Origin of the sequence: Pseudomonas sp., assembly GCF_049590575.1 — a bacterium.
Taxonomy (GTDB): Bacteria; Pseudomonadota; Gammaproteobacteria; order Pseudomonadales; family Pseudomonadaceae; genus Aquipseudomonas.
Genome location: NZ_JBAWDE010000285.1, coordinates 1 through 50,972, shown reverse-complemented (window position 1 = coordinate 50,972; position 50,972 = coordinate 1). Strand labels below are relative to the sequence as shown.

Genomic DNA, 50,972 nt, shown 5'->3' with positions numbered 1-50,972 from the left:
GATGAACTGAAGCAACTCACTGTCGAATCCCGCATAACTCTTTGTTTACCAAGGAGTTTTCCGTTTCGACTGCGCCGGAAGTGGGGCGAATTATAGACTTCCAGAATCTGCCGTCAAGCCTTAATTTTGCTTTTTCTATCAATTAGTTAGCGTTGATTAAAAAAGCATCAAAACAGCCTCCCAATCGCCTCTATATAGAAGAGACGATTCAGATAACGCCGGCCGCCTTTAAAGCCGCCACATTCGCCGGCCCCAACCCCAACACATCCTTCAGCACTTGAGCCGTATGCTCCCCTAATAGAGGAGGCGCGCTCCGATACTCCACAGGCGTCTTGGACAGACGTATCGGACTGGCCACCTGAGGCACCATGCCCGCCAACGCATGCGGCAACTGCATCGCTAACCCACGCGCTTTAACCTGGGGGTCGGCAAACACCTGCGCCAGATCATTAATCGGCCCACACGGCACGCCAACCCGCTCCAATGCAGACACCCACTCAGCCGTCGTCTTGAACACCGTCGCCTGGCGGATCAAGGGAATCAGGTCCGCGCGGTTGGCTACCCGCGCCTTATTAGTAGAGAAGCGCGGATCATCCGCCCAATGCGGTTGCCCAGCCACCTCGGCGAACTTGCGAAACTGCCCGTCATTGCCCACGGTCAGGATAAAGTCCCCATCGGCCGTAGGAAAATCCTGATAAGGCACGATATTCGGATGAGCATTACCAAGGCGCTTCGGCGACACCCCCGTCGTCAGGTAATTCATCGCCTGGTTTGCCAGGCAAGCCACCTGCACATCCAGCAACGCCATATCGATATGCTGCCCGCCACCGTCGTGATCGCGATGAGCCAGCGCGGCCAGGATCGCCACGGTCGAGTAAAGGCCGGTCAGAATGTCAGTCAATGCCACCCCGACCTTTACCGGTCCTGCACCCTCATCGCCCTCAGGCCGGCCGGTCAGGCTCATGAGCCCGCCCAGCCCCTGAATCATGAAGTCATAACCGGCGCGCGACGCGTAAGGACCCGTTTGACCGAATCCTGTGATCGAGCAATAGATCAATTCCGGATTAATCTCTTTCAGCGCCGCATAGTCCAACCCATACGCCGCCAGACCACCCACCTTGAAGTTCTCGATCAAGATGTCCGACTTGGCAGCCAGGTCGCGCACCAGCTTCTGCCCCTCCGGCCGGGTAAAGTCGATGGTCACCGACTCCTTGTTGCGATTGGCCGAAAGGTAATACGCCGCCTCACTGGTGTTCTGGCCGTAGGCATCCTTAAGGAAGGGCGGGCCCCAGGCGCGCGTGTCATCGCCATTGCCCGGCCGCTCGACCTTGATGACCTCAGCACCAAGGTCCGCAAGAATCTGCCCGGCCCACGGGCCCGCCAGCACTCGCGATAAATCCAGCACCCGCAGATGTGAAAGCGCGCCCATGCCGTGCTCCCCTTAATAGAAGGCCTGAAGACCGGTTTGCGCGCGCCCGAGAATCAAGGCATGTACGTCGTGAGTCCCTTCGTAGGTATTCACCACTTCCAGGTTGACCAAGTGACGCGCCACACCAAACTCATCGGAAATACCGTTGCCCCCCAGCATATCCCGCGCCATTCGTGCGATATCCAGGGACTTGCCGCAGGAGTTGCGCTTCATGATCGAGGTAATCTCTACCGCCGCCGTGCCCTCATCCTTCATCCGCCCCAGGCGCAGGCAACCTTGCAGGGCCAGGGTGATTTCGGTCTGCATGTCGGCGAGTTTCTTCTGGATCAATTGGGTAGCCGCCAACGGGCGACCGAACTGCTGACGATCAAGGGTGTATTGGCGCGCGGTGTGCCAGCAGAATTCAGCAGCGCCCAGAGCGCCCCAGGAGATGCCATAACGCGCCGAGTTAAGGCACGTGAAAGGTCCCTTCAAACCGCGCACATCCGGGAAGATGTTCTCTTCCGGCACAAACACGTTGTCCATGACGATCTCGCCGGTGATGGACGCCCGCAAACCCACCTTGCCGTGAATCGCCGGAGCGCTCAGGCCCTTCCAGCCTTTCTCGAGGACAAACCCACGGATATCGCCCGCATCATCTTTACCCCACACCACGAACACATCGGCGATCGGGCTGTTGGTGATCCACATCTTTGCGCCGGTCAGGCTGTAGCCGCCATCCACTTTGCGTGCACGAGTAATCATCGCGCCCGGGTCAGAACCGTGATTGGGCTCTGTCAGACCAAAGCAGCCGATCCACTCGCCGGAAGCCAGCTTCGGCAGGTACTTCTGCTTTTGCGCCTCGGTGCCGAACTCATTGATCGGCACCATGACCAGTGACGATTGCACACTCATCATCGAACGGTAGCCAGAGTCGACACGCTCCACTTCACGCGCAATCAACCCATAACTCACATAGTTCAGGCCACTGCCACCGTACTGCTCGGGAATCATCGCGCCCAGCAAACCGGTTTCGCCCATCTCACGGAAAATCGCAGGGTCGGTCTTTTCATGCCGGAAGGCTTCGAGTACGCGCGGTGCCAACTTGTCCTGAGCGAATTGCTCAGCACTGTCACGCACCATGCGCTCTTCTTCGGTGAGCTGTTGATCCAGCAACAGTGGATCGATCCAGTTGAAGCTTGCCTTGCCAGCCATGAATAAGTCCTCGTTCAGAAAGCGGAAGTCGTGCATCGAGCCTAGGCCGGGTAACCGTAGAGGGCAAACGAGGTTTCTGCATAGGGTTGTGCTAATTTCTCACTTCGAAACTATTAAGAAGGGCGCAGACGCGCTTAATCAGTGAGTACACGGTACATGCGCAGGAAAATCCCCAGCACCACAGCCCTGGTCAGCTTTGAGGCCGCTGCCCGCCACGAGAGCTTTACCAAGGCGGCGCAGGAACTTTCCATCACGCAGGGAGCCATCTGCCGACAGATCGCCAGCCTTGAGGAGTTTTTGAGTGTCGAGCTATTTCGGCGCTCACGGCGCGGGGTAAAGCTGACCGAAGCCGGGCTTTCATACAGCCGACGCGTGGCCACGCAACTGGATGCGGTGGAGCGTGACACCCTATCCGTGATGGGGCAGCAGGGCGCTAACGTAATCGAGCTGGCCGTGGTACCGACGTTCGGCACACAGTGGCTGATACCACGCCTCAAGGACTTCCAACGCGCGCACCCGGAAGTCACGGTTAACCTCACCAACCGAACACGGCCTTTTCTGTTTGCCGATACCGAATTCGACGCAGCGATCTACTTCGGCGATGCCGACTGGTCCGGCACCGAGTCCCACAGGCTGATGGGCGAAAACCCCGTCCCCGTGTGCAGCCCGCGTTTATTGGGCCATCGCACGCAGTTCAGCCCCCAGCAGATAGCGGAGCTCCCCCTGCTGCAGCAGACCACTCGACCTTATGCCTGGCGCCAGTGGTTCAACGCCCAACAGCTGAACATACCCCGCGACATGACAGGCCCCCGTTACGAGCTATTCTCGATGTTGTCCCAGGCAGCGATGCATGACATGGGGATTGCGCTGATCCCGCCGTTTCTGATCCAGCGAGAGTTGCAGGAGAAGCACTTGGTCATCGCAAGCCCCGAAGCACTGCACAGTTCCAAGGCTTATTACCTGATGATTCCCGAGAGAAAAGTCGAATCTGCATCATTGCGCGCATTTAGAGACTGGCTCGTCGATCAATCGCAGCGCTACAACCCCAATGTTTAAAGGCTTAAAACTACTTATTGACCTTGTAGTCAAATTAATTTTAAACCTACAGATATACGTATATGTCGCTTTTAAGCAGACTGTACTCATTTACCGAAAATACGGCCCAAAGCCATGATCTTCATGGCCTGGAGCGTCATTCATCAATCAATACACGACAATTCACATCAGCAATACCGAAAGCGTCTATAAACCTCTATAACCCTTTAAACACCTGTATTTAAAGAGGTTATTTCGGGACATTGCGACAATCAGTCACAGGGTGACTTGTAGTTAATTTTTCGTCACCCGTCATAATCCCTTGATGGCCGTAAAGTTCGCCTGCAAAATGCCGCGCCCCGCTGTCATTTCAGCGGGATCGTGCTGATCGGCCGCCCCAGCTGCGCCACTCACGGTGCACTGGCCTTTTTACAAAAAGATCAAAAGCAAAAAGATCATGCAGGAGATTTGACGTGCACATTGGTGTTCCTCTCGAAACCCAGACCGGTGAAACGCGGGTGGCTGCCACCCCGGAAACCATCAAGAAGCTGATCGGCCAGGGCCATAAGGTCACTGTACAAAGCGGGGCCGGCCTGAAAGCCAGCATCGTCGACAGCGCCTATGAAACGGCAGGCGCAACCATTGGCAGCGCCGGCGATGCATTTGGCGCCGAGCTGATCCTCAAGGTGGTGGCCCCCAGCGACAGCGAACTGACGCTGATCAAAAGCGGCACCGTGTTGGTGGGCATGCTCAATCCGTTCAGCAACGAAACCATTGCCAAGCTGGCAGAGCAGGGGATAACTGCCTTTGCACTGGAAGCCGCGCCGCGTACCTCACGGGCTCAGAGCCTCGACGTGCTGTCGTCCCAGGCCAACATTGCCGGCTACAAAGCCGTGTTGCTGGCCGCCCATCACTACCCGCGCTTCATGCCGATGTTGATGACGGCCGCCGGTACGGTGAAAGCCGCACGCGTGTTGATCCTCGGCGCCGGCGTCGCAGGCCTGCAGGCCATCGCCACGGCGAAACGCCTGGGTGCGGTGATCGAAGCATCCGACGTACGCCCGGCGGTGAAAGAGCAGATTGAATCCCTCGGCGCCAAGTTCGTCGACGTGCCTTACGAAACCGATGAGGAGCGCGAATGCGCAGTCGGCGTCGGCGGTTACGCGCGCCCCATGCCCTCCAGCTGGATGCAGCGCCAGGCCCTGGCCGTGCACGAGCGCGCCAAGCAGGCCGACATCGTCATTACCACCGCCCTGATCCCCGGCCGCAAGGCGCCGACCCTGCTCAGCGCCGAAACCGTCGCGCAGATGAAACCCGGCTCGGTGGTCATCGACCTCGCAGCGGCCCAAGGCGGCAATTGCCCGCTGACTGTCGCGGACCAGGTTGTGGTCGAAAACGGCGTGATCATCTGCGGCCCGACCAATCTGGCCGGCGCCGTCGCTGCCGATGCCTCGGCGTTGTACGCGCGCAACCTGCTGGACTTCCTGAAGCTGGTCTTCAACAAGGAAGGGCAGTTTGAGATCAACCTCGAAGACGACATCGTCGCCGCGTGCCTGATGTGCCGCGACGGCCAGGTCATCCGCAAAAACGCCTAAGCAGGGATTCAGACAATGGAAGAGCTCATCTCCCCCGGTATCTACAACCTGATCATCTTTGTGCTGGCGATTTATGTCGGTTACCACGTGGTCTGGAACGTAACGCCTGCGCTGCACACCCCGCTGATGGCGGTGACCAATGCGATTTCGGCGATTGTGATCGTCGGCGCCATGCTTGCTGCGGCCCTCACAGTAACGCCACTGGGCAAGACCATGGGCACATTGGCCGTGGCCTTGGCAGCCGTGAACGTGTTCGGCGGTTTCCTGGTAACGCGCAGGATGCTGGAGATGTTCAAGAAGAAAGCCCCGAAAGTAAAAGAAGAGGCGCCGAAGTAATGAGCATGAATCTGGTAACGACGCTCTACCTGATCGCGTCGATCTGCTTTATCCAGGCCCTCAAAGGCCTGTCGCACCCTACTACCTCGCGGCGCGGCAACCTGTTCGGCATGCTCGGCATGGCGCTGGCGGTGCTCACCACCGTGGGCCTCATCTATAAGCTCGGTGCCGAGCTGGCCACTGCCGGCATCGGCTACGTGATCGTCGGCCTGCTGGTCGGCGGCACCGCTGGTTCGATCATGGCCAAGCGCGTGGAAATGACCAAGATGCCGGAGCTGGTGGCATTCATGCACAGCATGATCGGTCTGGCCGCGGTGTTTATCGCGATTGCTGCCGTGGTCGAGCCGCAATCGCTGGGCATCGTCAAACACCTGGGTGATGCGATTCCTGCCGGTAACCGTCTGGAGCTGTTCCTCGGTGCGGCCATCGGCGCCATCACCTTCTCCGGTTCGGTGATCGCGTTTGGCAAGCTGTCGGGCAAGTACAAGTTCCGCCTCTTCCAGGGCGCACCAGTACAGTTCGGCGGCCAGCACAAGTTGAACCTGGTGCTCGGCCTGCTGACCCTCGGCTTGGGCCTGGCCTTCATGTTCACCGGCAACCTCACAGCCTTCGCCTTGATGCTTGCCATGGCCTTTGTGCTTGGCGTGCTGATCATCATCCCGATCGGTGGCGCGGACATGCCGGTCGTAGTGTCGATGCTCAACAGCTACTCCGGCTGGGCTGCAGCAGGGATCGGCTTCTCGCTGAACAACTCGATGCTGATCATCGCCGGCTCGCTGGTAGGTTCGTCCGGCGCGATCCTGTCGTACATCATGTGCAAGGCGATGAACCGCTCCTTCTTTAATGTACTGCTCGGTGGTTTCGGCAATACGCCAGACGCTGCGGCCGCTGCAGGCTCTAAAGAAGCACGCCCGGTGAAATCCGGCTCGGCCGACGACGCGACCTTCCTGCTGACCAACGCCGACACGGTGATCATCGTGCCGGGCTATGGCCTGGCCGTGGCACGGGCGCAACACGCGCTGAAGGAACTGACCGAGAAGCTGACCCACCGTGGCGTGACCGTGAAGTACGCGATCCACCCGGTGGCGGGCCGCATGCCCGGCCATATGAACGTGCTGCTCGCCGAGGCCGAAGTGCCTTACGACCAGGTGTTCGAAATGGAAGACATCAACTCCGAGTTCGGCCAGGCTGATGTGGTGCTGGTGCTGGGCGCGAACGACGTGGTCAACCCGGCCGCCAAGAACGACCCGAACTCGCCGATTGCCGGCATGCCGATTCTGGAAGCGTTCAAGGCCAAGACCATCATCGTCAACAAGCGCTCGATGGCCAGCGGTTATGCCGGTCTGGATAACGAGCTGTTCTACCTGGACAAGACCATGATGGTCTTTGGTGACGCGAAAAAGGTCATCGAAGACATGGTCAAAGCCGTCGAATAACACTGCGCCAGCGCAACACCCGAAACCCTGGCCTCTTGTAGGCTGGGGTTTTTTATTACCTCATGAAACCCGACCAAAGGCTCTAAATCGCCGCCCAGCATTCGACCATGGTAGCGGGCCGAAATTTTTTGAAATCACTACACTGCCCACCTTGCTTCCGTAGCCTGAGATAACAATTCATGTACCGTGATCGTATCCGCTTGCCTTCGTTGTTGAACAAGGTCATGAGCGCGGCAGATGCCGCCGCACTGATCGAGGACGGCATGACCGTCGGCATGAGCGGCTTCACCCGCGCCGGTGAAGCCAAGGCCGTCCCCCACGCCCTGGCCGAACGCGCCAAGACTTCCCCGCTGAAAATCACCCTGATGACCGGGGCCAGCCTGGGCAATGACCTGGACAAGCAACTGACCGAAGCCGGCGTGCTGTCGCGACGCATGCCGTTCCAGGTCGACAGCACGCTGCGCAAGGCGATCAACGCAGGCCAGGTGATGTTCATCGACCAGCATTTGTCGGAAACCGTCGAGCAACTGCGCAACAATCAGCTCAAGTTGCCGGACATTGCCGTGATCGAGGCCGTCGCGATCACCGAACAGGGGCATATCGTGCCCACCACCTCCGTGGGCAACTCGGCGAGCTTCGCGATTTTTGCCAAGCAGGTGATCGTCGAGATCAACCTGGCGCACAACCCGAACCTGGAAGGGCTGCACGACATCTATATCCCGACCTACCGGCCGACTCGTACGCCGATCCCGCTGGTCAAGGTCGACGACCGCATCGGCAGCACCGCGATCCCGATCCCACCGGAAAAGATCGTCGCCATCGTGATCACCAACCAGGCAGACTCTGCCTCAACCGTGACCCCGCCTGACGCCGACACCCAGGGCATCGCCAATCATTTGATCAACTTCCTCAAGCAGGAAGTCGACGCCGGGCGCATGACCAACAAGCTCGGCCCGCTGCAGGCCGGGATCGGCAACATTGCCAACGCAGTGATGTGCGGTTTGATCGAGTCGCCGTTCGAAGAACTGACCATGTATTCGGAAGTGTTGCAGGACTCGACCTTCGACCTGATCGACGCCGGCAAGCTGAGTTTCGCCTCAGGCAGTTCGATCACGTTGTCTGAGCGGCGCAACGCCGATGTGTTCGGCAACCTGGAGAAATACAAAGACAAGCTGGTTCTGCGCCCGCAGGAGATTTCCAATCACCCGGAAGTGGTGCGCCGCCTGGGCATCATCGGCATCAATACCGCGCTGGAGTTTGATATCTACGGCAACGTCAACTCCACCCATGTCTGCGGCACGCGGATGATGAACGGCATTGGTGGCTCCGGAGACTTCGCGCGCAACGCGCACCTGGCGATCTTCGTTACCAAGTCGATTGCCAAGGGTGGTGCGATTTCCAGCGTGGTGCCCATGGTCAGCCACGTGGACCATACCGAGCATGACGTCGACATCCTGGTGACCGAGGTGGGCCTGGCCGACTTGCGCGGCCTGGCGCCACGCGAGCGGGCGAGGGTGATCATCGACAATTGCGTGCATCCGGCGTACCGCGACGCGCTGAACAGTTACTTCGAAGCCGCCTGCGCCATCGGCGGTCATACCCCGCATATCCTGCGCGAAGCACTGAGCTGGCACATCAACCTGGAAGAAACCGGCCACATGCTCAAGGCGTGATTGATACAGATTCGAGCTGATGCAAATAAAGTTTCATCAGCTCGAACCTCTGATGCGGGATTACTGAAAAAACTGTACTGCTGTACTGGTGTTTTCCTACAGAGATATCGTTGGCTTTTCGAGAATCTGTCCAATTTTGCACCACTTAAGTGCAGATAGGTACAGTTGCCCCATTTCCGTACAGTACAGCACCTTTAAACAGTTAACTGGCCCCTCACAATACAGGTGAACTGTATCTAGAGAGTCTTGCGCCGGAAGAGGATCATTGGCATCAGTTAAACCACTACCTAATCCCGCCACAAGCGGAAGGATGTCATCATGGAACGTACACTCAGTTCCGATCTGTTCTCTGAAAAAGCTGTAAACAACCAAGCCGCCATGCCTTTGCGCGTTCTTGCTAACCTGATGTTGTGGCAGCGCCGCATCTCCAGCCGCCACCAACTGGCTCGTCTGGATGCACGCCTGCTGGCTGACGCCGGTATCAGCGAAGCTCAACGCTACGAAGAGCTGAGCAAGCCGTTCTGGCGCTGATTAGCGCTCGCTGGCCCTGACCTGTCGGGTCCACTGCCAGCACCCAGATTTGTAAAATAAAGCCCGCCCCGGGTGACCAGAGGCGGGCTTTGTTGTTTCTGAGATTTGCGTTTGCAGCGATTAAACAGAAGACGCCTAACCAAACAGGTACAGTTTAATAAATATAACAATTAGGCAGTACAATTTAACTTTGGTGTATCTGTAACGGTTAAACCGGCTCGCCCAACATGGAGTTTCAATCTCCATGCAAGGCACCTGTCATGACTTTATGGACCCCTCTTTGTAAGCGCCTGTTACTCAAGCTGGGCAGCTTGACGCGCCGTGTATACGAACGAAGGAAGCTGGCGCAACTTGATTCACGCGAACTGGCTGATGCCGGCATCAGCTACGGCGAGCGAATGGCTGAGCTGTCCAAGCCGTTCTGGCGTGACTAGCCAGTCAAGAGGCTATCCGAATAGATAAATGACGGCTTAATATCCGGCTACAACGTGGCGAACCCCTTAGAGCAAGCGTCTGATCTGCAATGGCTGCCCTGCGCCACCTTATTCGTTCATCTACAGGAGTCACCTCATGTCCCGTCTTCGCCTGCTGAGTGCCGCCGCGCTGTTGGTCCTGGCTGCCAATGCCAACGCGACCAGCTTCATCGTGACCACCGACTCCATCGTCGGCGCTCTCAAAGCCACCTCCGACGCCAGCTCTGACGCCACTTCATCCCTGCGTGACAATAAGGTCGTTCGCGCCGCCCGTGACGACGCCGCCAGCTTCGTGGCCAGCGAAGGGGCCATTCGTGGTGTGAAGCTTGAGAGCGCCCTGGCCCAGATTCGCCAACAAGCGCCACAATTGAACGCCGCAACTGATGCCCAACTGGCCCAGGCCATCCTGGTTATCTGAGTGGATTGAAACGGGGAGCGCCCGCCGCCCCCTGGTGCGGCCACACTGGCTCTCGCCCGGGCATTGCGCTAGCCTTGGCGCTCGTTTTCAGTTGTCGAGTCCCATGGCTTTTTCTTACCGTTTATTAACAACCCCTGTTGTAGCATCGGTGTTGTTTTTCACCGCCTGGTCGCCACTGGCTTCGGCGTTTGACCTGAGCACCCAGAGCACCGTCGTGAGTGCATACGCCACCAGTAAGGTGACTTCTGCGCCCTTCGACAGAAAAGTAGTGATGGCCGCACAGGATGATGCTGCCGCGTTTATCGCTACTGAAGGCCAATGGCGGGGGGCCCGGTTGGAATCGGCGCTGGATTATCTGCGTCGCGCCCAGCCAAAACTTAACGCCAGCGACCTTGAACTGGCGCAGGCAATTCTCGTCCAATAATCATCTTGTATTTTCATCTTTGTATTCGGAGTTATTCCATGCGTAGCCCGCTGATCGCCGCCACCCTTGGCCTGCTGTTGTTGGCCGACGTTGCCCAGGCGCAAACCCTGGTGGCCACCAGTAACATCATTGTTCGCGCCTCTGGCCGTACCATTGATTTCACCTCGGACACCACCACCTCCATCCGCGACTCGAAAGTCGTGCGTGAAGCCCATGATGACGCCGCCAGCTTCGTCGCCACCCATGGCGAAATCCGTGGCGCCCAGTTGGAAGCCGCCTTCGACACCCTGCGGACCCGTGTGCCTGAAGCCCGCGATGCCAGTGACCAGACTCTCGCCGAAGCTATCCTCGCTCTGTGAGGCGCCTGGTCGCCTGGCTCCTGGCCGGGACTGTGCTGCTGTGTGCGGGCGCAGCCCAGGCCAGCCTGCAACTGCGGCTCAAGACCGATGGGTTGAGCCCGGCCGAACAGCAGGCCAGCCAGGCATTGCTCGATGAAGCGATGCGGTCGTTACCACCGCGATTTATCGAGCAACTGGACCGTACAATCGACGTCGGCTGGACCGACAAGATGCCCGAAAACGCCTACGGCCAGGCTTCCCTGGTGTCCGAACTGGACCTCAACCGCAACTTGCTTGCGAGCCTGACCGACGGCAGCGCCGCCAGCCGGCAAACCAACCGCCCCCACGGCACCGTGCGCCGGGAAATGCTCGCCACCGTCCTGCATGAACTGACCCACATCTATGACCGTGCGCGATTATGGTCCAAGGGCGACCGCGCGCTGATCCAGCGTTGCAGCCGCCAGAACAACGTCACCGGCCTGATCGGCCTGCCCGACCAATGCCGTGGCCAGAACGACCGACGTTTCACCCTCAGTGACGACCCCCGCCTGCTGGACCTTGCCGGTTGGCCGCAATATGTCGGCCGCCGTGGTGAACGCGAACAGCACAACCGCCAGGTCGTGCGTAGCCCGGATATCTACGAAACCACCAGCCCACTGGAATTCGTGGCGGTCAACATGGAGTACTTCCTCCTCGACCCAAGCTACGCCTGCCGTCGCCCCTCGCTGTTCCGCTATTACCAGGAACACTTCGGCTGGGCCCCACCCCAACAGGACGCCTGCGAAAAGAGCTACGCGTTTCTCAATGCCGGTAACGATTTCGCCAAGACTCCGCTGGGCCACGTCGACCCGGAGCGGGTCTACGAAATTGACTACCTGCTCGCCGAAGCCAACCAGAACCTGGTGAGCCGCTGGGGCCACAGCATGCTGCGCCTGGTGATCTGCGCGCCCGGCCGCCCGCGCGGCCCGGATTGCCGGTTGGATCTGGACCAGCACCTGGTACTGTCTTACCGCGCCTTTGTCGGTGATGTGCAGCTGTCGAGTTGGGACGGCCTGGTCGGCAAATACCCGTCACGGTTGTTCGTACTGCCGTTGGCCCAGGTCATCGACGAATACACCAAGACCGAACTGCGCGGCCTGGCTTCCGTGCCGCTGAAGCTGACGCGCCAAGAGATCAACGACACCGTCGAGCACGCTGCCGAAATGCACTGGAGCTATGACGGCAACTACTTCTTCATTTCCAACAACTGCGCGGTCGAAAGCCTGAAGTTGTTGCGCAGCGGCAGCGCCAACCCGCAGCTGACAGGGCTGGACAACATCACGCCCAATGGCCTGCTGGAAGTGCTGCAAGCCCGAGGCCTGGCGGATACCAGCGTATTGAATGACAAACGCGAGGCGCTGCGCCTGGGGTATCACTTCGATTCCTTCCGCGAACGCTACCAGGCGATGTTCGATGTGCTGCGCAAGCACTTGCCGATCAAACAGACCCAGGTTGAAGACTGGCTGTCCCTCAGCGCCGAAGAACGCCGCCAATGGTTTGGCCAGGCCGACCTGCGCACCAGCGCCGCGCTGTTGCTGTTGGAGCAGGCGAGCTTTCGCAAACAGCTGATGCTGGCCCAGGACGAAGTCAAACAACGCTACCTCGGTGCCCGCGAGCTGAAAAACGGCGGCATGGAGAAGGCCAACGCCACGCTGCAACAGATTCTCGCCAACAGCGGCTTCCTCAGCCGCCCGGCGGAATTGCTCGGCAGCGGCGGCTACGGCCTGCCCCAACCGTCGGAAGCCAAGCGCCTGGAATCGGAAAGCGCCGAGCGCCAGAAGCAGCTGCAATCCCTCACTGGCGAGCTGGATAAAGAGGTAAGGGCGCTGCTCGAACCCTCCCGTGCCGCCGAAATTGCCGCCTGCGAAGCCAACCTGAAACAGGTGGGCGAACACCTGCGCAAACTGCACAAAGCCGCAGGTGGCTTGGAGCTGCCCTGATTTTTCTGACAGAAAAGCGGAAAAACCTCTCATCATCTGATTGGCCAGCGAAAGCTGGCTGAAAGCTTCCCCGTCTAGGATCGCCCCCACTACCGGCAATAGACCGGATGTTTACAACAACAATGGTGATCCTGATGTCCGCTACTACCCGCCTGCATGCCCCAACTCCCCCCGTACGCACCGTGCCTTTCGTACTGCGCTGATCCCAACTGGTCCGCCATTCCCTAGCTGCGCTACGCCTGGAGTATTCCTATGCTGACTTTCCTTGGCTTTGCCATGGTCATCACGTTCATGTTCCTGATCATGACCAAGCGCCTGTCGGCGCTGATCGCGCTGATCATCGTGCCCATCCTGTTCGCGCTGTTCGGCGGTTTCGCACCGAAGATCGGCCCGATGATGCTCGAAGGCATCACCAAGCTTGCGCCGACCGGCGTGATGCTGATGTTCGCCATCCTCTACTTTGCCCTGATGATCGACTCCGGCCTGTTCGACCCGGCCGTGCGCAAGATCCTCAAAATGGTCAAGGGCGACCCGCTGAAAGTCTCGGTCGGCACCGCCGTGCTGGCCCTGGTGGTTTCCCTCGACGGTGACGGCGCCACCACCTACATGATCTGCGTGGCCGCCATGCTGCCGCTGTACAAGCGCATCGGCATGAGCCCGCGGATCATGGCCGGCCTGATCATCCTCGCCGGTGGCGTGATGAACATGACCCCTTGGGGTGGCCCGACCGCTCGCGCCGCCAGTGCGCTGCATGTGGACCCGTCGGACATCTTCGTACCGATGATCCCGGCCATGGCCGCGGGTGTGGTAGCGATCCTGGCGATTGCCTACATGTACGGCAAGCGCGAACGGGCTCGCCTGGGTGAATTGCACCTGCAGGGCGACGAGATCGACCACAGCGAAATCAGCGTCTCGCAATTTCCGGATGCCCGTCGTCCGAAACTGATCTGGTTCAACGGCGCGCTGACGCTGGCGCTGATGTGCACCCTGATCGCCGGCCTGTTGCCGCTGCCGGTGCTGTTCATGGTGGCGTTCAGTATCGCGATGATCGTCAACTACCCGTGCCTGCAAATGCAGAAAGACCGTGTCGCCGCCCACGCAGGCAGCGTACTGGCAGTGGTCGGGCTGATCTTCGCCGCCGGTATCTTCACCGGCATCCTGTCGGGCACCGGCATGGTCGATGCCATGTCCAAGAGCCTGCTGGCGGTGATCCCTGACGTGCTGGGCCCGTACCTGGCCGTGATCACCGCGCTGGTGAGCATGCCGTTTACCTTCTTCATGTCCAACGATGCGTTCTACTACGGCGTACTGCCAGTACTCGCCGAAGCCGCCAGCCACTACGGCATCACCGCTGTGGAAATGGCCCGCGCGTCCATCGTCGGCCAACCCGTGCATTTGCTCAGCCCGCTGGTACCCTCTACCTACCTGCTGGTAGCCCTGGCTGGTATCGAATTCGGCGATCACCAGCGCTTCACCCTGAAGTGGGCAGTGCTGGTATGCCTGTGCATAATGTTCGCCGCATTGCTGATGGGGATTTTTCCGCTGTTCAGCACTCTATAATCGTACCAACTCAACCGCGCGGCGCTGCAGCTTGCGCGGTTTAACACTTGCTCAAAGGAATACACATGGAATGGCTGACCAATCCGGAAATCTGGATTGCCTTCTTCACCCTGACGGCCCTCGAGATCGTCCTGGGCATCGATAACATCATCATGATTTCGATCCTGGTCAGCCGCATGCCCAAGCATATGCAGGCGCGCACCCGGATCTTCGGCCTGGCGCTGGCCATGGTCACGCGCATCCTGCTGCTGTTGTCGATCACCTGGGTCATGCAACTGACCGCCGATCTGTTCGTGGTCTTCGGCCAGGGCATCTCCGGCCGTGACTTGATCCTGTTCTTCGGCGGCCTGTTCCTGCTGTGGAAAAGCTCCCAGGAGATGTACCACGCTCTGGAAGGTGAGGACGAAACCCAGGACGAGCCGAAGGGCGCGGGTGGCAAGTTCATCTACACCATCATCCAGATCGCGATCATCGACATCGTGTTCTCCCTGGACTCGGTGATCACCGCCGTCGGCATGGTCTCCCATGTGCCGGTGATGGTTGCAGCGATTGTGGTCGCGGTACTGGTGATGATGCTGGCGGCCGGCACCATCAGCGAATTCATCGACAAGCACCCGTCGCTGAAAATGCTGGCACTGTCGTTCCTGCTGGTGGTGGGTACGGTGCTGATCGCCGAATCCTTCGATGTGCACGTGCCAAAAGGCTACGTCTACTTCGCCATGGCGTTCTCGCTGGCGGTCGAAGCGGTGAACATCAAGATGCGTACTGCCATCGCGAAAAAGAAGAAACAGCAGGATCCTGTGAAACTGCGCAAGGACATTCCGGGTCAATAACCTTGGCCCGCTGCTGAAATGGGGCGTTCGCGCCCCATTTTTTCATCTGCAAAAAACTGATTTCATGACAGTTTTGTTTCAATCCCGACTTTAGCTATGCGATGCTGGCGCAGAGCCCATTCGCCAACTACAGCTTAAGTACAAGACGTAGAACAGCACGCGGCAATTCTCATTGGCTCTTTCTGGAGCACACCCACACGGGGGGCCGAGCATGCTGACCTTGCTCAATCTGCTTTCCGCCGTGACCCTGCTTATCTGGGGCACGCACATCGTCCGTACCGGCATCTTGCGGGTCTACGGCTCCAACTTGCGCCAAGTCATCGGGCAGAACATGTCCAAGCGCTGGCTCGCATTTGTCGCCGGTATTCTGGTGACTGCCATGGTGCAGAGCAGCAACGCCACCGCGATGCTGGTGACATCCTTTGTTGGCCAAGGCCTGATGGGCCTGGTGCCTGCCCTCGCGACCATGCTCGGCGCCGATGTCGGTACGGCGCTGATGGCCCGGGTCCTGACGTTCGACCTGTCCTGGCTGTCGCCGCTGCTGATCTTCCTCGGGGTGATCTTCTTCCTGTCGCGCAAACAGACGCGGGCAGGGCAGTTGGGTCGCGTAGGCATTGGCCTCGGGCTGATCATCCTTGCCCTGCAGTTGATCGTCGAAGCCGCCGGTCCGATCACGCACGCCCAAGGTGTGAAAGTGCTCTTTGCGTCGCTGACCGGCGACATCCTCCTCGACGCCCTGGTCGGCGCCTTGTTCGCGATGATCTCCTACTCCAGCCTGGCCGCCGTGCTGTTGACCGCTACCCTGGCCGGCGCCGGCGTGATCGGGCTGCACGTGGCCATAGGCCTGGTGATCGGCGCCAACATCGGCAGCGGCGTGCTGGCCTTCCTCAGCACCAGCATGCAGAACGCGGCCGGTCGGCAAGTGGCGCTGGGCAGCTTGCTGTACAAACTGATTGGCTTGCTGCTGATTATCCCCGTGCTCGACCCGCTCGTCGGCTGGATGGACGGCTTGGACTACAGCACCCAAGGCATGGTCATTACCTTCCACCTGCTCTACAACGTCAGCCGCTGCCTGATCCTGCTGCCCACCATCGGGCCGATGGCACGCCTGTGCGCGTGGCTGCTGCCGGAACAAGCAGAGACCAACGGCAAAGCCAAGCCGCGCCACCTCGACCTCGCCGCCCTGGCCACACCGAGCCTGGCACTGGCCAACGCTGCGCGGGAAACCCTGCGCCTGGGCGACCTGATCGACAATATGCTGACTGCCATGCTGGAAGTGCTGCGCGGCAAGCAGACCGCTATCACCCAGGAAATGCGCAGCCTCAGCGACGACGTCGAATCGCTCTACAGCGCGATCAAGCTTTACCTGGCGCAAATGCCCCGCGAGGACCTTGGCGAACAAGACAGCCGGCGCTGGGCGGAGATCATCGAGTTGTCGATCAACCTGAAACTCGCCGGCGACCTGATCGAACGCATGCTGCGCAAAGTCCAGCAGCAGAAAACCTCCCAGCGCCGCCAGTTTTCGGAAACCGGCCTGGAGGAACTCGCCGGCCTGCATACCCAATTGATTGCCAACCTGCGCCTGGGCTTGTCGGTGTTCCTCAGCGCCGACCCGGAAAGCGCCCGCCAACTGCTGCGCGAGAAGCGCCGCTTCCGCGCGCAGGAACGCCGTTTGGCCCACGCTCATGTCAGCCGCCTGCAGCGCAAAATCGTACAGAGCCTGGAGACCAGTTCCCTGCACCTGGAGCTGATTGCCGACATGAAACGCTTGAACTCGTTGTTTTGCAGCAGTGCTTATGTAGTGTTGGAAACGTCTGACACCGGCGCGCTCTCCGCCGAAGATATTGCCGACATCACGCATTCGCCCTGAACGGATGATGGCCCGCGAAGTCAGTTAAAGCTGACCTCACTCGCCAGGAAGCCAGTTATGCGTCGCCTGTTATTCGCTTGCCTGCTCATGGGCTCCGCCCATGCCTTCGCCTTTGACCGCTTGCAAGTCGAGGGCTACACCTTGCCCAATGGCCTGCAATTGCTGCTCAAACCGGGCACCGAGCGCGGGCACGTGGCGATCCGCCTGGTGGTGGGCGTAGGCCTGGATGACTTCAGTTGCGAAGACAAGGAACTGCCGCACCTGCTTGAACACTTGCTGTTCAGCGGCATCGACGGCGGCGGCGAAGGCGAGCTCGAAGACCGCATGCAAACCCTGGGCGGCGAGTGGAACGCCTACACCAGCAATGCCGACACCACCTTTGTGATCGAGGCGCCCGCGCGAAACCAGCGCAAGGTGCTGGACCTGTTGCTGGCGATCATCACCCGCACCGAGCTCACCGACGCCAATATCAATGCGGCCAAGCAGGTGGTCGAGCGCGAAGACGGCGGCCATTACTCACACCTGCAACGTCTGCTCGACCGTCAGGACCTGGGCCACACCGCCAGTAACCAGCTGGCCGTCGAGCTGGGGCTCAAATGCGCCGAGCGCGCCGAGGTCGATCAGCTGACCCGCAACCAGTTGGAGACGCTGCGCAAAAACTGGTACGCCCCCAACAACATGACCCTGATCATCGTCGGCGACCTCGACAAACTGCTGCCGGCCTACCTGGAACGCACCTATGGCCAACTCGAACCGGTCGAGCCCAGCGAGCACCCGGCGCTGCCGGACATACAGCGTGCCGCCGCCAGCCATCGCGAGCTGATCCACGGCTGGGTCGGCAACAGCGCCAAGCTGCACTGGCTGTTCCCCGAGCCGGTACTGGATGACCAGCATGATGAAACCTATGATCTGCTCAAGGACTACCTCGACTGGGCGCTGTACCGCCAACTGCGCCTCAAGCACGGTTTGTCCTACGGGCCATGGAGCGAACGCGAAGTGCTCGGCGGCGTTGGTTTCCTCAGCCTGAATGCCGATCTTGAGCGGGAAAACCTTCCCGAAGCCGAACAGGTGTTGCAGGACCTCAAGGCGCAGCTGCTCAAGAATGGCCTCGACCCCAGCGTATTTACTCGCCTGCAGCAAGCCGCCATCGCCCGCCAAGCCTGGGCCGTGCAGGGCAACAGCGCGTTGGCCGACTATTATTGGAGCGCCTCGGGCGACTACAACGAGGGCCACTTCAGCGACCCGGTCAAACGCATCAAGGCCGTCACCCTGGCCCAGACAGACCAGGCCATGCGCGAGGTGTTCAAGCAGCCGGGTTACTGGCGCATCGAAAAACCGCTGTTGAGTTACGACAGTCTGAGCTGGATCGGCGCCGCCCTGCTCGGGTTGATCGCCTTTGTGTTGATCGGGGTGCGGGCTTATCGCAAACGGGTCGCGTAATGAGGCACCGAACCCTGGGCTGAGACGTTATTCTGTCTGGGATTTTTTCCTACAAAGACTGCGAATTGCCGAATGCCAAACTTGACCCGCGTTATCCAGCGCATCCTCGAACTGATGAAGCGCTACCCAGGGGTGATCGCACTCGGCGGGTTTATCTCCGGTGTGTGCAGTTTTATCCTGGTGGATCGCCAGCAGGGCATGGCCAGCTGGATCGCGGTGATCATGCTGGTGAGCTGGCTGTGGCTGATGCTGGAAAACAGCTTTACCCAGCTGTTCACCAAAGTCTTCAAACGCGAAATACCCGAACCGTTACTGCGCTATGCCACCCAGATGATCCACCAGGAAAGTCTGTTTTTTGTGTTGCCATTCTTTTTCGTCACCACCGCCTGGAATAGCGGCCAATCGGTGTTCACCGGCCTGCTTGGCGCCGCCGCTCTGGTGTCGATCACCGACCCGCTGTACTACAAATGGCTGGCGCCCAAGCGCTCACTGTTCCTCGCGCTGCACACCCTGACTTTATTCGCCGCGTTGCTCACCGCGCTGCCGATCATCCTGCACCTGACCACCGCCGAAAGTTACAAACTCGCCCTCGGCGTGGCCATGGCGTTGTCGATTCCAAGCCTGGCGGTCAGCATGCCGCTGCGCAGCCTCAAAGGCTGGGCGATGTTGCTGGGGGTCACGGCCGCGATTGGGTGCGCCGGCTGGTTCCTGCGCAGTTGGGTACCACCGGCCACGTTGTGGATGACCGAAGTGGCGATCAGCACCCAGCTGCAAGACCGCACGCCAGGTGATGACCTCAAACAAGTGACCTCCGCCCAACTGCGCAGCGGCGGGCTGTACGCCTACACTGCGATCAACGCTCCGCGTGGGCTGGATGAGCGGATCTACCATGTGTGGAAATTCAACGGCAAAGAGGTCGACCGCATCGCACTGGACATCCACGGCGGGCGCGACGAAGGTTATCGCGCGTGGACGCACAAGCAGAACTTCCCACCGGACGCGGTAGGCCGCTGGCAAGTGAGGGTGCTGACCGAAGACGGCCAAGTGATCGGCGTGCTGCGCTTCAAAGTCGTGGATACAGCACAAACCGACAACCCAAAGTAGGTTGGTTCGTGCTATTACGTAGGAATTGTGGATAGCCAGACAAGCTCGGAGCTTATGACCAGTAGTACGACGGCCGGCGCAGCCCATCTCGATACGTCTACCGTTCCTCCGTTACTCAGGATTACGGGGGACTGGACGCTTGCCCACTATGCGGGCCTGAAAAAACTGTCGGACAAGCTTGATGGCCAGTACGACGCCGGCGCGCGCATCGACCTCAACGGCCTCGGCGCCCTGGACACCGCCGGCGCCTCGCTGCTGGTTGAACTGCTGGGGCCTGAGCGTATCGAGCAGTCCGCCGAACAGACCGATTGCAGCCTGTCCCCCGCCGACCGTGCGCTGCTCAAGACTGTCTACCGTTCCCTCAACGATTTTTGCGTACCCGATAAAGCTCCCGATGAGGCCGCCGGCATCCAGCTGCTCGCGCGCATCGGCGGCGCGGTGAATACGGTCTGGCAGGACAGCAAGAAATTGCTGGGCTTTATCGGCCTGATCCTCGAAACCTTCGCCCGTGGCATCTTCCGCCCCAAACGCTGGCGCCTGACGCCGATGGTCGCGCATATCGAACAGACCGGCCTCGACGCCGCGCCAATCGTCGCCTTGCTGACTTTCCTGGTGGGCGCAGTGGTGGCTTTCCTCGGCGCCACGGTCCTGAAAAGCTTTGGTGCGACGATTTTCACCGTGGACTTGGTGGCATTCTCTTTCCTGCGTGAGTTTGGCGTATTGCTCACCGCAATCCTGATTGCCGGCCGCACGGCCAGTGCCTTTACCGCACAAATCGGCTCGATGAAAGCCAACGAAGAAATCGACGCCATCCGCACCCTGGGCCTCGACCCGATGGAGCTTTTGGTGTTGCCACGGGTAATGGCACTGCTGGTGTCCCTGCCGATGCTGACCTTTCTGGCGATGCTCTCGGGGATCGTCGGCGGCGGTGTGGTGTGTGCCGTGGCCCTGGATATTTCGCCGGCGATGTTCCTCTCGCTGCTGCAGTCGGACATTGGCGTGCAGCACTTCCTGGTGGGCATGGTGAAGGCGCCGATCTTCGCTTTCCTGATCGCCGCCATTGGTTGCCTGGAAGGTTTCAAGGTCAGCGGCAGCGCTGAATCGGTCGGCGCCCACACCACCTCCAGTGTGGTGCAATCGATCTTTGTGGTGATCGTATTGGACGCAGTCGCCGCGCTGTTTTTCATGGAGATGGGTTGGTGAGCCGTCTACACCGTGCGCCTGCTGAGGCGGTGATCGAAGTGCGTGGCCTGTGCAATCGCTTTGGCACACAGAGCGTGCACGAGAATCTCGACCTGGATTTGTACAAGGGCGAGATCCTCGCAGTAGTCGGCGGCTCCGGCAGTGGCAAGTCGGTGCTGTTGCGCAGCATTGTCGGCCTGCGCCGGCCCAGCGCGGGTGAGGTGCGGGTGTTTGGGAAAAACCTGCCGAACCTGCCGGAACATGAACGCTCACTGGTGGAGCGGCGCTTCGGCGTGCTGTTCCAGAAAGGCGCGCTGTTTTCCTCGCTGACGGTGACCGAGAACGTCGCGCTGCCGCTGATCGAACACGCCGGCCTCAGCCGTCGCGATGCCGAGCACTTGGCGGCGGTCAAGCTCGCGCTGGCGGGGTTGCCGTTGTCGGCAGCCGACAAGTACCCGGCTTCGCTGTCCGGCGGCATGATCAAGCGCGCCGCACTCGCACGCGCATTGGCGCTCGACCCGGATATCCTGTTTCTCGACGAACCCACCGCCGGCCTCGACCCGATTGGCGCGGCGCAATTCGACCAACTGATCCTGACCCTGCGCGATGCGCTGGGCCTGAGCGTGTTTTTAGTCACCCATGACCTCGACACGCTGTACACCATCACCGACCGCGTGGCGGTGCTGGCGCAGAAGAAAGTGCTGGTGGCCGATGCCATCGATGTCGTCTCGGAAACCGAAGACGCCTGGATTCACGAATACTTCCACGGCCCCCGGGGCCGCGCGGCATTGGCTGCCGCTCAACCGCTCAACGAGGTATGACATGGAAACCCGAGCCCATCATGTGATGATCGGTCTGTTCAGCGTGATCGTGGTAGTCGGCGCGATGCTGTTTGGCCTGTGGTTGGCCAAGTCCAGCGTCGACAGCGCCTTCCAGGACTACGAAGTAATCTTCAACGAGGCGGTCAGTGGCCTGTCCCAGGGCAGCTCGGTGCAGTACAGCGGGATCAAAGTGGGCGATGTGATCAGCCTGCGCCTGGACCCCAAAGATCCGCGCCGCGTACTCGCGCGGATTCGCCTGGCCGGGCAGACGCCGATCAAGGAAGACACCCAGGCCAAACTGGCACTGACCGGCATCACCGGCACCTCGATCATCCAGCTCAGCGGCGGCACACCGCAAAGCCCGGAGCTCAAGGGCAAGGACGGCAACCTGCCGGAAATCATCGCCTCGCCATCACCGATCGCCCGGCTGCTGAATAACAGCGACGACCTGATGACCAGCATCAACCTGCTGCTGCATAACGCCAACCACATGTTCTCCTCGGAGAACGTCGACCGCCTGAGTAAAACCCTGGACAACCTGCAGCAAACCACCGGATCCATCGCCGACCAACGCGGCGATATCAAGGTGGTGATGCAGCAACTGATGCAGGTGAGCAAACAGGCCAGCGCCGCCCTTGAGCAAACCACCACGCTGATGCGCAACGCCAACGGCTTGCTCAACGACCAGGGCAAACAGGCCTTCGGCAGTGCCGAGCAGGCAATGAAATCCCTTGAGCAAAGCACCGCGACCATCAATACCTTGCTGACCCACAACAAGGATTCGGTGAACAGCGGCTTGCAAGGCCTCAACGAACTGGCGCCGGCCGTGCGCGAACTGCGCGAAACCCTCGGTTCGCTGCGCGCCATCTCCCGCCGCCTGGAAGCCAACCCCAGCGGTTACCTGCTGGGCAGCGACAAGAACAAGGAGTTCACGCCATGAAGCGTGCTTATCAAATGATCGCCCCGGTGGCGCTGGTGCTCGTCAGCGCCTGCTCGATCCTGCCCAAGGCCGACCCTTCGGATGTGTATCGCCTGGCGTCGACCCAGGCGCCCCAGACGACCCACCAGGCTACGCCGGTGACGTGGTCACTGCGTGTGAATAAGCCGCAGACCAGCGAGTTTCTCGACAGCCCGCGCATTGCCGTGGTGCCCAATGGCGACCTGATCAGCAGTTACGCCCAATCACGCTGGAGCGATCCGACGCCGGTGCTGCTGCGTAATCGGTTTATGGACGGCTTCCAGCGCGATGGCCGAGTGACGCTGCTGAGTACCGATGACACCAACTTGCAATCCGACTATGAACTGGGTGGGCAGTTGCAGGCGTTTCAGAGCGAGTACCGTGGCAGCGCGGTGGAGGTGGTGATTCGCCTGGACGCGCGCCTGGTGCGTGGCAGTGATCAGCGGATTATTGCCAGCCGCCGCTTTGAGATTCACCAGCCGGTGAGCGATACCAAGGTCCCGGCGGTGGTCGCCGGGTTTGGGCAGGCGGGGGACCAATTGAATAAGCAGGTGGTGGATTGGGTGGTGCAGCAGGGCAATGCTGCTGTGAAACCCTGATGGCCCCTTCGCGGGCAAGCCCGCTCCCACACTTGACCGCGTTTATCCTGACGAAATGCGTTCGAATGTGGGAGCTGGCTTGCCTGCGATAGCGGTGTCAGCCTCAGCCAAAGAACCAGTAGCACACCGCAATCGCCGCCACCACACCGGCCAATTCCGCCAACAACGCACAACCCACCGCATGCCGCGCGCGCTGGATGCCCACCGAGCCGAAGTACACCGCCAGCACATAGAAGGTGGTTTCGGTACTGCCCTGGATCGTCGCCGCCACCAGTGCCGGGAAGCTATCCACACCCTGGGTTTGCATGGTCTCAATCAGCATCGCCCGCGCGGCGCTGCCGGAGAACGGCTTGACCATCGCGGTCGGCAAGGCATCCACAAAGCGCGTGTCCATGCCGGTCCAGGCCACCAGATGGCGAATCCCTTCCAGGCCGAAATCCAATGCGCCGGAGGCGCGTAGCACACCCACCGCACAGAGCATCGCCACCAGGTACGGCAGCAGGTTCTTGGCGACGTCAAAGCCTTCTTTGGCCCCTTCGACAAACGCCTCGTAGACCTTGACCTTGCGCAACGCGCCGATCACCAGGAACAACATGATCAGGCCAAACAGCGTGAGGTTGCCGAGGATCGACGACAGCCCGGCCAGCGCCGTGGCGGACAAGGTCGCCAGCAGCGCCATGAAGCCACCCAGCACCAGCGCACCAGGAATCAGATAGGCCAGCACCACCGGGTCCCACAGCCGCAGGCGCTGCATCACCGCTACAGACAGCAGGCCCACCAGAGTCGACGCGCTGGTCGCCAGCAGGATCGGCAAAAACACCAGGGTCGGGTCAGCGGCGCCTTGCTGGGCGCGATACATGAAGATGGTCACCGGCAACAGCGTGAGCGACGACGCGTTGAGCACCAGGAACAGAATCTGCGCGTTGCTCGCGGTGTTGGGGATAGGGTTGAGTTCCTGCAGCGCCTTCATGGCTTTGAGGCCGATCGGCGTCGCAGCGTTGTCCAGACCCAAGCCGTTGGCGGCGAAGTTGAGCGTGATCAAGCCGATGGCAGGGTGGCCCGCCGGCACTTCCGGCATCAGCCGCCGAAACAGTGGGCCGAGCGCCTTGGCCAGCCAATCGACAATCCCGGCCTGTTCGGCGATGCGCAGAAAACCCAGCCAAAACGTCAGCGTGCCGAACAGCAGCACCATGACTTCCACCGATAATTTGGCCATGGCGAAAATGCTTTCCACCATCGCCGCAAAAATCCCGGCGTTACCGCCCACCAGCCATTGCGCCAGTGCTGACACCATTGCCACGACAAAAAAGCCAAGCCACAGGCCATTGAGCATCAGTTAAATCCCCCGAAAGATGGGCGAATGATAGCGGGGCTGACAGAAACGACAAACCCCGGATTTTCCGGGGTTTGTGTAGGAAGACGTATGTAATCAGCCGCGACTTGTTTCACCTACCGGCAGCACTTGCTTGCTGCGCCAGTGTGGCAGGGAGTTCCAGTAGCGTTCGCCCTTGGCATCGTCGTACATGCCTTCCCAGCGGGAGATGACCAACACCGCCAGCGCGTTGCCGATCACGTTGAGTGCGGTACGCGCCATGTCCATGATGCGGTCGACACCGGCAATGAACGCCAGACCTTCCAGCGGAATGCCCACGCTGCCCAGCGTGGCCAGCAGCACCACAAAGGACACACCCGGCACACCGGCGATACCTTTCGAGGTGACCATCAGGGTCAGCACCAGCATCAGTTGCTGGCCGATCGACAGGTCGATGCCATACAACTGCGCGATAAAGATCGCGGCGATGCTCTGGTACAGGGTCGAGCCGTCGAGGTTGAACGAGTAACCCGTCGGCACCACGAAGCTGCAAATGGCTTTGGGCGCACCGTAGGCTTCCATCTTCTCGATCACGCGCGGCAGCACGGTCTCGGAACTGGCGGTGGAGTAGGCCAGCACCAGCTCATCCTTGAAGATGCGCATCAGCTTGATCACCGAGAAGCCGAACAGGCGGGCGATCAGGCCGAGGATCACAAAGGCGAAGAACAGGATGGCCACGTAAACCAGGATCACCAGCTTGGCCAGCGGCAGCAAGGAGGCGAAGCCGAAGTTGGCGACGGTCACCGCGATCAGCGCGAATACACCGATCGGGGCGTACTTCATGATCATGTGAGTGACTTTGAACATGCTCTCGGACACGCCCTGGAACATGGTCACCAGGGGTTCACGCAGCTCAGGCTTGAGGCTCGACAAGCCCAGGCCGAACAGCACGGAGAAGAAGATGATCGGCAGCATTTCGCCACGGGCAACGGCGGCGAAGATGTTCGACGGGATCAGGTTGAGGATGGTCTCGATGAACGCATGCTCATGCTGCACTTCAGCAGCGGTGGCGGTGTACTTGGAGATGTCGACCGTACCCAGGGTACTCATGTCGATACCGGCGCCGGGGTGGAACAGGTTGGCCAGCAACAGGCCGACCACAATGGCGATGGTGGTGACCACTTCGAAGTAAAGGATGGTTTTGACGCCGATACGCCCAAGCTTTTTCGCGTCACCGACCCCGGCAATGCCGACGATCAGCGAGGAAATAACAATCGGGATCACGATCATCTTGATCAGGCGGATAAAGATATCGCCCGCTGGCTGCAATACATTGCTGATCCACCAGGCCTTTTCAGCACTGAAATGGTTGAGCACTGCACCGATTGCGATCCCCAGCACCAAACCGATGAGGATCTGCCAGGCGAGGCTTAGCTTTGCCTTCTTCATGTCATTACCCTTACTTCAAGTGAACTTAAGGCAAATGCGCCAGCTGGAACGCTCGAAAGCGAAAAAGTGTGTGCATCTGCCTCCATGGAAGGTCACCGCCGCGTGGCCGAAATGGCTTACTGGCAGGCGAAAAAAGGCGCAACTATTCCCATGCAAGAGTTCGACGTCTAATGCCGTAAACGCCTACCCTATGCCGAATCGGCATGGCGATTTTGCATAATAACTGTCCGAACGGTCAGTTCAAATGCGACATATTGTCCGGTGAATATGCCGTGAACCGGCCAATTCAGGCTCGCGCAGGGTTTCAGCACGACTACCGGAGGTTGGCAAAAAGACTGCAAAGTCAGGGGGCTAACGTCAGAAATGTCCTATCGCGCAGATAGGAGTTTATCGATAGATGGTCGCGCAGAAATAACCGGTAATGATTGGTCATGAGCGAAAACGGAATTCGCGGCTATGAGAGGTATGTATGAGAGGTATGACAGAAGGGAATTGCATAATAAGCCCGCCGCAAGTTCAGCAAGCTTGAGGACTTGTGAACTTGCGTCGCAGCTTTTCGCCTGACCCGGCCCTTACGCAGGCACTCCCTGTACCCGTAGGTCACGCCGATCCCAATTGATCAGAGCAACCCGGCCCCCTGGTCATGCATCGCCCTTGGCGAGCGCTGCAGACAGAAAGAAGCGAGGGGCTTCTTCCTATGGACGCTGGTCTTGTCGGCGACGGACGCGCCAGACAAAACCTAGTACCAATTCGGATCTTTCTTCAGCTGCTCCATCAGCAATTTCTGCATGCCTTCATCCGGCTTACCGATAAAACGGTAATCGGCATGTCGTGTAGGAGACTTATCCGCCGGTAGGCCGGCCGGCACTTCCACCAACATGGCGTAGGCATCGTCCTTGTCGAGGCTGAAGGCAACGATCAGGCGCTTGTTCAGGCACGTATCCGCTGTTTCGCAGAGTGGCCCCACCAAATACTTGTCGCCATCTTCTTCCACCGCATTCATTTGTTCGGCCGTGCCTGACAGGTTCATTACCCATTCAGGCAGCCGCTCTTCTTTCTTCACCACGCCTTGCCAGGTCTCGCGGTATTGCGGATCCGCGCTGAGCAATTCGTTGGCCCGGGATTGGCCGTCATTGGCGGCCATCGCCAAGCCGCTGCCGCCCAGTAGCAGGGCGGCAACCATGGCTTTAAAGGAAGTGGTCATGTTCAGCCTCGGCCACGACGACCAAAGAAGAACGAAGCGATAAACATCACCAGGAAGACCACGAAGAGAATCTTGGCGATACCCGTAGCGGTGCCGGCGATACCACCGAAGCCCAAGACTGCAGCCACAATGGCGATGATCAGAAATGTGATTGCCCAACTCAACATGGTGATTCTCCTTAAGCTTCTTTATGAGGTAACTGCTGTAGCTTCTTTATGAGGTAACTGCTGTCATGCCGTACGTACGCTCAACACAAGCGGCCGACGTTCTTGCTTAAAACACCCAACGCTCTTGAGTGGGTAGCTCGCCCAGGGTCGAATCCTGGTCAGCTACTCGCATCTGCGGGGCGGTTACATCAGCGGAACGGCTGCCGATGGAACTGAAATGGGTCTGCGTCATAACCTGACGTTCAAATTGCGGGATTTGCTGCTGACTCTGCTGCCAATGTTGAAACTGCTGGCCTGCAATCAGCGTGACCATAAGAGCCAGGCTGGCAAACATGCCTTGTTGCAAGCGCAGTGGCGATACACGCAATTGGCTGAGGCTTTGGCGAGTCATGCTGCTTTTCTCCCGCATTCTGATTATTCGTTGAGATAGCTATTGCAGAGCGCATGCCAGCTTTTTTACAAATTAATATCCTTTAAAATCAATTAGTTAAATAATTGCGCTAGGGCATTCGCCTAGCATCCTGCACGATGCCCCCCTGGACGCCGTGCGAAATGCACGATGGTCAGTGGTCGGGTCAGTGGATAGAAAGCGTGGATCGCGTTGCCGAAGTGGCAAGACGGCATGAAAACGCCATCAGACGGGGCTTTGCAGGACGCCTTACAGATACCTGCACGACGCTGCCTTTTATCGATCAGAATAAACCATGCAACTTGCCCGATTATTCCGGGACTAAACACCATCATTCATAGTTAAGGAGCGCGGGACAGATGGAATCAGCCAAGGAACTTCAAGGCCGTATTCTTTTAGTGGACGACGAATCCGCGATCCTCCGCACCTTCCGTTATTGCCTGGAAGATGAAGGCTATACCGTAGCCACTGCCAACAGCGCCGCTCAGGCCGATGCCCTGATGCAGCGTCAGGTGTTCGACCTGTGCTTCCTGGACCTGCGCCTGGGCGAAGACAATGGCCTGGATGTATTGGCGCAGATGCGCATTCAGGCGCCTTGGATGCGTGTAGTGATCGTGACCGCCCACTCGGCTGTCGACACCGCCGTAGACGCCATCCAGGCCGGCGCTGCTGATTACCTGGTAAAACCCTGCAGCCCCGACCAATTGCGCCTGGCCACCGCCAAGCAATTGGAAGTGCGCCAACTCTCCGCGCGCCTGGAAGCCTTGGAGGGCGCGGTGCGCCAGCCCAAAGACGGCCTCGATTCCCATAGTCCGTCGATGATGGTGGTGTTGGAAACCGCACGCCAAGTCGCCAATACGGACGCCAACATTCTGATCCTCGGCGAATCCGGCACCGGTAAAGGTGAACTGGCCCGGGCGATTCACGGTTGGAGCAAGCGCTCGAAGAAGTCCTGCGTCACTATCAACTGCCCGTCGCTCACCGCAGAGTTGATGGAGAGCGAGCTGTTCGGCCATAGCCGCGGCGCTTTCACCGGCGCCAGCGAAAGCACACTCGGTCGCGTCAACCAGGCGGATGGCGGCACGCTGTTTCTTGACGAAATCGGCGACTTTCCACTCACCTTGCAGCCAAAGTTGCTGCGTTTCATCCAGGACAAGGAGTACGAGCGCGTGGGCGACCCGGTCACCCGTCGCGCCGATGTGCGCATCCTTGCAGCCACCAACCTGAACCTGGAAGACATGGTGCGCGACGGCCGCTTCCGTGAAGATTTGCTCTACCGCCTCAACGTGATCACCTTGCACCTGCCGCCCCTGCGCGAGCGCAGCGAGGACATCCTGACCCTGGCCGACCGCTTCCTGGCGCGTTTCGTCAAGGAATACGCCCGGCCGGCACGCGGTTTCAGCGATGATGCCCGCGAGGCGCTACTGAACTATCGCTGGCCAGGCAATATCCGCGAACTGCGCAACGTCGTGGAACGCGCCAGCATTATCTGCCCGCAGGAAAAAGTCGAAATCAGTCACTTGGGCATGGCCGAACAACCGACCAACAACGCCCCGCGTATTGGCGCGGCGCTGAGCCTGGACGAACTGGAAAAAGCGCATATCGGCGCCGTCCTGGCCACCAGCGATACCCTGGACCAGGCCGCTCGCACCCTTGGCATTGACGCGTCGACCCTGTACCGCAAACGCAAACAGTACAACCTGTGAGCTGTACCCTATGAAGCTAGCGATGAAGCTGCGCACTCGATTGTTCCTGAGTATCTCAGCACTGATCACCGTCGCGCTGCTGGGTTTGATCCTGGGACTGGTGAGTGTCATGCAAATGGCCAAGACCCAGGAATCCCTGATCCGCAGCAACTTCATTACCCTGGACCTCGGGCTCAAGCTGCGCCAAAACCTGGGTGACCAACTGATCATGATGCTCGAGGAGCGTCCTGACCCGCAGGCGTTGCAAGCCTCGAAGCAGCGCTACTTCGAACTGCTGGATCAGGGCATCGCCCATGAACAGAACGATGGCCATGGGACGAGTTTCAGCCAGGCCCGAATGCAGTATCAGGCGCTGCTGGAGGCATTTGATGAGTCCCAACAAGCCGTGCCGCCGCCAGGAACCAAGGAGAGACTCACCGACACCTTCAACCAGTTGCGCAACGGCTTGATCGAAGAGCACAAGCAGGCGCTGCAAAACATCAGCAACAGCGAACACAAATCCCGCGAACGTGCCTTGCTGATCGCCGGATTGCTGGGGCTGGTGGGCCTTGCGGTTCTGATTATCGGGTTCGTGACTGCCCATGGGATCGCGCGCCGGTTTGGCGGGCCGATCGAAGCATTGGCCAAGGCGGCGGACAAGATCGGGCAGGGCGATTTCGAAGTGACGCTGCCGATTTCTTCGGCGGCCGAGATGAATCAGCTGACCCGCCGCTTCGGCATCATGGCCGAGGCCTTGCGCCAGCACCAGGCAACCAATGTCGATGAGCTGCTGGCCGGCCAGCAGCGTCTGCAGGCTGTGCTCGACAGTATCGATGACGGCTTGCTGATGATCGATCGCCAGGGCCGCCTGGAACACCTCAACCCCGTCGCGCAACGTCAATTGGGCTGGGACGAAGAACGCCTCGGCCAGGGCCTGGGCGAGGCGCTGGTGCGTCCGGAGCTGGATGAACAGCTGCAACTGGTGCTGCGTGGCGGCAACCTGGAGCGGGCGCCAGACGACCTGGAAGTGGAAGTCGAAGGTGAGCTGCGCCTGCTGACCTACAGCCTGACACCCGTCAGCCATACCCAGGGGCATATCCTCGGTGCCGTGATGGTGCTGCATGATGTGACCGAGCAACGCGCCTTCGAGCGGGTCCGCAGCGAGTTCGTGTTACGCGCCTCCCATGAGCTGCGTACGCCGGTGACCGGCATGCACATGGCATTCGGGCTGTTCCGCGAGCGCGCGAAATTTCCCGCAGACTCCCGTGAAGCGGACCTGCTGGATACGGTCAATGAAGAAATGCAGCGCTTGATGCAGTTGATCAACGACTTGCTCAACTTCTCGCGCTATCAGAACGGCCTGCAGAAACTGACCCTGGGGCCGTGCGATGTCATCGACCTGCTCGAGCACGCGCGCGCGCGCTTCGTCGAGGTGGCAAACGTACAACAGGTTGAATTGCTGGTGGAGGCCCAAGCAGACCTGCCGCGGCTGTATGCAGACCAGGCACAACTGGAGCGGGTGCTCGACAATTTGCTCGGCAACGCCCTGCGCCATACGGCCGAAGGCGGGCAAATCCGCCTGCAGGCGCGTCGGCATGGCGAACGGGTGATCATCAGCGTCGAGGACAACGGCGAAGGTATCGCCTATGGGCAGCAGGGGCGCATCTTCGAGCCCTTCGTGCAGGTGGGCCGCAAGAAAGGCGGCGCCGGCCTTGGGCTGGCGCTGTGCAAGGAAATCGTGCAATTGCACGGCGGCCGCATGGGCGTGTATTCGCGGCCGGGGCAGGGCACTCAGTTCTACATGGCGTTGCCGCTTTAAGGCTTAACGCCGATTCAATGCACGCAGGATCGCGGCAGTTTCAGCATCCGGCGCGCCATCAAACCGCGACGGTCGGAAATGCATCTGGAACGCCGCAACCACATGACGCGTGCCCACATCCAGCTCGCCGGTCTGCGGGGTCTGGTAGCCCAGGTGCGCCAGCTCTTCCTGAAACCAGGTGATGCTCGGTAGCTCAGCAGCATATTGCACCTGGAACCGTGCCACCGCCTGCGCATCCGGCCACAGGCCCAAGCCTTCATCCGCCAGGCGCTTCCAGGGAAACAACGGGCCTGGGTCCAGCTTACGCAATGGCGCAATATCGCTGTGGCCGATGATGTTTTTCGGGTCGATGCCGTTGCGCATGCTGATGTCTTTGAGCAACAGCACCAGCGATTGCACCTGTGCCTCCGAGTACGGATACCACAGGCGGCCGGTCGGTGTGTCCGTGTAGCCGGGGTTCACAATTTCGATACCAATCGAGCTGGAGTTGAGCCAGGTACGGCCCATCCATTCGCTCTCGCCGGCATGCCACGCGCGCTGGCTCTCATCGACCAGCTTGTAGATTTTGCCGGAGGCATCGTCGCCGATCAGGTAATGGCTGCTGACCTGGCCGTGGGTGAGCAGGGCCAGGGAGCGCTCAAGGTTGGTCGAGGTGTAGTGGACGACCACGAACTGCACACGGTTGTCGTGGTTGACCGACGGATGGCTGGTGTCCAGGCGAGGGCCGCTGGCGCAGCCCGCCAGCAGAAGAAACACAAAAGCGACGTACAAGGATTTCATGGCAGAAGACATTACGCTGGAGAAGATAATGCAACAGTGTAACGTACCCTTTGTGGCCTGACGGTCAAATTACAAAATGGAACATTTTTCACGCCGCCTGCACTTGGTTGCGTCCCGCTGCCTTGGCTCGATACAGCGCCGCATCAGCCCGTTTGAGCGCGAGGTCACTGCGCTCGCCCGGCTGGAACTGCGCAACACCCATGGACACGGTGATCGTCACTGGCTCGCCCTTGAAGTGAAACGGGCACACCTCAATCGCCGAACGCAACACTTCACCGGCCGCCAGCGCATCCGCCAGTGACGAATCAGGCATCACTAACACAAACTCTTCGCCACCAAACCGCGCGATAAAGTCATTCGGGCGCAGGCGCTTACGCAGCACGCTGGCGATGATCTTCAGCACCTTGTCGCCAGCCAGATGGCCATAGCCATCGTTGATGCGCTTGAAGTGGTCCAGGTCGAGCATCGCCAGCGATAGGCTGTTGCCGCGCTGGTGCCAGAGGTTGACCTCTTGATCGAGCCGCTCGCTCCAAGCCGCGCGGTTGGGCAGGCCAGTCAGCGGATCGATCAGGGCTTTCTGACGTTGCACCTCCAGATGCTCACGGTAGCCCTGGGCCTCCTGCTCCATATTCGCGACCCGCTCGGCCAAGCCCTTCAGGCGCTCAGCCACTTCGTGCTCGCGCTGGTCACGTTGTTGCTGGTGTTCGTCCATGGTGCCGAGCAAGCCTTCGAGGTGGCTTTCCAGCACTTGTTTGAGGCTGTCCAGGTCGGCGGCTTCCTGCACACTGCTTTGCAGGCCGTCGACCTGTTCGCGGATCTGCGTATCCAGCTCACGCGCAGCGGAACGACTGTCGGCATGCCCATCGCTGGCGACTTGCAAGTGCCCTTGAAATGCTTCGAGACGCTCATTGAGCTGCTTGAGGTAAGCCTCGAACTCATGCTGACCGCTGTCGGTGATCGCCAGCATCAATACCGCCAGATCATCGAGGATCGGCAGCAGTTCGTACCAGTTCAAGCCATGGGCCAGACGTTCGCGCATGGCTTCGGCCTGGGGCCGGTGGCGCTCGGGAAGGCTGAGGTCTTCCAGCAGACCGAGCAAGGTGCTTTCGATGTGCTTGGCTACGGAGCTGTAGGACGGCTCCGGCGAATCTGGCAATGAGTAGGCACCGTCCGATTGCAGTTCGTCGGGGTCAGGCTCTTCAGGCTCCAGCACAGGAGGCAGGGACAGGCTGCCGATGGCCGTTTGATCCGGCGTATCAACCTGAGCCGGCGGCGCTTCGATAAACGCCGCAAGAGCGCTCTCGGGCGCCTCCTCCTCTTCGGCTAGAGGTTCGGGCTCTTTGGTTTCGGTAACGACTATGGCGGCTTCAACCGGCGCCGTTTGCGCCGGGGCTTCGTAGACAAATGTTTCACTGGTGGCCTCGACAATGCGGGCCGGCGCGGCGGGCTCCGTTGCTGCGCGCTCGGGCGTCGGCGCAACGGCTTCTTGAGGCTGTGGCGCGAAGGCGCGCAAGGCTTGCGTCAGCTCTTCGGATTGCTCGGGCTCAACCGGCTCGGCGGCAGGCTTGGCCGCAACCGGTTGCGCTTGGGGGCTGGGCGTGGGCTCGCTGGCCACTGCCTCATTCGTAACATCCTTGCCACCAAACAGGCGTTGCAAAAGCCCTGGCCCAGGGCGCGGGGTTTCGCCGTCCGGCTCCAGGTTATCCAGCGCCTGGCCCTGCAGGCTGCTCAATTCGCTGAGCAACAAGGGGATTTCGCGGGCCTGGCTGACGCGCCCATCCAACTGCTTGGCAAAGGTTTTCAGCGGGCGTGCGACTTCACGCGGCAGTGGCAGCTTTTGCAATTGAGCGACCAGAGAGGTCAGCGCGGTACTGATCTGATCGACTCGGGTTTCACGGCGCTGCTCCGAATCCAGCACGGCCTTTTCCAGGCGCGGCAGCAGAGCAGCGAGTGCCGCGTCCATATCATCGGTGCGGACAACGTCGCGCATTTCCTTCATGCACTGGTCGACGGCGCGGTCGGTGCCTTCAGCGGCCAGCGTGCTGCGCACCAGCCCGCGGCGCAGCAGGTCGAGGCGGGCAGCCCAACGGCGTTCGAGCTTGTCTTGTTGCTCGATGCTTTTAAGGTATTTCTCTTTCCAGCGCTGGGCGTCGTCGCTCATGCAAGGGGTCCGCGAGGGCCGGGGCTCAACGCGGGTAATGCATCAGCCGTGAGCGAACCCGGCAGACGAATCTCTACCGCGACGGGCAGGTGATCGGAAATGGGCTGCGCCAGTACCTTCACACTTTCCAGGGTGAGGGTCGGGCTGAGCAGGATATGGTCAAGACAGCGTTGTGGTCGCCAGCTGGGAAACGTGGCTTCGACTTGTGGCGCCAATAGCCCGAGGTCGCGCAACGGAGAATTCTGCAGCAGGTCATTGGCATGGGTGTTCATGTCCCCCATCAACACCTGGTGTTTGTAGTTGCCGATCAATTCCCGGATGTAGGCCAGTTGCATGGTGCGGGTACGGGCACCCAGCGCCAGATGCATCATCACCACCACCAAGGCTTCCGGGCCTTCGCCAAAGCGCACGAGGATCGCCCCGCGCCCCTTGGGGCCGGGCAAGGGGTGATCTTCGATTGCCGTGGGTTTCAAGCGGCTGAGCACGCCATTGCTGTGCTGCGCCAGGCGCCCGAGGTTGCGATTGAGTTGCTGATACCAATAGGGGAAGGCCCCCAGTTGGGCCAGGTGTTCCACTTGGTTGATGTAGCCGGAGCGCATGCTGCCGCCGTCGGCCTCCTGCAGGGCGACCAGGTCAAAATCGTTCAGCAGGTTGCCGATTTTCTGCAAGTTACCGGCGCGCCCGTTGTGCGGCAGCAAATGCTGCCAGCCACGGGTGAGGTAGTGTCGGTACTTCTCGGTACTGATGCCCACCTGGATATTGAAGCTGAGCAGGCGCAAGCGGCTGTCTGCCGGCAGGCCAGTGGATTCCAGGTGATGTTCGTTGACCCGCGGGTCATGCAAGCCAACGACGCGTTCAGTGCCCCAGCGGCGCATGATAAAGGCCCCCCTACTTGGCTGCGCGCTCTTTGGCGATCAGCTGGTCGGCCACATTGAGGGTCGCTTCAGGACCACCCGTAGTGCCCAGGTCGAAACGGTATTTGCCGTTGACGATCATGGTCGGTACGCCTTGCACGCCGTACTTTTGCGCCAGTTCTTTAGCCTGTTTGATCTGGCCTTGGATAGCGAACGAGTTGAAGGTGGCCAGGAACTTGTCCTTGTCGACACCTTGGGTGGCAACGAAGTCAGCCATTTCGTCAGGCTTGGTCAGGCGCTTGCCTTGTTTCTGGATTGCGTCAAAGACCGCGTTGTGCACTTTGTGCTCCACACCCATGGCTTCGAGGGTCAGGAACAGTTGGCCGTGTGCATCCCAAGGGCCGCCGAACATGGCCGGGATGCGCTTGAAGTTGACGTCGGACGGGAGTTTTTCGACCCAAGGATTGATGGTCGGCTCAAAAGCGTAGCAATGCGGGCAGCCATACCAGAACAGCTCCACCACTTCGATCTTGCCGGGTACCGAGACTGCAACCGGGTTAGCCAATTCGACGTAGGTTTTACCGGCTTCAAGCGGCACATCGGCAGCTTGTGCAGTCATGCCGAAGAGGCTGGCAGTGACGAGAGCGGCGCTGAGGATCAGATTACGCATGCTTTACTCCTGGACAAATAAAGTCGCCTCACGCGACCTTTGTTGTGACAGGTCTACGCGGGCATGAGTTCGTTAGTGTAACGGCACCGGCCACAAAAAAGGGCGGCCTGGGCCACCCTTTTTATGCTTGCATCGCGGGATTAATCGAGAGTTAACGTTGCCCGGCTAATCAGTGCAGACCCTGAATATAGCTGGACAGTGCTTCGATATCTTTATCCGACAGCTTTGCCGCAATGTCCGTCATCATTTTGTTGCTGGCATCGCCATCGATAGAACGAACCTTCTCGCGGAAGTCTTTCAATTGTTTGGCCGTGTATTGGGCGTGCTGACCACTCAGGTGAGGAAAGCCGGCTTCCGCTAGACCACTGCCGCCTGCGATGTGGCAGGCCTTGCAGGCGGGCATGCCACCAATGGGCTGATCTTCAGCGAGCTTGCCGCCCTGGAACAATGCCTGGCCTTTATCAACCAGCTTCGGATCAGCAGCTCCCACACTGCCTTTCTGGCTGGCAAAATACGCCGCGATGTCAGCCAAGTCCTGATCGCTGAGGTTGGTCAGCAAGCCGGTCATTTCCAGCACCGTGCGCTTGCCGTCCTTGATGTCGTGCATCTGCTTGGTCAGGTAACGTTCACCCTGGCCCGCCAGTTTGGGGAAGTTCGGTGCCGGGCTGTTACCATCCGGTCCGTGGCAAGCACCACAGACGGCGGCTTTCGCCTGACCCGCTGTAGCGTCGCCTGCAGCATGGGCAACACCGGTGATGCCCATGGTCAACAGCAGACTCACGATCAGTTTGTTCATCAGCTAATCCAACTACGGCTAAGGGTTTAAGAGTTATCTACCGGGTTTACTCACCATCAAATGAACGATGGCCTGGTAATCCTCAGTACTGCAGTCCATGCACAAACCACGCGGCGGCATCGCCTTGAAACCCTGGGTCACGTGGTGCCTCAGCGTGGCCACGCAAACTCGGTTGTACAGCGCTCCCGGTTCCTGTGTAGCCTGAGCGCCGAAAAGCGGACCCAGGACACCAAAAGCGCGCAACCATCAGGTCATACATCGACCTTTTCAGGGTTTGAGAGCGTTTTGCGTTCTAATGCGCAATAAAGGTCTTTCGCTCCCGTGAACTTCATCCTTCGCTGGGACAAAACACACACAAAATCTGCGGCATTATATACTGGCGCTACTGAAACGGAAACGACACCGCTTGCCGCACCCTTTCTCGGCATCGCCCACATCGGAAATCTCATGCAACTCAAGAATCCCATCCTAGGCCTGTGCCAACAGTCCACGTTCATGCTCAGCGCCGCCAAAGTTGACCAATGCCCCGATGACGAAGGTTTTGAAGTCGCCTTTGCCGGCCGTTCCAACGCAGGCAAATCCAGCGCCCTGAACACCCTGACCCACGCCAGCCTGGCGCGCACCTCGAAAACCCCGGGCCGCACGCAGCTGCTCAATTTCTTCAAGCTAGACGATGATCGGCGTCTGGTCGACCTGCCGGGCTACGGTTACGCAAAAGTACCCATCCCATTGAAGCTGCACTGGCAGCGTCACCTGGAGGCTTACCTGGGGGGTCGCGAGAGTTTGAAGGGTTTGATTCTGATGATGGACATCCGCCATCCGATGACCGACTTCGACCTGCTGATGCTCGACTGGGCTGTCGCCAGTGGCATGCCGATGCACATTCTGCTGACCAAGGCCGACAAGCTGACCTACGGCGCAGCCAAAAACACCCTGCTCAAAGTGCAATCCGAGATCCGTAAGGGTTGGGGTGACGCGATCACTATCCAGCTGTTCTCGGCGCCAAAACGTATGGGCCTGGAAGACGCTTACACCGTACTGGCCGGCTGGATGGAATTGGCGGACAAGGGCGCTGAAATCGCGGAATAGCTTTTACGCAGGCAAAAAAAACCCCGGACTTCGTATGGGGAGGGGAAGTTCGGGGTTCAAGTTCTAGACCGCTAGGGCGGGGTCCAGATATCTGCCAACACTTAACACAACATAGGAGCATTGAAGGGCTTCACCACCCATTCAGTAACTCTGAGTAGCAGTTCACGGGTTAAGTTCCGGCAGCTCCAAAAAACTATTGGAAATAACTCGCGGTGATTTCCGGACTAAAGCACTCTGCCACCACCTCAGGCGGTGGCAAAGCCTTGAAATCAGTGCGCTTCGTCCCAGTTGTCACCCACACCCACGTCCACCACCAACGGCACATCCAGCTGCGCGGCCGCACTCATGTGCTCGCGAATCTTCTCGCTGACTTCTGCGACCAGGTCCTCACGCACCTCGAGGACCAATTCATCGTGCACCTGCAGGATAACCTTGGCGTCCAGGCCGGACTCGGACAGCCAGTTGTCCACCAGCACCATGGCCTTCTTGATGATATCCGCCGCCGTGCCCTGCATCGGCGCGTTGATCGCCGTGCGTTCTGCGGCCGCGCGCTCCTGGGGCTTGTTGGAATTGATATCCGGCAAATACAGCCGACGACCGAAGAAGGTTTCTACATAGCCTTGATCGGCGGCCTGGGCGCGGGTGCGCTCCATGTACTCGCGAACCCCGGGGTAACGCGCGAAATACACATCGATATAGGCCTTGGCGGTCTTGGTATCGACGCCGATGTCCTTGCCGAGCTTCTGTGCGCCCATGCCGTAGATCAGGCCAAAGTTGATCGCCTTGGCGCTGCGACGCTGATTGGACGTGACCTCAGGCAGTTCAACCTTGAACACTTCCGCCGCCGTAGCGGTGTGCACGTCCAGGTCGTTGCGGAACGCATTCATCAGCCCCTCATCCTTCGACAAGTGCGCCATGATCCGCAGCTCGATCTGCGAATAATCTGCCGCCAGCAATTTGTAGCCCTTGGGCGCCACAAATGCCTGGCGAATCCGCCGACCTTCGGCGGTGCGCACTGGAATGTTCTGCAGGTTCGGGTCGCTGGAAGACAAGCGCCCGGTTGCCGCCACCGCCTGATGATAGGAGGTGTGAACACGCCCGGTACGCGGGTTGATCTGCTCCGGCAGGCGGTCGGTGTAGGTGCTTTTCAGCTTGCTCATGCTGCGGTACTGCATCAGCACTTTAGGCAGCGGGTAGTCATCTTCGGCCAACTTGGCCAACACTTCTTCAGCCGTGGATGCCTGGCCTTTGCCGGTCTTCTTGAGCACCGGCAAGCCGAGTTTCTCGTAGAGAATCGCCCCAAGCTGCTTGGGCGAGCCCAAGTTGAATTCCTCTCCGGCGATCTCGAAGGCCTGGCGCTCCAGCTCGACCATCTTGTTACCCAGCTCAATGCTCTGCACGCCGAGCAGCTGCGCATCCACCAGCGCACCCTGGCGCTCGATACGCGCCAGCACCGGCACCAGCGGTATTTCGATGTCCGTGAGCACACTCGCCAGGCTCGGTATGGCGGCCAGCTGCGCGAACAAGGCCTGATGCAGGCGCAAGGTCACGTCGGCGTCTTCGGCCGCGTAATGCCCGGCCTGCTCCAGTGGGATCTGGTCGAATGTCAGCTGCTTGGCACCTTTGCCGGCGATGTCCTGGAAGCTGACGGTGTCGTGGTCCAAGTACTTCTTCGCCAAACTGTCCATGTCATGACGGGTCGCCGTGGAGTTCAACACGTAGGATTCAAGCATGGTGTCGAACGCGATGCCACGCACGGTGATGCCGTTTGCAGGGTCGCCACCGATGGCGCAATTGGCCAGGATGTTCATGTCGTACTTGGCGTGCTGGCCGACCTTGAGTTTGCTCGGGTCTTCCAGCAAGGGCTTCAGGGCCAGCAACACGGTGTCGCGGTCCAGCTGCTGCGGCGCACCGATGTAGGAATGCGTCAGCGGGATGTAGGCCGCTTCATGGGCCTGCACGGCAAACGAAACGCCGACCAATTGCGCTTTCTGGGCGTCTATCCCGGTGGTTTCGGTGTCGAAGGCGAACAGTTTTGCGGCGTTCAGCTTCTTCAGCCAGGCGTCAAATGTCGCCTGGTCGAGGATGGTGGTGTAAGAAACTTCCGCCGGCACAGCCGCCTCAACGACTGCTTCAGCCGCCGGTGCAGACTCGGTCGACGCCTTGAGCTCAACGCGCTTGGCGTCGCGCTGAATCTCGTCAATCCAGCTCTTGAATTCCAGCAGCGAATACAGCTCCAGCAGCTTCTCGCGGTCCGGTTCGATCAAGTGCAAATCATCAAGGCCCACGTCCAACGGCACGTCGATCTTGATCGTCGCCAGCTGATAGGACAGGAACGCCATCTCTTTATGCTCTTCGAGCTTGGCCGGCAGGGTCTTGGCCCCACGGATCGGCAGGGTCGGCACAATGTCCAACTGCTCATAAAGCTCTTTGAGACCACCGTTCACGCCCACCAGCAAGCCGGACGCGGTCTTCGGGCCAATGCCCGGAACGCCTGGGATGTTGTCGGACGAATCGCCCATCAATGCCAGATAATCAATGATCTGCTCTGGAGCGACGCCGAATTTCTCCTTCACGCCCTCCACGTCCATCGCGCTACCGGTCATGGTGTTGACCAAGGTAATGTGCCCGTCGACCAGCTGCGCCATGTCTTTGTCACCGGTGGAAATCACCACCGGGCGGTCCGCGGCCGCGCTGCTGCGGGCCAGGGTGCCGATCACATCATCGGCCTCGACGCCTTCGACGCACAGCAGCGGGAAGCCGAGGGCGATCACGCTCTGGTGCAGTGGCTCGATTTGCAGGCGCATGTCATCCGGCATGCTTGGACGGTTGGCCTTGTATTCGGCGTACATGTCATCGCGAAAGGTCCCACCCTTGGCATCGAACACGACTGCGAACGGGCTGTCCGGGTACTGCTTGCGCAGGCTTTTGAGCATGTTCAACACGCCCTTGACCGCACCGGTCGGCAGGCCTTTGGAGGTGGTCAGCGGTGGCAACGCGTGGAACGCGCGGTACAGATAAGAAGAACCGTCCACCAGGACGAGGGGTGCTTGGCTCATGAGCAGAATCAACCTTTTCGGCGGGTCAGGCGCTAGAATAGCCGGACCAATGACGACAAAGGGACAAGGTTATCATGCGTACATTCAATCGCCTGCTGTTGACCGGCTTGATTGCACTCGCTCCGATGGCTGCCATGGCGGCAGACGATGCCCCTGGGGGTGATCCGGAAGTGACCATTCGCACGGAAGGCGACAAGACCATCCAGGAGTACCGCCAGAACGGTTTCCTGTACGCAATCAAGGTCACTCCGAAAGGCGCGCCTCCGTATTTCCTGGTGCGCGCGGACGGAACCGATGCGAACTTCATCCGCTCTGACCAGCCGGATATGCTGATCCCGTCATGGAAGATTTTCGAATGGAAATGATTTCTTAACTTAAATTGGCGCTGCGCACCGCGGCGCCCGTACTGGCAGTTTTAACCATGTCTGTGTTCACCCCCCTGGCTCGGCCCGAGCTGGAAACCTTTCTCGCCCCATACGGGCTCGGCCGCCTGCTTGATTTCCAGGGGATTGCCGCCGGTAGCGAAAACACCAATTTCTTTGTCAGCCTGGAACAGGGCGAATTTGTCCTGACCCTGGTTGAACGCGGCCCCGTCGCCGAAATGCCATTCTTCATCGAGCTGCTCGACGTGCTCCACGACGCCGACCTGCCGGTGCCGTACGCGCTGCGCACCACCGACGGCGTGGCCCTGCGCGAACTGAAGGGCAAGCCGGCGCTGCTCCAACCGCGCCTGGCCGGCAAGCACATCAAGGACGCCAACGCGCAGCATTGCGCCCAGGTCGGCGACCTGCTCGGCCATCTGCACCTGGCGACCCAGGGCGAGAAAGTGCTGGAGCGCAAGACGGATCGCGGGCTGGATTGGATGCTCACCGAAGGCGCGCAGCTGATTTCGCACTTGAACGACGCACAGCAAGCCCTGTTGCAAGCCGCATTGAGCGAGATCGAAGCCCACAAGGCTGAAATCCTGGCCTTGCCGCGCGCCAACGTTCACGCTGATTTGTTCCGCGACAATGCGATGTTCGAAGGTACGCACCTGACCGGCTTGATCGACTTCTACAACGCCTGCTCGGGCCCGATGCTGTACGACGTGGCGATTGCCTTGAATGACTGGTGTTCGGACGTTGACGGCGTGCTTGACGGCCAACGTGCCCGCGCGCTGCTGGGCGCCTACGCGGGCCTGCGACCGTTTACCGCCAAGGAGGCCGAGTTGTGGCCGGCCATGTTGCGCGTGGCGTGTGTGCGCTTCTGGCTGTCCCGCCTGATCGCTGCTGAGTCGTTTGCCGGCCAGGATGTGTTGATTCATGATCCGGCGGAGTTCGAGCATCGCTTGATCCAACGTCAGAAGGTCACGGTCCACCTGCCGTTCGCGCTCTAAAATGTGAGAGGGGGCTTGCCCCCTCCCACATTTGCTCTTCGCTGGCTGTCAGAGCGATTCCAGGCACCCGGCCAGATCATTCCCCAACTTCTCAAGCACTTGCTCGTACCCATTGGCAGTAGCCGGGGTATAGCCGCCCAGCGCGTCCAACTCGGCCAGCTTCACCGGCAAACCAGCCACCAGGGTTTCAGCCAGACGCGGACGCAGCGGCGGCTCACTGAACACGCAGGTCTTGCCGACTTCCTGCAACCGCGTACGCATCGCCGCCACGTGCTGGGCACCCGGCTGGACTTCGGCGGCAACGCTGAACACGCCGGCGTGCTTGAGCCCGTAGGCGTCTTCGAAATAATCGAAAGCCTCATGGAACACGAAGTAGGGCTTGTCGCCGATCGGCGCCAGTCGCGCCTTCAGCCGTGCATCCAGAGCATCCAGGCGCTCATCGAACGCCTTCACATTACTCTGGTAACGCGCAGCATTGGTCGGGTCGGCGGCGCTGAGGTCAGCAGCCATGCGCGCGGCGATCACGCGAGCGTTAACCGTCGACAGCCACAAATGCGCATCCACGCTGCCCGGGCGATGATCGTGATCATGCTCGTCGGCATCGTCGGCGTGAGAATGGCTATCTTCGCCGAAACGACGCAACTTCATCCCGGCAAGGTCCTGTACCGCCACGGTCGGCAAGGTACGCCCCTTGAGCACGCGCGGCAGGAAGGTTTCCATGTCCGGGCCGATCCAATACAGCAAGTCCACCGACTGCACGCGCCGTACGTCGGATGGGCGCAGGGCATAGTTGTGCGGCGATGCGCCGGGGGGAAGCAACACGTCTGGAACGGCCACGCCGTCCTGCACAGCGGCGGCAATCAACTGCAATGGTTTGATGCTGGTCAGCACCTTGACCTCAGCCTGAGCGGCCCCTGCGATGAACAAACTGGTGACAAATACGACAAAAACGGGAAAAAGTCGGGACACGATGACCACTCAATGGCGTAGGAACGGGTAACATAATAACGTCTCTATCAAATGTCTGTCGCCGCTCATGCCTAAAACACCGCTTGCCAGCCGTCCCCATGACCACTCTCACTGCGTGCATACCGCGCTGTCGGAGGCCGATACCCTCTGCGCGCAGAAGGGCCTGCGCCTGACTGCCTTGCGCCGCCGGGTGCTGGAACTGGTGTGGCAGAGCCACAAGCCATTGGGCGCCTACGACATTCTTGGCGTGCTCAGCGAGCAGGACGGCCGCCGCGCCGCACCGCCTACCGTGTACCGCGCGCTGGATTTCCTGCTGGAAAACGGCCTGGTGCATCGCATCGCCTCACTCAACGCGTTTGTCGGCTGCAACCACCCGGAACACGCGCATCAGGGCCAATTCCTGATCTGCCGCGAGTGCCACGCGGCCATCGAGCTTGAACAAAAAAGCATCAGTGACGCGATCATCAAGAGCTCCGCCGACGTCGGCTTCCAGGTCGAAGGGCAAACGGTCGAAGTGGTCGGGCTCTGCTCGGGCTGCCAGGGGGCTTGATGAGCAACGCGTTAATCCGCCTGGAACAGGTCGGGGTCACGTTCGCCGGGCAAAACGTGCTGGACAACATCGCGTTGAGCGTCGAGCCCGGGCAGATCGTCACCCTGATCGGCCCCAATGGCGCCGGCAAGACCACCTTGGTACGCGCCGTGCTCGGCCTGCTCAAACCCGACACCGGCAGCGTGTGGCGCAAGCCCAAGCTGCGCGTTGGTTACATGCCGCAAAAATTGCACGTCGACCCGACGCTGCCGCTGTCCGTGCTGCGCTTCCTACGCCTGGTGCCCGGTGTAGACCGCGCCCGTGCTCAGGCCGCGCTCAAGGAAGTCGGCGCCGAACAGGTGATCGACAACCCGGTGCAGAGCATCTCCGGCGGCGAAATGCAGCGCGTGCTGCTGGCCCGCGCCTTGCTGCGCGAGCCGGAATTGCTGGTACTGGATGAGCCCGTACAGGGCGTCGACGTGGCCGGCCAAGCCGAGCTGTACAGCCTGATCACGCGCCTGCGCGACCGCCACGGCTGCGGCGTGCTGATGGTTTCCCACGACCTGCACCTGGTGATGAGCACCACCGACCAGGTGGTGTGCCTGAACCGCCACGTGTGCTGCTCCGGCCACCCGGAGCAGGTCAGCGGTGACCCGGCATTCGTCGAGCTGTTCGGCAAGAACGCCCAGAGCCTGGCGGTCTATCACCACCATCACGACCACGCCCATGACCTGCATGGCGCAGTGGTCGACGACCCCACAACCCCTCATACCCACGTCCATGGAGATAGCTGCAAGCATGGCTGATTTTCTGCTCTACGCCCTGCTGGCAGGCTTGGCTTTGGCATTGGTGGCGGGCCCCCTCGGCTCGTTCGTGGTCTGGCGGCGCATGGCGTATTTTGGCGACACGTTGTCGCACGCCGCGCTGCTGGGCGTGGCCATGGGCTTCTTGCTCGATGTGAGCCCGACCATCGCCGTGACCGTGGGCTGCCTGCTGCTGGCGGTACTGCTGGTGACCCTGCAACAGCGCCAGCCGCTGGCCTCCGACACGCTGCTGGGCATCCTCGCGCCGAGCACCTTGTCCCTGGGCCTGGTGGTGCTGAGCTTCATGCATGAAGTGCGCATCGACCTGATGGCCTACCTGTTCGGCGACCTGCTGGCGATCAGCCCCACTGACCTTGCGTGGATCCTCGGCGGCAGCGCTGCGGTGCTGCTGGTGCTGGTCGCCCTGTGGCGCCCGCTGCTGGCAATTACCGTGCATGAAGAGCTGGCCACCGTGGAAGGCCTGCCCGTGCCGGCCCTGCGCATGGCCCTGATGCTGTTGATCGCCGTGGTGATTGCTGTCGCGATGAAGATTGTCGGCGTATTGTTGATCACATCGCTGCTGATCATTCCAGCCGCCGCCGCCCAGCGCCATGCCCGCTCACCGGAGCAAATGGCAATCGGCGCCAGCCTGCTGGGGATGCTCGCCGTGTGCGGCGGCCTGGCACTGTCCTGGTTCAAAGACACGCCGGCCGGGCCGTCGATTGTGGTCACGGCCGCCGCCCTGTTTTTGCTGAGTTTTGTCCTGCCCCGTCGAGGGGTGTAGACTTGCTCGCTTTTTGCGCAATTAGAGAGTCGCAGGAATGAAGCCGTTCAACTCCCGTTATCTGCTCCTTGCCGCATTTTCCCTGCTGCTGGGCGCCTGTCAAAGCACACCGCCCGCCGCCACACAGGCCCCGGACGGACGCGCTGCGGCCATCGCGCAGCTGGAGCAAAACCTGGCCAGCAGTGAGCTGGCTACCGCCGAAGATCAACTCGCCGCGTTACAGGCCCAGTCGCCCAACGACCCGGCCCTGGAGCCGTACCAGCGCCAATTGGCCGAGGCTTACCTGCAGCGCAGCCAGATCGTGCTGCAAAAAGGTGATGTGAACGCCGCAGCGACTGCCCTGAGCCGCGCCCGTGCGCTGATGCCCAAGGCGCCGGCGCTAACCGGTGGCGTGAACAGCGCCATCAGCCACGCCCGCAAGGCTGAACTGGACCAGGCCGAGGCCGCCTTGAAAGCCGCCGAAGCCAAGCCCGCGGCCAAGGTCATCGACCCTACGGCGCCCAGCACCACCGTGGCGTTGAACCTTACCGATATCGAAGAACTTCGCCATCAGTTGGATGCGATCGCCACCGATGTGGTGAATTACCAGTGCGACGTGAGCATCCAGGCGCCTCGCGCGCAGGACTACCCGTGGCTGGCCACATTGCTGACCAAACGCGTCAAACGTATTGATTCGGGGTATGACCTGACGATTCACCGGCAGATTCTGAAGAATATTCCGGCCCAGGTTGTACTGATTCCGCGCAAGGCGGAGTAAAAGCATCGGGGACAACCCCCCCCCCTCCCACACCGAAGGTATTTCAATGTGGGAGGGGGATTGCCCCCGATAGCGATCTAACAAACAACCAATGACTTAAGCCGGAATCGCCTTGGCCTTAGGCTCACGATCCCAAACCCGGTGTTGCCCGATCGCGGCAAAGAACGCCTTGAACGCCTTGGCATCCGCGCCCACGATCAGGCCCGCATCCGCCTCAAGCTTGAGCAGGTCCAGCAACGGCTTCGCATCCGGGGCAACCGTAATCGCCTTCAAGTGCTTGTACGCTTCCAGCAGGAAGTGCAACGCCACGCCATCACCACTCAACGCCTTGACCGACTCCTTGCCGCCCGGCACGAACACCGCATCGAACGCAATGGACGGCATGCCTTCCATTGAGGCATCCACCGGCAAGCTCTTACCGGCCGCCGTCTTGACCGGTGCCGACGTCGGGCCAAGCACCTTGGCGTGAGCACCTTCGGCTTCCAGCGCCTTTTTCAACGCATCAATCGCCGCGCTGTCCACACCATTGGCCGCGAGGATCGCCACCTTGCGCGTCTTGATATCGCCCGGCAACAAGTTCGCCTGGCTCAGTGCAGGTGAACGCTCTGGCTGGGTCTGGCGCTCTGGCACGGTGCCCTTGGTCGGCGCGGGCAGCCCGAGGTTCTGCGCCACACGTTTGGCCAGTTCCAGGTCAATGTTGGCGAGGATCTCGTTGACCTGACGCGCGCGAATAAACTCACGCTCGACCTTGCCCAACTCAAAGCTGTAAGCGGCAATGATGTGCTCTTGCTCGTGCTTGCTCATGCTGCGGAAGAACAGGCGCGCCTGGGAGAAGTGATCGCCGAACGACTCGCTGCGCTCACGCACTTTGTGCGCTTCGATTCGCTCCGGATATGTCTCGAAACCGCCATCCTGCGCGGCAGGTGGCGTCTCTTTCGGCCAGCCGCCATCGATCGAGTTCGGCTCGTACGACGCACGCCCTTTGTCGATGGTGCTGCGGTGCATGGCATCACGCTGGTTGTTATGCAGCGGCGTAATCGGCTGGTTGATCGGTAACTGGTGGAAGTTCGGACCGCCCAGTCGGCTGATCTGCGTGTCGGTGTAGGAAAACAACCGACCTTGCAGCAGCGGGTCATTGGAGAAGTCGATACCCGGCACGATATGGCCAGGGCAGAACGCGACTTGCTCAACCTCGGCAAAGAAGTTATCCGGGTTGCGGTTCAACACCATCTTGCCCAGCGGGGTAATCGGCACGAGCTCTTCGGGAATCAGCTTGGTGGGGTCGAGGATATCGAAGTCGAACGCATGCTCCTTGTCTTCCGGAATCACCTGTACGCCCAGTTCCCATTCCGGGTAGTCGCCCATTTCAATCGACTCCCACAGATCACGACGGTGGTAGTCGGTATCTTTACCGGCGAGCTTTTGCGCTTCGTCCCACACCAGCGAGCAAGTGCCGGCGGTAGGGCGCCAGTGGAATTTGACGAAGTTGGATTTACCCTCGGCGTTTACCAGGCGGAAGGTGTGCACACCAAAGCCCTGCATGCTGCGCAGGCTTTTTGGGATTGCACGGTCGGACATGGCCCAGATCACCATGTGCGCCGATTCTGGCTGCAGCGAGACAAAGTCCCAGAACGTATCGTGAGCCGAACCGCCGGTAGGAATTTCGTTGTGTGGCTCAGGTTTTACCGCGTGCACGAAGTCAGGAAACTTGATCGCGTCCTGAATGAAAAACACCGGCATGTTGTTGCCCACCAGGTCGAAGTTGCCTTCGTCGGTGAAAAACTTCACGGCAAAGCCGCGCACGTCACGCACCGTGTCGCCGGAACCGCGCGGGCCCTGCACGGTGGAAAAGCGCGCGAACACTGGCGTTTTATGCCCAGGGTCACGCAGAAAACCGGCTTTGGTCAGCGCCGAATGGTTTTCATAGGTCTGGAAATAGCCATGGGCGCCGGTGCCACGGGCATGCACGATGCGCTCCGGGATACGCTCATGGTCAAAGTGCGTGATTTTTTCACGCATGATGAAGTCTTCCAGCAGCGACGGGCCACGGGAGCCGACTTTCAACGTGTTCTGGTTATCGGAAATCTTCACGCCCTGGTTGGTGCGCAGCGCCTGGCCGGTCGCATCCGAGCGGAATTCCTCGAGAGCCTGCAACTTGGCGTTGGTATTGCCACGGTCCAGGGTATCGGTGCCCGCGAGTTCACTCTTCGGCGGGGTAGCTGGCTTCTTGGTACTCATCAGTCAAAACTCCTTATTCAAAGTGGCCAGAGCGGTCCCCGGCTCGTTTGAGCAAAACCCCAGGCACGGCACCTGGGAAATCGAGTTGCTTAAGTAGTGACTGACACGGTTTTGCACCGTTCCTTTTTTATGACCTTTGATCGCGTTATTGCCAAATCGCTGGTTGAATGCGAAATAAATGCTAAGAAACGCTATACGGACAGGCTAAAATGCGCGCCCGGCTAACCGCTGATCCCTTTTCCATGCGCCCCACAAGGTTCGCTACGTGATCGAGTTTCATAACGTCCATAAAACCTACCGCGTCGCCGGTAAGGAAATCCCCGCGCTGCACCCCACCAGCCTGCGCGTCGAAAACGGCCAGGTGTTCGGCCTGATCGGCCACTCCGGCGCGGGAAAAAGTACCCTGCTGCGTCTGATCAACCGCCTGGAAGAACCCAGTGGCGGTCAGATCAATGTCGACGGTGAAGAAGTCACCGCGCTGGACGCCAACGGCCTGCGCCGTTTCCGCCAGCAAGTCGGGATGATCTTCCAGCACTTCAACCTGCTCGCCTCCAAGACCGTCGCCGACAACGTCGCGCTGCCGCTGACCCTCGCCGGCGAACTGTCGCGCAAGGACATCGACCTGCGCGTGGCTGAGCTGCTCGCCCGTGTCGGCCTGTCGGACCACGCCAAAAAATACCCGGCGCAGTTGTCCGGCGGCCAGAAGCAGCGCGTCGGCATCGCCCGCGCCCTGGCGACCAAGCCGAAGATCCTGCTGTGCGATGAAGCTACCAGCGCCCTCGACCCACAGACCACCGCCTCGGTGCTCAAACTGCTGGCCGAGATCAACCGTGAGTTGAAGCTGACCATCGTGCTGATCACCCATGAAATGGACGTGATCCGCCGCGTATGCGACCAGGTGGCCGTGATGGACGCCGGCGTCATCGTCGAGCAAGGCTCGGTGGCCGATGTGTTCCTGCACCCGCAGCACCCGACCACCAAGCGTTTCGTGCAAGAGGCCGAGCAGGTCGACGAAGGCGAGCAGCTCGATGTGTTTGCTCACGTTCCAGGCCGTATCGTGCGCCTGACGTTCCAGGGCGAAGCGACCTACGCGCCATTGCTGGGTACCGTCGCCCGTGAAACGGGGGTGGACTACAGCATCCTTGCCGGTCGAATTGACCACATCAAAGACACCCCTTACGGCCAACTGACCCTCGCTGTCACCGGTGGAGACATGGACGCCGCTTTCGCCCGCTTTACCGCGGCAGACGTCCACATGGAGGTGCTGCGTTAATGGAAGTTTTGTTGAGTTTCTTCGCCAATATCGACTGGTCGGAAATCTGGCTCGCCACCGGCGACACCATGATCATGCTGTTCGGTTCGCTGTTTTTTACCGTGCTGCTCGGTTTGCCATTGGGCGTGCTGCTGTTCCTGTGCAGCCCGCGCCAATTGTTCGAACAAAAAGGTTTGTACGCGCTGCTGTCGCTGATCGTGAACATTCTGCGTTCGTTGCCGTTCATCATCCTGTTGATCGTGATGATTCCGTTCACCGTATTGATCACCGGCACCTCGCTGGGTGTGGCGGGCGCAATTCCGCCGTTGGTCGTGGGTGCAACACCGTTCTTTGCGCGCCTGGTGGAAACCGCCCTGCGTGAAGTGGACCGCGGCATCATCGAGGCCACGCAGTCGATGGGCGCCAGCACGCGCCAGATCATCGTCAATGCCTTGCTGCCTGAAGCCCGCCCCGGCATCTTCGCGGCGATTACGGTGACGGCGATTACACTGGTTTCCTACACAGCCATGGCCGGTGTGGTCGGTGCCGGTGGCTTGGGTGACCTGGCGATCCGCTTCGGCTACCAGCGCTTCCAGACCGATGTGATGGTGGTCACCGTGGTGATGCTGTTGATCCTGGTGCAAATTCTGCAAACCGTCGGCGACAAGCTGGTGGTGCACTTTTCTCGTAAATAACGGCCATCGCCGGCCACCCCGCCGGCAGATGCCCGAACAAGGAGCTTGCTGGATGAAAAAACTACTGGTCGCTTTCGCCGCCGTCGCTGCGTTTTCCGCGCACGCCGAAACCATCACGGTCGCCGCCTCGCCGGTGCCGCACGCGGAAATCCTCGAATTCGTGAAGCCTGCCCTGGCTAAAGAAGGCGTGGACCTGCAGGTCAAAGTCTTCACTGATTACGTGCAACCCAACGTACAGGTGGCTGAAAAGCGCCTGGACGCCAACTTCTTCCAGCACCAGCCGTACCTGGATGAGTTCAACAAGGCCAAGGGCACTCACCTGGTGAGCGTTGGCGCGGTGCACCTCGAGCCTCTGGGCGCCTACTCCAGCAAGTACAAAAAGCTCGACGAGCTGCCAGACGGCGCCAACGTGGTGATCCCGAACGACGCCACCAACGGCGGCCGCGCGCTGTTGCTGCTGGCCAAGCACAACCTGATCACCCTGAAGGACCCGACAGACATCCTGTCGACCCTCAAGGACATCACCGGTAACCCGAAAAACCTGAAATTCCGCGAACTGGAAGCCGCCACCCTGCCGCGCGTGCTGACCCAGGTCGACCTGGCGCTGATCAACACCAACTACGCGCTGGAAGCCAAGCTGGACCCGTCCAAGGACGCCTTGGTGATCGAAGGCAACGACTCGCCTTACGTGAACATCCTGGTGACCCGCGAAGACAACAAGGATTCGGACGCGGTGAAGAAGCTGGTTGCCGCCCTGCACACGCCTGAAGTCAAAGCGTTCATTCTTGAGAAGTACAAAGGCGCAATCCTGCCGGCGTTCTGATCAAACTCGATCTTCAGCACGCTGAAGATCAAAAAATGTGGGAGCGGGCTTGCTCGCGAAAGCGG

At 60.1% G+C, this 50,972-nt stretch carries 48 protein-coding genes; 32 read left to right on the top strand and 16 right to left on the bottom strand.

The window, feature by feature from the left end; translation table 11 throughout:
- Positions 1-208: 208 nt before the first annotated feature.
- Both WBR57_RS20005 and WBR57_RS20000 read right to left on the bottom strand, forming a co-directional pair.
- On the bottom strand, positions 209-1,429 hold the full coding sequence (locus WBR57_RS20005) for a CaiB/BaiF CoA transferase family protein (protein ID WP_424085887.1): 1,221 nt from the start codon (positions 1,427-1,429) through the stop codon (positions 209-211).
- A 12-nt stretch (positions 1,430-1,441) separates the two neighbouring features.
- Entirely contained in the window at positions 1,442-2,623 is a 1,182-nt protein-coding gene (locus tag WBR57_RS20000; RefSeq protein WP_003187423.1) for an acyl-CoA dehydrogenase, read from the bottom strand.
- A gap of 156 nt (positions 2,624-2,779) precedes the next feature.
- On the opposite strand from WBR57_RS20000, the gene WBR57_RS19995 reads away from it, so the two are divergent.
- The 20 genes from WBR57_RS19995 to WBR57_RS19900 all read left to right on the top strand — a co-directional run bounded on the left by WBR57_RS19995 (position 2,780) and on the right by WBR57_RS19900 (position 23,228).
- Positions 2,780-3,679: a LysR family transcriptional regulator gene (locus WBR57_RS19995; RefSeq protein ID WP_424085885.1), complete on the top strand. Its 900-nt coding sequence runs from the start codon at positions 2,780-2,782 to the stop codon at positions 3,677-3,679.
- A gap of 452 nt (positions 3,680-4,131) precedes the next feature.
- On the top strand, positions 4,132-5,253 hold the full coding sequence (locus tag WBR57_RS19990) for a Re/Si-specific NAD(P)(+) transhydrogenase subunit alpha (protein WP_424085883.1): 1,122 nt from the start codon (positions 4,132-4,134) through the stop codon (positions 5,251-5,253).
- 15 nt (positions 5,254-5,268) lie between these two features.
- Positions 5,269-5,589, top strand: a complete 321-nt coding sequence (locus WBR57_RS19985; protein WP_003187417.1) for an NAD(P) transhydrogenase subunit alpha — start codon at positions 5,269-5,271, stop codon at positions 5,587-5,589.
- Positions 5,589-7,025, top strand: a complete 1,437-nt coding sequence (locus tag WBR57_RS19980; RefSeq protein WP_424085880.1) for an NAD(P)(+) transhydrogenase (Re/Si-specific) subunit beta — start codon at positions 5,589-5,591, stop codon at positions 7,023-7,025. Before WBR57_RS19985 ends, WBR57_RS19980 begins: the two co-directional genes overlap by 1 nt.
- A 179-nt stretch (positions 7,026-7,204) precedes the next feature.
- Positions 7,205-8,698, top strand: coding sequence for an acetyl-CoA hydrolase/transferase family protein (locus tag WBR57_RS19975; protein WP_424085878.1), 1,494 nt, complete (start codon positions 7,205-7,207; stop codon positions 8,696-8,698).
- 318 nt (positions 8,699-9,016) lie between these two features.
- The gene (locus WBR57_RS19970; RefSeq protein WP_122541308.1) at positions 9,017-9,229 is read left to right on the top strand and encodes a DUF1127 domain-containing protein; all 213 of its coding nucleotides are present in this window, start codon (positions 9,017-9,019) and stop codon (positions 9,227-9,229) included.
- A 260-nt stretch (positions 9,230-9,489) separates the two neighbouring features.
- Positions 9,490-9,663, top strand: coding sequence for a DUF1127 domain-containing protein (locus WBR57_RS19965; RefSeq protein ID WP_424085876.1), 174 nt, complete (start codon positions 9,490-9,492; stop codon positions 9,661-9,663).
- 136 nt (positions 9,664-9,799) lie between these two features.
- A complete protein-coding gene (locus WBR57_RS19960) occupies positions 9,800-10,120 on the top strand; it encodes a DUF2388 domain-containing protein (RefSeq protein ID WP_424085874.1) in 321 nt (106 codons plus the stop codon).
- A gap of 103 nt (positions 10,121-10,223) precedes the next feature.
- The gene (locus WBR57_RS19955; RefSeq protein WP_424085872.1) at positions 10,224-10,544 is read left to right on the top strand and encodes a DUF2388 domain-containing protein; all 321 of its coding nucleotides are present in this window, start codon (positions 10,224-10,226) and stop codon (positions 10,542-10,544) included.
- Between the two features lie 38 nt (positions 10,545-10,582).
- The gene (locus WBR57_RS19950) at positions 10,583-10,903 is read left to right on the top strand and encodes a DUF2388 domain-containing protein (protein WP_424085870.1); all 321 of its coding nucleotides are present in this window, start codon (positions 10,583-10,585) and stop codon (positions 10,901-10,903) included.
- Positions 10,900-12,861, top strand: a complete 1,962-nt coding sequence (locus WBR57_RS19945) for a DUF4105 domain-containing protein (RefSeq protein WP_424085868.1) — start codon at positions 10,900-10,902, stop codon at positions 12,859-12,861. Before WBR57_RS19950 ends, WBR57_RS19945 begins: the two co-directional genes overlap by 4 nt.
- 252 nt (positions 12,862-13,113) lie before the next feature.
- Positions 13,114-14,421, top strand: a complete 1,308-nt coding sequence (locus WBR57_RS19940) for a CitMHS family transporter (protein ID WP_424085866.1) — start codon at positions 13,114-13,116, stop codon at positions 14,419-14,421.
- Between the two features lie 65 nt (positions 14,422-14,486).
- Positions 14,487-15,254, top strand: coding sequence for a TerC family protein (locus WBR57_RS19935; RefSeq protein WP_003187403.1), 768 nt, complete (start codon positions 14,487-14,489; stop codon positions 15,252-15,254).
- Positions 15,255-15,465: 211 nt separating this feature from the next.
- Complete coding sequence (locus tag WBR57_RS19930; protein WP_424085863.1) at positions 15,466-17,124, top strand: Na/Pi cotransporter family protein; 1,659 nt, start codon at positions 15,466-15,468, stop codon at positions 17,122-17,124.
- Positions 17,125-17,181: 57 nt separating this feature from the next.
- On the top strand, positions 17,182-18,564 hold the full coding sequence (locus WBR57_RS19925; RefSeq protein WP_424085861.1) for a M16 family metallopeptidase: 1,383 nt from the start codon (positions 17,182-17,184) through the stop codon (positions 18,562-18,564).
- A gap of 72 nt (positions 18,565-18,636) precedes the next feature.
- Complete coding sequence (locus WBR57_RS19920; RefSeq protein ID WP_424085859.1) at positions 18,637-19,668, top strand: DUF5924 family protein; 1,032 nt, start codon at positions 18,637-18,639, stop codon at positions 19,666-19,668.
- A gap of 54 nt (positions 19,669-19,722) precedes the next feature.
- The gene (locus WBR57_RS19915) at positions 19,723-20,871 is read left to right on the top strand and encodes an MlaE family lipid ABC transporter permease subunit (RefSeq protein WP_424085857.1); all 1,149 of its coding nucleotides are present in this window, start codon (positions 19,723-19,725) and stop codon (positions 20,869-20,871) included.
- A complete protein-coding gene (locus tag WBR57_RS19910; RefSeq protein WP_424085856.1) occupies positions 20,868-21,671 on the top strand; it encodes an ABC transporter ATP-binding protein in 804 nt (267 codons plus the stop codon). Before WBR57_RS19915 ends, WBR57_RS19910 begins: the two co-directional genes overlap by 4 nt.
- Before the next feature lies 1 nt (position 21,672).
- Entirely contained in the window at positions 21,673-22,611 is a 939-nt protein-coding gene (locus WBR57_RS19905; RefSeq protein WP_424085854.1) for an MlaD family protein, read from the top strand.
- A complete protein-coding gene (locus tag WBR57_RS19900; RefSeq protein WP_424085852.1) occupies positions 22,608-23,228 on the top strand; it encodes an ABC-type transport auxiliary lipoprotein family protein in 621 nt (206 codons plus the stop codon). Before WBR57_RS19905 ends, WBR57_RS19900 begins: the two co-directional genes overlap by 4 nt.
- A gap of 103 nt (positions 23,229-23,331) precedes the next feature.
- On the opposite strand, the gene WBR57_RS19895 is transcribed toward WBR57_RS19900, so the two are convergent.
- From WBR57_RS19895 to WBR57_RS19875, 5 genes are all read right to left on the bottom strand, one after another.
- Positions 23,332-24,561, bottom strand: a complete 1,230-nt coding sequence (locus WBR57_RS19895) for a nucleoside recognition domain-containing protein (RefSeq protein WP_424085850.1) — start codon at positions 24,559-24,561, stop codon at positions 23,332-23,334.
- Between the two features lie 96 nt (positions 24,562-24,657).
- Positions 24,658-25,989, bottom strand: a complete 1,332-nt coding sequence (gene gltP, locus WBR57_RS19890) for a glutamate/aspartate:proton symporter GltP (protein ID WP_424085848.1) — start codon at positions 25,987-25,989, stop codon at positions 24,658-24,660.
- A 739-nt stretch (positions 25,990-26,728) separates the two neighbouring features.
- Entirely contained in the window at positions 26,729-27,193 is a 465-nt protein-coding gene (locus WBR57_RS19885; RefSeq protein WP_122541292.1) for an inhibitor of vertebrate lysozyme family protein, read from the bottom strand.
- Between the two features lie 2 nt (positions 27,194-27,195).
- Positions 27,196-27,360 carry a DUF1328 domain-containing protein gene (locus WBR57_RS19880; protein ID WP_003170804.1) on the bottom strand — a complete coding sequence of 55 codons (165 nt, stop codon included), beginning with the start codon at positions 27,358-27,360 and terminating at the stop codon, positions 27,196-27,198.
- Between the two features lie 106 nt (positions 27,361-27,466).
- Entirely contained in the window at positions 27,467-27,751 is a 285-nt protein-coding gene (locus tag WBR57_RS19875) for a hypothetical protein (protein ID WP_424085891.1), read from the bottom strand.
- A 377-nt stretch (positions 27,752-28,128) separates the two neighbouring features.
- Here WBR57_RS19875 and algB point away from each other — a divergent pair, with 377 nt between their 5' ends.
- The gene (gene algB / locus WBR57_RS19870) at positions 28,129-29,475 is read left to right on the top strand and encodes a sigma-54-dependent response regulator transcription factor AlgB (RefSeq protein ID WP_122541290.1); all 1,347 of its coding nucleotides are present in this window, start codon (positions 28,129-28,131) and stop codon (positions 29,473-29,475) included.
- A 10-nt stretch (positions 29,476-29,485) separates the two neighbouring features.
- Entirely contained in the window at positions 29,486-31,273 is a 1,788-nt protein-coding gene (locus WBR57_RS19865) for an ATP-binding protein (RefSeq protein ID WP_424085845.1), read from the top strand.
- Between the two features lie 3 nt (positions 31,274-31,276).
- Here the strand turns inward: WBR57_RS19865 and WBR57_RS19860 are convergent, their stop codons facing one another.
- The 6 genes from WBR57_RS19860 to WBR57_RS19835 form a co-directional block, all read right to left on the bottom strand.
- Entirely contained in the window at positions 31,277-32,053 is a 777-nt protein-coding gene (locus WBR57_RS19860) for an N-acetylmuramoyl-L-alanine amidase (protein WP_424085843.1), read from the bottom strand.
- Positions 32,054-32,141: 88 nt separating this feature from the next.
- Positions 32,142-34,214, bottom strand: a complete 2,073-nt coding sequence (locus WBR57_RS19855) for a diguanylate cyclase (protein ID WP_424085841.1) — start codon at positions 34,212-34,214, stop codon at positions 32,142-32,144.
- Positions 34,211-35,092, bottom strand: coding sequence for an endonuclease/exonuclease/phosphatase family protein (locus WBR57_RS19850; protein ID WP_424085889.1), 882 nt, complete (start codon positions 35,090-35,092; stop codon positions 34,211-34,213). Before WBR57_RS19850 ends, WBR57_RS19855 begins: the two co-directional genes overlap by 4 nt.
- 10 nt (positions 35,093-35,102) lie before the next feature.
- Positions 35,103-35,738 (bottom strand): thiol:disulfide interchange protein DsbA, encoded by a 636-nt coding sequence (gene dsbA / locus WBR57_RS19845; RefSeq protein ID WP_424085839.1) that lies wholly within the window; start codon positions 35,736-35,738, stop codon positions 35,103-35,105.
- A gap of 169 nt (positions 35,739-35,907) precedes the next feature.
- Complete coding sequence (locus WBR57_RS19840) at positions 35,908-36,534, bottom strand: c-type cytochrome (protein WP_424085837.1); 627 nt, start codon at positions 36,532-36,534, stop codon at positions 35,908-35,910.
- Between the two features lie 33 nt (positions 36,535-36,567).
- Positions 36,568-36,777 carry a c-type cytochrome gene (locus WBR57_RS19835; protein WP_424085834.1) on the bottom strand — a complete coding sequence of 70 codons (210 nt, stop codon included), beginning with the start codon at positions 36,775-36,777 and terminating at the stop codon, positions 36,568-36,570.
- Between the two features lie 204 nt (positions 36,778-36,981).
- On the opposite strand from WBR57_RS19835, the gene yihA reads away from it, so the two are divergent.
- Positions 36,982-37,623: a ribosome biogenesis GTP-binding protein YihA/YsxC gene (gene yihA / locus WBR57_RS19830; protein WP_042943980.1), complete on the top strand. Its 642-nt coding sequence runs from the start codon at positions 36,982-36,984 to the stop codon at positions 37,621-37,623.
- A 269-nt stretch (positions 37,624-37,892) separates the two neighbouring features.
- On the opposite strand, the gene polA is transcribed toward yihA, so the two are convergent.
- Entirely contained in the window at positions 37,893-40,682 is a 2,790-nt protein-coding gene (gene polA, locus WBR57_RS19825) for a DNA polymerase I (RefSeq protein WP_424085832.1), read from the bottom strand.
- Positions 40,683-40,756: 74 nt separating this feature from the next.
- Here polA and WBR57_RS19820 point away from each other — a divergent pair, with 74 nt between their 5' ends.
- Positions 40,757-41,047, top strand: a complete 291-nt coding sequence (locus tag WBR57_RS19820) for a DUF2782 domain-containing protein (RefSeq protein ID WP_012721523.1) — start codon at positions 40,757-40,759, stop codon at positions 41,045-41,047.
- Positions 41,048-41,103: 56 nt separating this feature from the next.
- On the top strand, positions 41,104-42,057 hold the full coding sequence (locus WBR57_RS19815; RefSeq protein WP_424085830.1) for a homoserine kinase: 954 nt from the start codon (positions 41,104-41,106) through the stop codon (positions 42,055-42,057).
- 48 nt (positions 42,058-42,105) lie between these two features.
- Here the strand turns inward: WBR57_RS19815 and WBR57_RS19810 are convergent, their stop codons facing one another.
- On the bottom strand, positions 42,106-43,035 hold the full coding sequence (locus WBR57_RS19810; protein WP_424085828.1) for a zinc ABC transporter substrate-binding protein: 930 nt from the start codon (positions 43,033-43,035) through the stop codon (positions 42,106-42,108).
- A gap of 58 nt (positions 43,036-43,093) precedes the next feature.
- Here WBR57_RS19810 and zur point away from each other — a divergent pair, with 58 nt between their 5' ends.
- From zur to WBR57_RS19790, 4 genes are read left to right on the top strand one after another with little or no spacing between them, the layout of a single operon-like run.
- Complete coding sequence (gene zur / locus WBR57_RS19805; RefSeq protein ID WP_424085827.1) at positions 43,094-43,576, top strand: zinc uptake transcriptional repressor Zur; 483 nt, start codon at positions 43,094-43,096, stop codon at positions 43,574-43,576.
- Positions 43,576-44,361, top strand: a complete 786-nt coding sequence (gene znuC / locus WBR57_RS19800) for a zinc ABC transporter ATP-binding protein ZnuC (protein WP_424085825.1) — start codon at positions 43,576-43,578, stop codon at positions 44,359-44,361. Before zur ends, znuC begins: the two co-directional genes overlap by 1 nt.
- Positions 44,354-45,142: a zinc ABC transporter permease subunit ZnuB gene (gene znuB, locus WBR57_RS19795; RefSeq protein ID WP_424085823.1), complete on the top strand. Its 789-nt coding sequence runs from the start codon at positions 44,354-44,356 to the stop codon at positions 45,140-45,142. The genes znuC and znuB overlap by 8 nt, the downstream gene beginning before the upstream one ends.
- 37 nt (positions 45,143-45,179) lie before the next feature.
- Complete coding sequence (locus WBR57_RS19790; protein WP_424085822.1) at positions 45,180-45,899, top strand: PA5502 family lipoprotein; 720 nt, start codon at positions 45,180-45,182, stop codon at positions 45,897-45,899.
- Positions 45,900-45,995: 96 nt separating this feature from the next.
- Here the strand turns inward: WBR57_RS19790 and katE are convergent, their stop codons facing one another.
- The gene (katE, locus tag WBR57_RS19785; RefSeq protein WP_424085820.1) at positions 45,996-48,137 is read right to left on the bottom strand and encodes a catalase HPII; all 2,142 of its coding nucleotides are present in this window, start codon (positions 48,135-48,137) and stop codon (positions 45,996-45,998) included.
- A gap of 265 nt (positions 48,138-48,402) precedes the next feature.
- Here katE and WBR57_RS19780 point away from each other — a divergent pair, with 265 nt between their 5' ends.
- Genes WBR57_RS19780 through WBR57_RS19770 form a run of 3 tightly spaced genes read left to right on the top strand, consistent with a single transcriptional unit; the run spans position 48,403 to position 50,907 of the window.
- The gene (locus WBR57_RS19780) at positions 48,403-49,410 is read left to right on the top strand and encodes a methionine ABC transporter ATP-binding protein (RefSeq protein WP_424085819.1); all 1,008 of its coding nucleotides are present in this window, start codon (positions 48,403-48,405) and stop codon (positions 49,408-49,410) included.
- Positions 49,410-50,084, top strand: a complete 675-nt coding sequence (locus tag WBR57_RS19775) for a methionine ABC transporter permease (protein ID WP_424085817.1) — start codon at positions 49,410-49,412, stop codon at positions 50,082-50,084. Before WBR57_RS19780 ends, WBR57_RS19775 begins: the two co-directional genes overlap by 1 nt.
- 52 nt (positions 50,085-50,136) lie before the next feature.
- Positions 50,137-50,907 carry a MetQ/NlpA family ABC transporter substrate-binding protein gene (locus tag WBR57_RS19770; protein ID WP_424085815.1) on the top strand — a complete coding sequence of 257 codons (771 nt, stop codon included), beginning with the start codon at positions 50,137-50,139 and terminating at the stop codon, positions 50,905-50,907.
- The last annotated feature ends 65 nt before the right edge of the window (positions 50,908-50,972 follow it).

What these genes read in the sequence shown, in the direction of transcription:
- WBR57_RS19880 (WP_003170804.1), bottom strand. Translation starts at nt 27,360, where the DNA reads ATGTTGAGTTGGGCAATCACATTTCTGATCATCGCCATTGTGGCTGCA.
- WBR57_RS19920 (WP_424085859.1), top strand. Translation starts at nt 18,637, where the DNA reads ATGCCAAACTTGACCCGCGTTATCCAGCGCATCCTCGAACTGATGAAG.
- WBR57_RS19965 (WP_424085876.1), top strand. Translation starts at nt 9,490, where the DNA reads ATGACTTTATGGACCCCTCTTTGTAAGCGCCTGTTACTCAAGCTGGGC.
- WBR57_RS19905 (WP_424085854.1), top strand. Translation starts at nt 21,673, where the DNA reads ATGGAAACCCGAGCCCATCATGTGATGATCGGTCTGTTCAGCGTGATC.
- znuC (WP_424085825.1), top strand. Translation starts at nt 43,576, where the DNA reads ATGAGCAACGCGTTAATCCGCCTGGAACAGGTCGGGGTCACGTTCGCC.
- WBR57_RS20000 (WP_003187423.1), bottom strand. Translation starts at nt 2,623, where the DNA reads ATGGCTGGCAAGGCAAGCTTCAACTGGATCGATCCACTGTTGCTGGAT.
- znuB (WP_424085823.1), top strand. Translation starts at nt 44,354, where the DNA reads ATGGCTGATTTTCTGCTCTACGCCCTGCTGGCAGGCTTGGCTTTGGCA.
- WBR57_RS19865 (WP_424085845.1), top strand. Translation starts at nt 29,486, where the DNA reads ATGAAGCTAGCGATGAAGCTGCGCACTCGATTGTTCCTGAGTATCTCA.
- WBR57_RS19940 (WP_424085866.1), top strand. Translation starts at nt 13,114, where the DNA reads ATGCTGACTTTCCTTGGCTTTGCCATGGTCATCACGTTCATGTTCCTG.
- WBR57_RS19985 (WP_003187417.1), top strand. Translation starts at nt 5,269, where the DNA reads ATGGAAGAGCTCATCTCCCCCGGTATCTACAACCTGATCATCTTTGTG.
- algB (WP_122541290.1), top strand. Translation starts at nt 28,129, where the DNA reads ATGGAATCAGCCAAGGAACTTCAAGGCCGTATTCTTTTAGTGGACGAC.
- WBR57_RS19960 (WP_424085874.1), top strand. Translation starts at nt 9,800, where the DNA reads ATGTCCCGTCTTCGCCTGCTGAGTGCCGCCGCGCTGTTGGTCCTGGCT.
- WBR57_RS19855 (WP_424085841.1), bottom strand. Translation starts at nt 34,214, where the DNA reads ATGAGCGACGACGCCCAGCGCTGGAAAGAGAAATACCTTAAAAGCATC.
- katE (WP_424085820.1), bottom strand. Translation starts at nt 48,137, where the DNA reads ATGAGTACCAAGAAGCCAGCTACCCCGCCGAAGAGTGAACTCGCGGGC.
- WBR57_RS19770 (WP_424085815.1), top strand. Translation starts at nt 50,137, where the DNA reads ATGAAAAAACTACTGGTCGCTTTCGCCGCCGTCGCTGCGTTTTCCGCG.
- WBR57_RS19950 (WP_424085870.1), top strand. Translation starts at nt 10,583, where the DNA reads ATGCGTAGCCCGCTGATCGCCGCCACCCTTGGCCTGCTGTTGTTGGCC.
- WBR57_RS19900 (WP_424085852.1), top strand. Translation starts at nt 22,608, where the DNA reads ATGAAGCGTGCTTATCAAATGATCGCCCCGGTGGCGCTGGTGCTCGTC.
- WBR57_RS19875 (WP_424085891.1), bottom strand. Translation starts at nt 27,751, where the DNA reads ATGACTCGCCAAAGCCTCAGCCAATTGCGTGTATCGCCACTGCGCTTG.
- dsbA (WP_424085839.1), bottom strand. Translation starts at nt 35,738, where the DNA reads ATGCGTAATCTGATCCTCAGCGCCGCTCTCGTCACTGCCAGCCTCTTC.
- yihA (WP_042943980.1), top strand. Translation starts at nt 36,982, where the DNA reads ATGCAACTCAAGAATCCCATCCTAGGCCTGTGCCAACAGTCCACGTTC.
- zur (WP_424085827.1), top strand. Translation starts at nt 43,094, where the DNA reads ATGCCTAAAACACCGCTTGCCAGCCGTCCCCATGACCACTCTCACTGC.
- WBR57_RS19820 (WP_012721523.1), top strand. Translation starts at nt 40,757, where the DNA reads ATGCGTACATTCAATCGCCTGCTGTTGACCGGCTTGATTGCACTCGCT.
- WBR57_RS19915 (WP_424085857.1), top strand. Translation starts at nt 19,723, where the DNA reads ATGACCAGTAGTACGACGGCCGGCGCAGCCCATCTCGATACGTCTACC.
- WBR57_RS19925 (WP_424085861.1), top strand. Translation starts at nt 17,182, where the DNA reads ATGCGTCGCCTGTTATTCGCTTGCCTGCTCATGGGCTCCGCCCATGCC.
- WBR57_RS20005 (WP_424085887.1), bottom strand. Translation starts at nt 1,429, where the DNA reads ATGGGCGCGCTTTCACATCTGCGGGTGCTGGATTTATCGCGAGTGCTG.
- WBR57_RS19815 (WP_424085830.1), top strand. Translation starts at nt 41,104, where the DNA reads ATGTCTGTGTTCACCCCCCTGGCTCGGCCCGAGCTGGAAACCTTTCTC.
- WBR57_RS19840 (WP_424085837.1), bottom strand. Translation starts at nt 36,534, where the DNA reads ATGAACAAACTGATCGTGAGTCTGCTGTTGACCATGGGCATCACCGGT.
- WBR57_RS19980 (WP_424085880.1), top strand. Translation starts at nt 5,589, where the DNA reads ATGAGCATGAATCTGGTAACGACGCTCTACCTGATCGCGTCGATCTGC.
- WBR57_RS19895 (WP_424085850.1), bottom strand. Translation starts at nt 24,561, where the DNA reads ATGCTCAATGGCCTGTGGCTTGGCTTTTTTGTCGTGGCAATGGTGTCA.
- WBR57_RS19930 (WP_424085863.1), top strand. Translation starts at nt 15,466, where the DNA reads ATGCTGACCTTGCTCAATCTGCTTTCCGCCGTGACCCTGCTTATCTGG.
- WBR57_RS19975 (WP_424085878.1), top strand. Translation starts at nt 7,205, where the DNA reads ATGTACCGTGATCGTATCCGCTTGCCTTCGTTGTTGAACAAGGTCATG.
- gltP (WP_424085848.1), bottom strand. Translation starts at nt 25,989, where the DNA reads ATGAAGAAGGCAAAGCTAAGCCTCGCCTGGCAGATCCTCATCGGTTTG.
- WBR57_RS19955 (WP_424085872.1), top strand. Translation starts at nt 10,224, where the DNA reads ATGGCTTTTTCTTACCGTTTATTAACAACCCCTGTTGTAGCATCGGTG.
- WBR57_RS19790 (WP_424085822.1), top strand. Translation starts at nt 45,180, where the DNA reads ATGAAGCCGTTCAACTCCCGTTATCTGCTCCTTGCCGCATTTTCCCTG.
- WBR57_RS19775 (WP_424085817.1), top strand. Translation starts at nt 49,410, where the DNA reads ATGGAAGTTTTGTTGAGTTTCTTCGCCAATATCGACTGGTCGGAAATC.
- WBR57_RS19860 (WP_424085843.1), bottom strand. Translation starts at nt 32,053, where the DNA reads ATGAAATCCTTGTACGTCGCTTTTGTGTTTCTTCTGCTGGCGGGCTGC.
- WBR57_RS19970 (WP_122541308.1), top strand. Translation starts at nt 9,017, where the DNA reads ATGGAACGTACACTCAGTTCCGATCTGTTCTCTGAAAAAGCTGTAAAC.
- WBR57_RS19995 (WP_424085885.1), top strand. Translation starts at nt 2,780, where the DNA reads ATGCGCAGGAAAATCCCCAGCACCACAGCCCTGGTCAGCTTTGAGGCC.
- WBR57_RS19885 (WP_122541292.1), bottom strand. Translation starts at nt 27,193, where the DNA reads ATGACCACTTCCTTTAAAGCCATGGTTGCCGCCCTGCTACTGGGCGGC.
- WBR57_RS19935 (WP_003187403.1), top strand. Translation starts at nt 14,487, where the DNA reads ATGGAATGGCTGACCAATCCGGAAATCTGGATTGCCTTCTTCACCCTG.
- polA (WP_424085832.1), bottom strand. Translation starts at nt 40,682, where the DNA reads ATGAGCCAAGCACCCCTCGTCCTGGTGGACGGTTCTTCTTATCTGTAC.